General features: G+C 65.7%; 28 protein-coding genes (1 of these 28 cut by a window edge). 14 read left to right on the top strand and 14 right to left on the bottom strand.

Going from position 1 to position 44,706, the window contains the following annotated elements; all coding sequences use genetic code 11:
• Positions 1–185: 185 nt before the first annotated feature.
• The 3 genes from AAF184_03075 to AAF184_03065 form a co-directional block, all read right to left on the bottom strand.
• On the bottom strand, positions 186–716 hold the full coding sequence (locus AAF184_03075; GenBank protein MEO0421291.1) for a gluconokinase, GntK/IdnK-type: 531 nt from the start codon (positions 714–716) through the stop codon (positions 186–188).
• A 266-nt stretch (positions 717–982) separates the two neighbouring features.
• Entirely contained in the window at positions 983–1,414 is a 432-nt protein-coding gene (locus AAF184_03070; protein ID MEO0421290.1) for a DUF1801 domain-containing protein, read from the bottom strand.
• Between the two features lie 23 nt (positions 1,415–1,437).
• The gene (locus tag AAF184_03065) at positions 1,438–2,130 is read right to left on the bottom strand and encodes a zinc metallopeptidase (GenBank protein MEO0421289.1); all 693 of its coding nucleotides are present in this window, start codon (positions 2,128–2,130) and stop codon (positions 1,438–1,440) included.
• A gap of 103 nt (positions 2,131–2,233) precedes the next feature.
• On the opposite strand from AAF184_03065, the gene AAF184_03060 reads away from it, so the two are divergent.
• Positions 2,234–3,166: a polymorphic toxin type 23 domain-containing protein gene (locus tag AAF184_03060; protein MEO0421288.1), complete on the top strand. Its 933-nt coding sequence runs from the start codon at positions 2,234–2,236 to the stop codon at positions 3,164–3,166.
• An 18-nt stretch (positions 3,167–3,184) separates the two neighbouring features.
• Complete coding sequence (locus tag AAF184_03055) at positions 3,185–3,670, top strand: DUF456 domain-containing protein (protein MEO0421287.1); 486 nt, start codon at positions 3,185–3,187, stop codon at positions 3,668–3,670.
• A 24-nt stretch (positions 3,671–3,694) separates the two neighbouring features.
• Here the strand turns inward: AAF184_03055 and AAF184_03050 are convergent, their stop codons facing one another.
• Genes AAF184_03050 through AAF184_03040 form a run of 3 tightly spaced genes read right to left on the bottom strand, consistent with a single transcriptional unit; the run spans position 3,695 to position 7,073 of the window.
• Positions 3,695–5,524, bottom strand: coding sequence for a DUF885 domain-containing protein (locus AAF184_03050; protein ID MEO0421286.1), 1,830 nt, complete (start codon positions 5,522–5,524; stop codon positions 3,695–3,697).
• Positions 5,525–5,552: 28 nt separating this feature from the next.
• Entirely contained in the window at positions 5,553–6,596 is a 1,044-nt protein-coding gene (locus AAF184_03045) for a stomatin-like protein (GenBank protein MEO0421285.1), read from the bottom strand.
• Between the two features lie 42 nt (positions 6,597–6,638).
• Positions 6,639–7,073: an NfeD family protein gene (locus tag AAF184_03040; GenBank protein ID MEO0421284.1), complete on the bottom strand. Its 435-nt coding sequence runs from the start codon at positions 7,071–7,073 to the stop codon at positions 6,639–6,641.
• Between the two features lie 220 nt (positions 7,074–7,293).
• Here AAF184_03040 and AAF184_03035 point away from each other — a divergent pair, with 220 nt between their 5' ends.
• The gene (locus AAF184_03035) at positions 7,294–8,259 is read left to right on the top strand and encodes a hypothetical protein (protein ID MEO0421283.1); all 966 of its coding nucleotides are present in this window, start codon (positions 7,294–7,296) and stop codon (positions 8,257–8,259) included.
• Here the strand turns inward: AAF184_03035 and AAF184_03030 are convergent.
• On the bottom strand, positions 8,253–8,810 hold the full coding sequence (locus tag AAF184_03030) for a response regulator (protein ID MEO0421282.1): 558 nt from the start codon (positions 8,808–8,810) through the stop codon (positions 8,253–8,255). The genes AAF184_03035 and AAF184_03030 overlap by 7 nt on opposite strands.
• Before the next feature lie 424 nt (positions 8,811–9,234).
• Between AAF184_03030 and AAF184_03025 the strand changes: the two genes are divergently transcribed.
• Entirely contained in the window at positions 9,235–14,001 is a 4,767-nt protein-coding gene (locus AAF184_03025) for a carboxylesterase family protein (protein MEO0421281.1), read from the top strand.
• 9 nt (positions 14,002–14,010) lie between these two features.
• Here the strand turns inward: AAF184_03025 and AAF184_03020 are convergent, their stop codons facing one another.
• Entirely contained in the window at positions 14,011–15,987 is a 1,977-nt protein-coding gene (locus AAF184_03020) for a CRTAC1 family protein (GenBank protein ID MEO0421280.1), read from the bottom strand.
• A 449-nt stretch (positions 15,988–16,436) separates the two neighbouring features.
• Between AAF184_03020 and AAF184_03015 the strand changes: the two genes are divergently transcribed.
• The 5 genes from AAF184_03015 (at position 16,437) to AAF184_02995 (ending at position 27,142) form a co-directional block, all read left to right on the top strand.
• Positions 16,437–19,094 carry a hypothetical protein gene (locus AAF184_03015; protein MEO0421279.1) on the top strand — a complete coding sequence of 886 codons (2,658 nt, stop codon included), beginning with the start codon at positions 16,437–16,439 and terminating at the stop codon, positions 19,092–19,094.
• 238 nt (positions 19,095–19,332) lie between these two features.
• On the top strand, positions 19,333–21,504 hold the full coding sequence (locus AAF184_03010) for a CRTAC1 family protein (GenBank protein ID MEO0421278.1): 2,172 nt from the start codon (positions 19,333–19,335) through the stop codon (positions 21,502–21,504).
• A 102-nt stretch (positions 21,505–21,606) separates the two neighbouring features.
• The gene (locus AAF184_03005) at positions 21,607–23,688 is read left to right on the top strand and encodes a CRTAC1 family protein (GenBank protein MEO0421277.1); all 2,082 of its coding nucleotides are present in this window, start codon (positions 21,607–21,609) and stop codon (positions 23,686–23,688) included.
• Between the two features lie 123 nt (positions 23,689–23,811).
• Positions 23,812–26,124 (top strand): CRTAC1 family protein, encoded by a 2,313-nt coding sequence (locus AAF184_03000; protein ID MEO0421276.1) that lies wholly within the window; start codon positions 23,812–23,814, stop codon positions 26,122–26,124.
• 124 nt (positions 26,125–26,248) lie between these two features.
• A complete protein-coding gene (locus AAF184_02995; protein MEO0421275.1) occupies positions 26,249–27,142 on the top strand; it encodes an acyl-CoA desaturase in 894 nt (297 codons plus the stop codon).
• 24 nt (positions 27,143–27,166) lie between these two features.
• Here AAF184_02995 and AAF184_02990 read toward each other — a convergent pair whose 3' ends face one another.
• A complete protein-coding gene (locus AAF184_02990; GenBank protein ID MEO0421274.1) occupies positions 27,167–27,538 on the bottom strand; it encodes a response regulator in 372 nt (123 codons plus the stop codon).
• A 10-nt stretch (positions 27,539–27,548) separates the two neighbouring features.
• A complete protein-coding gene (locus tag AAF184_02985; GenBank protein ID MEO0421273.1) occupies positions 27,549–28,787 on the bottom strand; it encodes a HAMP domain-containing sensor histidine kinase in 1,239 nt (412 codons plus the stop codon).
• Positions 28,788–28,885: 98 nt separating this feature from the next.
• Between AAF184_02985 and AAF184_02980 the strand changes: the two genes are divergently transcribed.
• From AAF184_02980 to AAF184_02970, 3 genes are all read left to right on the top strand, one after another.
• The gene (locus AAF184_02980; GenBank protein ID MEO0421272.1) at positions 28,886–30,868 is read left to right on the top strand and encodes an ATP-binding protein; all 1,983 of its coding nucleotides are present in this window, start codon (positions 28,886–28,888) and stop codon (positions 30,866–30,868) included.
• Between the two features lie 94 nt (positions 30,869–30,962).
• Positions 30,963–31,346: a response regulator gene (locus AAF184_02975; protein ID MEO0421271.1), complete on the top strand. Its 384-nt coding sequence runs from the start codon at positions 30,963–30,965 to the stop codon at positions 31,344–31,346.
• Positions 31,347–31,350: 4 nt separating this feature from the next.
• A complete protein-coding gene (locus tag AAF184_02970; GenBank protein MEO0421270.1) occupies positions 31,351–34,659 on the top strand; it encodes a chemotaxis protein CheB in 3,309 nt (1,102 codons plus the stop codon).
• An 18-nt stretch (positions 34,660–34,677) separates the two neighbouring features.
• Here AAF184_02970 and AAF184_02965 read toward each other — a convergent pair whose 3' ends face one another.
• The 4 genes from AAF184_02965 to AAF184_02950 all read right to left on the bottom strand — a co-directional run bounded on the left by AAF184_02965 (position 34,678) and on the right by AAF184_02950 (position 40,986).
• Complete coding sequence (locus AAF184_02965; GenBank protein ID MEO0421269.1) at positions 34,678–36,486, bottom strand: EAL domain-containing protein; 1,809 nt, start codon at positions 36,484–36,486, stop codon at positions 34,678–34,680.
• A gap of 341 nt (positions 36,487–36,827) precedes the next feature.
• Positions 36,828–38,051 carry a cation:proton antiporter gene (locus AAF184_02960; protein ID MEO0421268.1) on the bottom strand — a complete coding sequence of 408 codons (1,224 nt, stop codon included), beginning with the start codon at positions 38,049–38,051 and terminating at the stop codon, positions 36,828–36,830.
• A 38-nt stretch (positions 38,052–38,089) separates the two neighbouring features.
• The gene (locus AAF184_02955) at positions 38,090–40,207 is read right to left on the bottom strand and encodes a diguanylate cyclase (GenBank protein MEO0421267.1); all 2,118 of its coding nucleotides are present in this window, start codon (positions 40,205–40,207) and stop codon (positions 38,090–38,092) included.
• A gap of 194 nt (positions 40,208–40,401) precedes the next feature.
• Positions 40,402–40,986, bottom strand: coding sequence for a hypothetical protein (locus tag AAF184_02950; protein ID MEO0421266.1), 585 nt, complete (start codon positions 40,984–40,986; stop codon positions 40,402–40,404).
• Between the two features lie 172 nt (positions 40,987–41,158).
• On the opposite strand from AAF184_02950, the gene AAF184_02945 reads away from it, so the two are divergent.
• Together AAF184_02945 and AAF184_02940 are read left to right on the top strand one after the other, a co-directional pair.
• A complete protein-coding gene (locus AAF184_02945) occupies positions 41,159–42,958 on the top strand; it encodes an ABC transporter transmembrane domain-containing protein (GenBank protein MEO0421265.1) in 1,800 nt (599 codons plus the stop codon).
• Positions 42,959–43,091: 133 nt separating this feature from the next.
• Positions 43,092–44,706, top strand: the 5' portion of a protein-coding gene (locus AAF184_02940; protein MEO0421264.1) for a mechanosensitive ion channel family protein. 362 nt of this gene lie beyond the right edge of the window; the window shows 1,615 of its 1,977 coding nt (coding positions 1–1,615); its start codon is at positions 43,092–43,094; its stop codon lies beyond the right edge, outside the window.

Raw genomic sequence — 44,706 nt, 5'->3', positions numbered from 1 at the left:
GATTCGTAATCAGTAGGTCGGCGGTTCGAATCCGCCCCTCGGCACCATCTCGCACCTAGGTGTGCCCTCGTTCGCCTCTTTCCTCGTTCTCACTAGCCAACGACGATGTAGTCGCCGGGCGGAGTGCTGCGCCGCGAACGCAGAAAGTGCAGTCGCGATTCAGTCAGTCGATCCAGACGGTGATGCTAGGCGTTGATCGCCGCTACGGAGTGCTCGAAGAGCGGTGTCACCCGTTCAGCCAGGGCCTCGGGCGAGAGCGTCGCATCCATGGGGAACACGTCCGCTTCCACCAGCGGCGATTGCAGTGCATCGAACTGCGTGTTCAGCAGCTTGCGCGGAAAGTAATGCGCTTTGCGCCCGGTCAGGCGGTCGTTGAGTACGGCTCTGCTCGCGAGCAAATTCACGAAAGACACGCGAAAGCGCTGCGATCGGAGCCTATCGCGGTCTTCGCGATGCAGGGCGCTATGCGCTAAGACGCAGCTGCGTCTGGCGATGGCGAGGTGATCAAGGCGGCGACAGACGGCATCCAGCCACGGCTTACGGTCCGCCTCCGTGAGCGACATGCCGCCAGCCAGCTTCAGTCGGTTGGACGCGGGCTGGAAATCGTTGGCATCCAGCATGATCAGCTCGAAGCGCTCGGCGATGGCGCGGGCCAGGGCGGCCTTGCCGCTGCCGGCCATACCCATGCAGATCACTAAATGCGGTCGCTCGCTCACGCCTTCTTCCTGAATTCATCGTCTTTCGGAATCCATAATAACGCCGTCTCCGAATTATTGCTGGTTTGTCGCTCTGCGGTAACTGCGTATTGCGGTTAGGCGGTCATCGGGCGGGGCGTCGGCGGTCTGGCCGGTCGGGCGCGGTGCGCTGCGGCAAAGTGCGTCTGGGTGCTGCAGTCCATCAGGAGTTGGGAGCGCCGTGGGCGAGCCCAGTGGTGGCGTCACCTAGTATTTGTGATCGGTCGTGGGGGCTCGCGGGCGGCGGGCTACTTGACGAGCAGGGTGCCGCGGGTCGGCGTACCGTCGCGTTCGCGAAGGCGCTTCATGCTGAGGTCGATCGCTTGCTCCACGAGGTGCGTCACGGCGTCGTGATGCATAGGGAGTTGCTCGCTCAAGCGTACGTGCCGGATCAACTTGCCCGTGCCGAGCAGCAGTTCCTCGGGATCGTCCAGTTCGGCGCCGCGGTTGAAGCCGAGGTTGGCGTGCGCTTGGTAGACGGCGACGTGGCAGAAGGCGTCGCGCAACGCGCCGGTGAGGCTGAAAGCGGTCGACAACACGCGGCGATGGTAGAGCAGCTCCCAGCAGTCGGGCACGTGGCCCAGCAGCATCGCTCGCGCCGCTAGCGCGTGCTCAGCGACCTCGTTCGGGTAGTCGCGCAGCTTCTCGAGTAGGTGTTCCGCGGGTTCGCGTACGGTCATGACGGTGATGGCTCGGGCATGGGTTAGATGCCCCGGCGCAATATCGCGAACCAGCGCCCGATGTTGAGTAGGCTCATCAAAGCGGCCGACACGTACGTCAGGGCGGCGGCCGTGAGCAGGCGTCGTGCGTGGGGTTCATCACCGCGAATCAGCAGCCCCTTCTGGGTGAGCATGGGCAGGGCGCGTCGGAAGCTCGCATCGAATTCCGTGGGCAAGGTGGCCGCGTGCACGAGCACGCCGAGCAGGAGCGTCGAGAGGCCGATCAACAGGGTGAGTCCGGCAATCGAGGGCGCGCGCGTCAGCGCAGCCAGGAAAGGAGAGGCGATGAGCACCCCGGCGCCGAGCTGCTCCAGGGGGCGCACGAGCACCACCAAGCGCGTGCGCCAGGTGAGCGGGGCGAAGCGCTGCTGGTGCTGGATGGCGTGGCCGACCTCGTGGGCGGCGATGGTGACGGCGGCCAGGGACCTGCCGTCGAGATGCTTGGGGTCCAGGCGCACGGTGCGGCTCGTGGGGTCGTAGTGATCGGCGCCCGCGGGAGCCGCTTCGACCGCGACCGCGCTGAGACCGGCCTCGTCCAGGAGGCGTCTGGCGATCTGGCCACCGCTGAAGCGGTAGCGGTCTTCGGGTTCGGCGTACTTGCGCATCACCGAACGCACCCACAGGCCCGGGCCGAGGGATATGGCGAAGACGACGAGTAGGAAGAGCAGTACGTGCATCGGAGCGTCACGGCAAACCAGCCGGGCAAGTGTACACCGAGGGCTCGCCGCGGGCGGTCCTTCGCGTATGCTCGTGAAGGGGCTAAGGGCCACGGATGGATCGATGGGTGCTGGGCGAGCGGGCGTAGCGTTGCCGCTGATGATGATGCTCTGGGTGAGCGCGGCGTCGGCCGATGGCGTCGAGGCCCGGGCACGCCTCGGACTGAGCTATCAGTTCGGCACCCAGGGCAACCGACTCGGTGCCACCGCGGGCACTTTCGCGCGCGCCGATGGGACGGACACCGAGCTGCAACTCACCCTCTCGCTCTTCCGCACCTTCAGCCACATCGAGACGCGGGCGGCCGGGCGGGAGCGGCAGCTGGTCGTGGGCCTCACGCAGGGCTTGGGCGGTCAGCTCGAGCGCGACGGGTCGCGGGACTGGTCCCTGGGTGCCAACAACACCACTGCTCGCCACAGCTTCAGCTTGTACTCGGTGCTGTACCGGGACACCTACGGCACCTCCCAGCGCGTGCGTGGCGTCGCCTTCTCCGTGGGCGATGTGAGCGTGCGTTACGAGAACGACTTCGGCTTGATCCGCTTCCTCGCCGACCGCGGCGATCGCTTTCGCACCGGGGGCCTGGAGATCGCCTATCGGGCCGAGGAGCAGGTGCGCTACGTGATCGGCTTCAACGTCTTCACGGGGGATGTGGAAGAGGGCGCGGTGCTCCCCCCGGGGCCGACCGCCGCGGGCCAGCACGGGGAGTACGCGATGGTGCGCCCGGATGGCAGCCCCGTCACCGCCGCTGATCGCTCGATCGCTAACGCGTGGGTCGGCGTGCGCGGTATGGACCTGGCCGATGGGGACGGGGTTGCCAAGGCCCTGGGCCTCGATGCGTTGCAGCTGCGCCTTGGATGGAGCAGCGAAGGTATTCGTCAGGTGGTGCAAAACCGCTTCCACGATATCATCTACAACCCCCACGTCCCCTTGCGCGAGGATGCGCGGGCGCGCCCCTACCTCATCTTTGGAACCAACAATGGGCAATCACTCTATCCTTGAGGCCGCACAGGTGACCTTGTGCTGAGCATTGCGCTGATCGTGCTCGGCGCCATCTGCGTGGTCGCGGGGCTCGCAGGTGTGGTCTTTCCTCTGTTGCCGGGGTCGCCGTTGATCTTGGCGGGCCTGGTGCTGGTCGCGTGGGCGGAGCAGTTTGCTTACGTCGGCGTGGGCACGCTCGGCGTGCTGGTGGCGCTGACCCTGCTTACCTTCGTGGTGGACTACGTCGCCAGCGTGCTCGGGGCGGGGCGCATGGGCGCCTCGCGCGCCGGGTTGCTGGGGGCGGCGATCGGCACCTTCGCCGGGGTCTTCTTCTTCCCCATCGGCTTGCTGCTGGGGCCGTTCATCGGTGCCGTGGTGGGAGAGTTGCTGACCCGCTCTGATGCCTTACGTGCGGGTAAGGTGGGCGTGGGCGCCGTGATCGGCGTATTCCTCGGCGCCGTCGGCAACCTCATCATCGCCATGAGCATGATCGGCGTGTTTCTCGCCGTACGCTTCGCCGCGTAGGCGGTCGCGCACGGCGAGCGAGGTCTAGGCTTGGTCAGCCGCCAGGCGTTCCTCGATCCATTGCTCCACGAGTTCCTCGAGAATCGTCAGCGGCACGGAGCCGTTGGTGAGGACAACCTTGTGGAACTCTCGAATGTCGAAGCGCTCGCCGAGGGCCGTGCGGGCCCGGTCGCGCATCGCGAGGATGCGGTTCATGCCCACCTTGTAGGAGGTCGCCTGACCGGGCAGCACGAAGTAGCGTTCGATCTCCGCCACCACGTCGGACTCGGCCATGCCGGTGTTGGCCAGCATGTAGTCGATCGCCGCCTCGCGGCTCCAGCGCTTGGCGTGGATGCCCGTGTCGACCACCAGGCGCACGGCACGAAAGAGTTCGGCCTGCAGGCGTCCGATGTTGTCGTAGGGGTCGTCCTGAAAGCCGGCCTCGTAGGCGAGTCGTTCGGCGTACAGGGCCCAGCCTTCCGCGTAGGCGGTGAAGGGCAGGAGGCGGCGGAAGAACGGCAGATCCTCTTCCTCCTGGGCCAGGGCGATCTGGAAGTGGTGGCCCGGCACGGCCTCGTGGTAGGCCAGCGTGCGCATGCCGTACTTCGGTGTGGCCTCGATGTCGTAGAGGTTGGCGTAGAACACACCTGGCCGAGAGCCGTCCATCGATGGCGGGTTGTAGTAGGCGCCGGGGGAGGTGGGTTCCTTGAATAGGGGTACCCGTTGCACCTCCACGCCGCTTTCGGGCTGGATGTCGAAGAGATCCCCGAGGTCCGCGGAGATCTCGTCGATGATCGCCTGGTAGTCCGCCAGAATCTGCTCGCGGCCCGCGTCGGAGTCCTCGTAGTAGAAGCGGGGGTCCTTGGCGAGGGCGCGAATGGCCGCTTCAAAGCCCTCGGCGACGTCCCAGCCTTCCTCGGCGAGGATGGTCAGGATCTCCGCCTGAATGCGATCGACCTCGCGCAGCCCGAGTTCGTGGATCTCCTGCGGGCTCATGTCGGTGGTGGTGAAGAACTTGAGCGCCAGGCGGTAGTAGGCATCGCCGTTAGGTAGGCTCCAGGCGCCCTTGTTGCCCTCGACCTTCGCATCCAGGCCCTCGTAGTAGGCGATGAAGCGCTCGTAGGCCGGGTAGACCGTCTCGTCGATCGATGCCCGAGCCTCCGCGAGGATCTCCTGCTGAAAGGCTTCATCGAGCTCCGCCTCCACCATCTTCTCGGCCAGGGAGGTCATCAGGATGTTCTCGCCCGCCGGCGTCGCGACGAAGTTGCGCATCTCCACCAGCACCTTGTCGATGACGAACTGGGGCGGCAGGACGCCGATGTCCTCGCGATGGTTGAGGCCCTCAAACACCTGCTCGAACTTGGGTCGCACCGCGTTCAGGCGGGTGATGTAATCGCGGGCGTCCTGCTTGCCCTCGATCTGGTGGGTCGATTCCATGAAGCTCGGGAAGCCGTTCTGCACGCCGAACATCTGGTTGAGGGGGAAGTTGTGGAAGCGAAACTCCTCCGCCTCCACCACGAGGTCGAGGAGCGACAGGGCGATGCGCTTGGACATGCGATCCGCCTCTGAGAGGCGATCGTCGCGGTAGCTCAAGAGCGTCTCCCGCGCCGCCCTGGCCTTGGCGAAGGCGGCGTCACCGGCGGCGAGGCTGGCATCGTCCAGGCGCGCGTTGTGGCCGCGGATGCCGAGCGGCTCGAGCACGCGCAGAGAGGACAAGGTCTCCGGGCTCTGCAGGGCGAACTGCAAGGCCTCGCGAGCGAAGAACAGGTTGATGTTGACCGGTCGCGAATGCCAGGTGTGCAGCCCGAAGGCCACCACGGCGATGAACGCCAGGCCGAGCAGGGCGCCGGCGCCGAGAAGTAGTCGCTTCAGCATCGAGGGCTTTCCTTGGCCGGGAGGGGGCTCAGAAGAGGGTGTGGCCATCACCGGGGCGCGTGCGCCCGAGCGGCCCCTGAGGGCCTGGCGTCGGCGACGACGGCGGTGGCATTGAGGGGCCTGTCGTGTCGGTGCCGTGGTCCTGGGGTTTCTTGGCCACGGTGGTGGCCAGCGCCACCATCGAGGCCAGATCCGTGAGGTTGGCGGGGACGATCAGGCTGTTACCTGCCTTCGCGAGTTCGCCGAACTTGTCGATGTAGTCTTCGGCGACACGCAACTGCATCGCCGCCTCGCCGCCCTCCTCGCGCAGGGCGCTCGCCACCTCGCGCAATCCTTCAGCGGTGGCGTTGGCCACGGCCAGGATGGCAGCCGCCTGCCCTTGGGCCTCGTTGATCTGTTGTTCCTTGAAGGCCTCGGACTCCTTGATCACGCGCTGCTTGTCGCCCTCGGCCTCGTTGATGCGAGCGTCGCGCTGGCCCTCGGAGGTGAGCACGACGGCGCGCTTCTCGCGCTCCGCACGCATCTGCTTTTCCATTGCATTGAGCACATCTTCCGGCGGATTGATGTTCTTGATCTCGTAGCGCAGCACCTTCACACCCCAGGGCTCGGAGGCCTTGTCGAGCTCGTGCACCACGGCGGAGTTGATCATCGCGCGCTCCTCGAAGGTGCGGTCGAGATCGATCTTGCCCACCTCGCTGCGCAGGGTGGTTTGCGCCAGCTGGGTGATGGCGAAGATGTAGTCGGTGATGCCGTAGGAGGCGCGTTGCGGATCGAGTACCTGCAGGTACAGCACCCCGTCCACGCCCACCTGCACGTTGTCGCGCGTGATGCAGATCTGCTCGGGGATGTCGACGGCCTTCTCTTTCAGGCTGTGTTTGTAGGCCGTGCGTTCGATGAAGGGAATCAGGATGTGAAAGCCGGCGCTCAGGGTGCGGCTGTACTTGCCGAGCGACTCCACCACGAAGGCGTTCTGCTGGGGCACCACCACCGCCGTCTTGGCGATGATGAAGATGACGAGCGCCGCCGTGGCGAGCGCTACGATAGTCGCAGTGTCGAGCATGTTGGGGTCCATGGATTTTTGAGTTCTACGGGACTAAGCAGGATTCGAGAAAGGCTAGATGGGTTCGACGTCGATGAGCGTGCCGTCGCGGGCAATGATCCGCGCTGAGCTACCAGCTTCGATAGGTTGTTGGCCTCGGTTGCGAACGGTCCAGTGCGAGCCGCGCCACTCGGCCCGACCGCTCTCGCCCGGTGCCACCCGCTCGGCGAGCTGCACCTGCTCTCCCTCGGCATCGTCTTCGAAGCCCGGTGGCTCCGGTCGCCAACGGCGGTAGGTGCGTTCGCGCAGCATCGCCATGGAGGCCACGGCGAGGGTGGCGAAGAGCAGCCACTGAGCCGCGGGGGGCAGGGGCACGATCGCGCCGAGCACGATGAGCCCGGTGGCGATCGCCGCCACGCCAGCGAAGACCAGGTAAAAGGCGGCGTCGATAGCCGCGAGTTCGGCGCCGAGCAGCACCGCGCCCAGGATGATCCAGCTCCACCAGCTCATGGGGCCTCGTCCAACTGATGTCAAAGTCCGTAACGATACACCAGCTGCCGATTGCGCCGTGAGGCGGGCGCGGAGGTGGTGGGTCCGCTATAGGTGTAGATGCGAGCGACGACGGTTGCGTCGCCGGGAGGCAAGTTTCGGGGGCGCGCGCCGTGTGCGCCGCCATCGCTCAAGTACACTGGCCCGGCGTACCGATTGAAGTTCAGGGAGGAATGGACTTATGCAAACCAAGGAATTCGCTTCGGCGACGATTCGCCGCTTGCCGGCACTGGCCGCGGTGGGCGGCTTGTTGCTCTGCGCCAACGCGGGCGCCCAGGTGCTCACCTGGGACGAGGGGGTGGACGGCGATCTCTCGACCGATCCCGAGATGCCCACGCCGGTGAGCTTCGTGGCCGGCAGCAACACCGTGCGCGGTCAGATGCAGGATCCTGACGACACGCGTGACTACATCACCTTCACCATCGCGGACGGCCAGTCGCTGACCGCTGTGCTGCTCAACGACTACACCGACGTCGACAGCGGCGGCCCGGGGGACCGAGGCTTCGTCGCGGTCAACGAGGGCGACACGAGCTTCATCCCCGGCTTCGACACGGGGGATCTGTTCCTGGGCGGCGCCCACCTCGACCCCGATCCTGCGGGCACGGATTACCTGGCGATCCTGGCAGGTGCCCCGCAAGCGGGCACCGGCTTCACGCCGCCGCTGGGGCCTGGCACCTACAGCTTCCTGGTGCAACAGACCGGACCGGAGCTGACCGCCTACGAGCTCGAGTTCGTGTTGGCAGAAGACGCTGAGGACATCGGCGGCAGCACGAGCGACGTCACCACCATCACGGCGATCTGTCGCAACCTCAGTACGGGGCAGAGCGTGAACCAGCCGGGTCTGGCAGGCGCGCCTTGGAACTGCACCGCGGCGGGGCTACTGGCCGATAGCGGCGATCAGGTGCTGCAGATCGTGGTGGGTCGTGCCAGCTGCGGCGCGGATCCCTGCGCCATCGGCGGCATGACCACGGGTGTCGATGCCAGCAGCACCCTGTGCCGCAATATCTCGACCGGGCAGACCACGAACGTGGCGGTTTCGGGCGGCGCCTGGGACTGCACCGGCGGCGGGTTTGCTGCCAGCAACGGCAACATCATCCTGCAGGTGATTCGCGGGGCCTCGCAACGAGCGCCCAGCGAGCTTCACTGAGGGCGGGTCGGCCGGGCGGCTAGCGTCGCCTGGGTGATCTTCGCCTTGGGTCGGCCGGCGACACCGTCCAGCTTCGGGCGGTGTCGCCGCGCGCCGGCGTCTAGACGCGGCACATCCGTCACGCGAAGGTAGGTGGAGAGCAGGCCGGCGAGCTCTTCCCAGTCGCTCGCATCCCGCTTCGGCACGTAGCCGGCAACGTGATGGTTGTAGGCGGCGATGCGATCCGGCGGGAATTCCGAGTTGGAGAGCACGAACACCACCGTATTGGCGTGGGTCGGGTCCTGGCGCAGCTCACGCAAGAACTCAAAGCCGGTCATCACGGGCATGTGCAGGTCGAGCACGACCACGAAGCCGCGCCGATCTTCGCTGCTGCGGAGCGTCTCCAAGCCTTCCCTGCCGTTTTGAGCCCGCAGGATCGGGCTCGTCACCCCCGCGCGGCGCAGGGCGCGCTCGAGGGCCATGGCGTCCACCTGGTCATCGTCGACCATCAGCAGGTGGGGGGCGTTGGCGTACTCGTGCTGGTCGGGTGCAGCTAGGGTCATCGGCTTCATGATGGCGGGCTTCCCGTCGGTGTGATTGTGCGTTGCATTGGCCGCGCGATTGCGCAGCCGCCTATGTCATATCGGCCGCTATGCCTGCCAGTTGATGGTTCGGACGACTGGGGCGTCAGGTGTTGAGGTCGAGGGAGCACCTGCGTCGTGTCGGGCGCCGTATGCGTTCCTTCGCGCTTGTGGGGCGATCAGACTGTGATCCATTTCACAGACACTGCGGCTCGTCCTGGCGCTCTCCATCGATACCCCTAGGGTGCCGACCCGACGCCGATCGACGACAGGTCGGAAATCGCAAGTCAATGAAACTGCTAACATTGTTGCCCTTGTCGGCCCTGGTGCCCCGTCTATCGGGTTGCGGTTGATTGGTCATAAGGCTCGCGTAGCGTTTGCGGCCCTCCGCACACACGCACGTTGGTGGTGACTGTTGATCGATCGATTTCTTCGCGCCCTGTCGCCCCTGTGCCTGGTTCCCGGACTGCTCCTCGCCGCCGCCCCTTCCTATGCTCAGCCCCCGCCCGGCGCTCCGCTCGTGTTCGACGATGGGGCGTTCACGACGGCAGAGGCGGGCTTTGCGGTGCGCTGGGTGCAGGGCGACCCCTTCGACCAAGTCGTGGATTTCGAATACCGGGTGACGGTCGACGCGGCGCAGGGGAGCGAACTACGCCCCTGGACGCGCGTGGGGCGGGTCGAGCAGATCGACGTGCAGGGACTGCCTGCCCTCGAGGGCGCGAGCTACTTCTTTCACGTGCGTGCCGTGCTGGTCGATGGGGTTACCGATAGCGGGGTGACCGACGGCATCGTGCTCGATCGCACGGCCCCGGAGCTGCTTGCCTTCGACGACGGCGAGTGGACCCGCGCCAGCTCGAGCCTGGCGGCGAGCTGGAGTGCTGAGGATGCTGGTGCTGGTGTCGCGGCCTACAGCTACGCCATCGGCCGCACGCCCAGCGCCCAGGACGTGGTGCCCTGGACCCCCATCGGTCAGCGCACGCAGATCACGGCGACGGGGCTGACGCTCGAGGATGGGGTCACCTACTACTGGCAGGTGGAGGCACGCGATGGCGTCGGCAACGCGCTGCGCACTGCCGCCGATGGGGTCACGGTGGATCGCACAGCGCCAACGGTGACCGTGACGGATCAAGGGGATTTCGGCATCTCCCCCGATCGCTTGTCGGCCAACTGGACCACCGTAGATCCGAACCCCCTGGCCCTCGTCGAGTACGCCCTCGGCACCAATGCCGATCAGGAGGCCTTGGTGCCCTGGACGGCCACGGGCAGGTCCAACATCGTGCTGACCGGCTTGCCCCTGGTGGACGGTGAACGCTACGTCTTTCGCGTGCGCGCCACCGACGCGGCGGGCAACCAGGGCCTCGCCGCAGCCGATGGCATTCGCATCGACCTCACGCCGCCAGACCTCGGTGAGCTCGGCTACTCGCCTTACCTGCCCACGGATGATGAGGTCATCCTCTCCTGGTTCGCGCCGGACGGTGTCGGCGTGCCCGTGGCGCGCTACCTCTATGGGCTCGGATCGCAGCCCGGTCGCGCCGACATCGTGCCGGTGACCAACGCCGGCCTCACCACCTCCGTGGTGATGCAGGATCTCACCCTCGACAACGGCCGCGCCTACTACGGCCTGGTGCTCGCCATCGACGAGGTAGGGCGTCGCACCCAGCGCGTGACCGGGGCGATGGTGGTGGATCTCAGTCCGCCGCAGATCCAGTTCATCAACGACGACGGCGACTTCACCGCAGACGGCAGCGCCCTGCGCTTCGACTGGAGCGCCGTGGATGGCGAGACCGAGGTGGTCGACTACGAGTACTCCCTAGGCGTACCCGGTGACCCGGACGCCTTGCTGGCGCCCGTGCGCACCACGGCGCAGTCGATCACGATCGCGGACCTCGTGCTCGAAGAGGGGCAGACCTACGTCCTCGGGCTGACGGCCTACGACGTGCTGGGCTACGCCGACTTCGGTGTGAGCGACGGCATCGCCGTGGATGTGACGCCACCGCGCATCACCCAGCTCGAGGACGACGGTCAGGTCACGGGCCGCACCGATCGCCTCTCCATGCGCTGGGCCGGGAGTGATACACCCTCCGGCATCGCCCAGTACGAGTTCGCCTTCGGCACCGCGCCCGAGCTCGTCGACGACGTAGTGCCCTGGCAGCCGATCGGCCTCGAGACGAGCGTGACCGTAGAGGGCCTTTCGCTGACGGAAGGCACCACCTACTACGGCGCCGTTCGCGCGTCGGATCAGGCGGGCAACGCCGAGCTGGCCGTGACTGATGGCATACGGGTGGACACGGCCCCGCCGTCCATCGCCAACCTCCGCGCGGACTCCATCACCGAGACCACTGCCACCCTGCGCTGGGAGACCAGCAAACCCACCACCACCCACCTGGTGGTCACGCCGCAGGAAGGCCCTTCCCAGGAGATCCTGCTGGAGCAGCTGACGGCCGATCACGCACTTCTGCTCACCCAGTTATTCGATGGCACGCGCTACGCAGTGCGCATCGACAGCACCGACGATGCGGGGGTGGCGGGCGAACCTGCCGAGGTGCAGTTCGAGACCCTGGCGGGCGAGAGCCGGGCCGAGCAGATCAGTCCGCCGGGCGTGAGCTATGCGGACCCGGAGATCTACAGCGCCGAAGGCCTCGTCACCTTCCGCACGGCACTCGGCGACGTGTGGGTGGGCAACCTCGATCCACTCACTGGGCGCTTCGTGCGCCAGGACGGCCGCGAGTACCTGATGGACACGGACAGCGAGACCGGCGGCACGATCAACGGCCCGGAGTTCGGCCTGGACCAGGACGGCTGGTCGATCTTCTACGCCAAGCGTAGCGGGGAGGAAGTGCAGGTTTGGCGCGCCACCTTGAACGAGGACGGCACCTCGTCCGCCGGCGTGCTGACCAGCGGTACGCGCCATCAGACCGCCATGCCCACGCTCAATGGTCAGCGCACCACCACCAAAGTGGTCAACATCATCGGTAGCTGGGAGACCGGCGGTGACATCGCCTGGTTCGACGAGCAAACGCCCAACCAGCAAAACGTCTTCGCCCAGGCCGATTCGTTCCTCACCAATCGCAATCCGGGCCGCTGGATGGCCGACGGTCGGCGCATCGTCATGGTCGACGAAGACACCGGGCAGCTGTTTCTCCTGAACACGGATACCGGCGGGCGCGTGGTCATCACCGACGACGCAGGCTTCAAGACGGCCCCGCAGGGCTTTCGCGCGCCCGAGTACGACGAGCGCTGGGTGGTGACTGCGGTGATCGACGACAGCACGATCGGCGTGTACCTGGATCCCGGTGACGGGGGCATCTGGCCGCGGGTGGACACGCTGACCGTGCCGGTCGAGGCGTCCGACGAGGTGTTCTCCTCGCCCGAGGTGTTCCACGCCGGAGGTAAGTCTTGGTTGGTGCTGACGGTGAAGGACCGGCGCACGGGCGAGGGTGCGGCCCAGCGCGGTGAGATCTGGGTGCTGGATCTCGAGGGCGATCCGCGCATGCGCTACGCCCGCCGCTGCGACGATGGCCGGCCAGACCTCAAGCGCTCCGACCCGGAGGTGTACGTAGGCGAGCAGGAGGCATTCGTCTACTACAACCTGCAGGAGGATGAGAACACGAGCTCCCTGTGGCGCTGTCGCACGGGCATCGCGAGCGATGGAGATCACCCGCGCGCGCGCACCTCGGTGGGCGTCGTGCAGGGGATCACCAGCCCGGCGGCCAATGCTCACGCGTGGCTAGCGATTCCCTTCGCTTCTCCACCTGTTGGAGCGGCGCGCCTGACTCAGCCTGTGTTGCCCGAGCCCTGGACCCCAGCCGTGCGCCAGGCCGGGCGTTACGCGGGTGCGTGTCCGCAGCCGGATCCGTCGCGGCCGGATGCGATCATCGGTGATGAGGATTGCCTCTACCTGAACGTCTTCACGCCGGTCGGCGCAGCCGAGGCGGGCGAGGCCTTGCCGGTGATGTTCTTCGTCCATGGGGGCGCTAACCGTACCGGCTCCACCGACTCAGCTTTAAGCCAGCTCCTCGACCTCGAGGCTGGCACGGGCGGCCCGATCTTCGACGGCGCTCGTCTGGCCGCCCTCGGCAACGTGGTGGTGGTGACGACGAACTATCGCCTCGCCGCCCTCGGTAACCTCACCCTGGCGGAGTTGGCACAGGAGTCACCCACGGGCACGGCCGGCAACTACGGCATGTTCGATCTGCTGGCGGCCCTCGAGTGGGTGCAGAAGGAGATCGACGCCTTCGGCGGCGATCCCTCGCGCGTGCTGCTCTTCGGTCAGTCGGCCGGGGCCCACAACGTGGGCATGTTGGTGGCCTCGCCGCTCGCCGCGGGTTTGTTCTCCCGGGCCATCATGCAGAGCGGCGTTATGTCCGTGGACACGGCGGAGGAGGCGAGCGCGGACGCCGCCGCCTTCGTCGAGGAGATGGGCCTCACCGGCGCTGCCGACCTGCCTGCTGCCCTGCGCGATCTGCCCATCGAGCGCATCGTCCTTGCCCGCACGGCGCTGCCCCTCGGCTACGGTGAGTTCACCTTCTACCCCCACGTCGATGGGGTGGTGGTGGACGATCAGCCCCTCGATCGCGTGCTGGCAGGGCTGCACAACGATGTGCCCCTGGTGGTCGGCACCAACAGCGAGGAGTACCTGCACGACTTCAGCGATATCAGCCTGCAGGAGTTCTACGACCTCGCGGCCGAGATGGTGCCCGAAGATCGCCTAGGGGAATTGCTCGGCTTGTACCCGCTGGAGAACTACGCAGACCCTGCGGCCGCCTACGCCGCGATGGTCACCGATCGCAACCTCACCAGCAGCATGCGCACGGTGGCGCGCGGCTTCAGCACCCAGCGCTCGCCGGTCTACCGCTACCACTTTCGGCGCATGCTCAGCACGCCAGCGCGCAAGGCCGATGGCGCCTACCACGCCACCGAGCTGCTCTATCTCTTCCAGCACATGGAGGGGCGTGAGTTCGAGGCGGATACGGACGACCGGGCGGTGGAGCAGCTGCTGCGTGAGCTGTGGACCCGCTTCGCGTCTACGGGCGACCCCAACGTGGTCGGGTTACCGGCCTGGCCGCCCTACGAGGTCGATACGGACCCCTACCTGCTGCTGGACGTGGTGCCGAGCGCGCAGGAGGCCCTGGAGCCCCTGCGCAGCGACTTCTGGGACAGCATCAAGCTGGGTGATCTGTAGCCGCCTGGCTTAGCGGGCCGGATCCTCGACGATCAGGTCCACGTGATCCTGCTGCTCTAGGGCGCCTTGGAAGGTGCCGACGCGGGCGATGATGCGATGGCGCCCGCGCTCCGTGTTCACCCCGGTGGGGAGGACGAAGTCGAAGGAGAAGCTGCCGCCGGGCGGCAGGGCGATCTCTCGCGGCGCCCGCACCATGGAGACGGCGCCCGAGGGGCTCACGCGGAAGACCCACAGCTCCTGCGTCTGCGATTCGGGGGCGTGGTTGCGGTAGGTCACTTCCAGGGTGACCGCCTCGCCCGCCTGCAGCGTGCGCTGCTCCTCACCGCTGAAGGTGGCGGTGTAGGTGGGCTCCACGAACTGAAGCTCCGCGTTCAAGGGCGTGCTGAGCAACTCGTGCTCGATGCCACTTGGGAACTTCGCCTTGAGCACGTCCGCCACCGTCTGATCGGCGGTGCCGAAGTGGGCCACCAGCGTGTTGCGGCCCGCATAGCCTGAGCCACCGTCGATTTCCCGCATCTGGCGGAAGCCGTCGTCGGTGGTGAGTTCGATGCGCGTGCCGATGGCGTCGCGGTTGCTGATCGTGCCCTGGGCGCGCACCTTGACCCAGTTGTTGACCCCCTCCTTGGGGTCCAGATCGTTGCGGTAGAGGGTGTTGGTGCCCTCGAAGTTCGAGATCAGCATGTCCATGTCGCCGTCATTGTCGTAGTCGGCGAAGGAAGAGCCGCGATAGAGCTTCTCGGCGGTCACCCCGACTTCCGCGTGCACTTCCGGGAAGCGATCCGGGTGGGTGTTCATGTACACGTACACGGGGTTTTCGTGCTGGTAGTCCTCGGCGCCGAAGGTCACGGGGAACTTGTCGAGGGGCACGCCGCCGCTCACCACGATCAGGTCTTCCCAGCCGTCGAGATCGAGGTCGTAGAAGCCGGTGCCCCAACCCACCAGACCGCGGGCGCCGAAGATTTCCTTGTCGTTGGCATCCACGCCCAGGAAGCGCGCCTGGTTGACGAAGATGTGGTCGATCGGGTTGCCGACGGCGAGGTCGTTGGAGCCGATGTCCGTGGAGTAGTAGTCGAAGGCGCCGTCGTGGTTGATGTCGGCGACGGCGATGCCCATGCCCGCTTGACTGTAGTTGTAGGCGAATTCGTCGCTCACGTCGGAGAAGGTCCAACTCTCCGTGCCCGGGCCATCGTTGCGAAAGAGTCTGTTCGGTACGTCGGTGCCGTCGGCGTTGCCGAAGTCGTTCACCACCAGCAGGTCCGCATCACCGTCGTTGTCGAAGTCGCTGAAGGTGGCAGCGAGGGCGCAGCCGGCGTTGCGTCGGTTGCCGGAGAGGGCGACGCCGGTGATGCCGCCGACGTCCGTGAAGGTGCCGTCGCCGTTGTTCTGCCACAGGTAGTCCGCCGTGCAGGTGACCGGTAGGTAGCCGTTTTCCGGGGTTTCCGGCGGGATGACGTGGTTGCCGACGAAGACGTCGAGGAAGCTGTCGCCGTTGTAGTCGCCGAAGGTGATGACGCCGGTGGTGCGCGCGCCATCGTCGCCGAGGCCGGCGGCGTCGGTCACATCCACGAAGCGCACCACGCCGGTCTGCGCGAAGCGGTTTTCGTACAGGCGGTTCTGCAGCTTGTTGCCGACGAAGATGTCCTGGTCGCCGTCGTTGTCGATATCGGCGGCACCCACGGCGAAGGCGACGCCCTCGCAGTCGCTGGCGCCGGCGGCATCGGGGTATTCGATGAAGCGGCCGTTGTCCAGGTTCAGGTAGAGACGATTGCAGCCTTGCATCTGCGTGGCGTAGAGATCGTCGTCGCCGTCACCGTCGACGTCCACCCAGGCGGCGCCGGCGCCGATGGGCACCTGCGTGTCACCGATCTGTTCGAACTCGACACCGCTCGACGCGGTCACGTCCGAGAACGCGAGCTGAGCCTGGGCCGCGCCAGCGGCGAGCCCGAGCAGGGAGGTCAGGGTGAGGGTGGTACCTAGTTTTGACATAAGCCGTCCTTAGCCGGGCGCGCCGATTAGTTTTATTCGCTGAGCGCTTCGCGTGGGGGACACGAGCCGCTTCCAGCGGTCCCCCGATTTCTCGCCCGATCGTAACCACCTTAGCCCGTCATTTCACGGACCTCTGTTCGCCCGCGCGAGCGCAAGGTGCTTCGGCTACTTTCGATCGATCCTCGACGCCCGCGCCGGCAGCTAGATCGAGTCTCACTCAGGTGTCGGATTTAGCGCCATTTTTTTGCCCCGGAGGTCGTGCTACGCTGATCGCGACGATGGTGCAGTCGAGTGAGATCGAGGCTCAGGGAAGGGTCCGCCGCTCGTGGGGAAAAGCTGCACCCAGGTGTCCCAGGGGCGCTTGCCGTCGGATAACTAGAACGAATATGGCAGCGCCTGATGCGCTCGAGAGCACTCAATCCAACAACGCTTCAAGGAGGATGCGGCCCATGGCCTTTTCCGCATTCGTAGGATCGCGCCGCCGGCCCATGGCCGGATGGTTCGCCAAGCTCGCCCTCGCGCTCGTGGCGATCGGCTCCACCCAACTCGCCCTCGCTCAATCCAGCTTTGTGAATTTCGAGTCCGGACAGGTGCGCCCCATGGCGCTGTCGCCCGAAGGGGCTCGTCTGTTCGTCGTCAACACGCCGGACAATCGCCTGGAGGTGTTCAACGTCACTCCGGCCGAGTTGATCCACGTCGCCAGCGTGCCCGTCGGCATGGAGCCGGTGGCGGTGGCGGTGCGCAGCGCCACCGAGGTGTGGGTGGTGAACCACCTGTCCGACTCGATAAGCATCGTCGACCTGTCGGCTGCGGACCGCATCCCCCGGGTGGTGGACACGCTGCTCGTGGGGGACGAGCCGCGCGATATCGTGTTCGCGGGCCCGAACGGTGACCGCGCGTTCATCACCACCGCCCACCGCGGCCAGCATTCGCCGTTTCCGTTCGATTCGCTGCTGAGCGAAGGGCGAACGGACGTGTGGGTCTTCGACGCCAATGATCGCAGCGCGCCGCTCACGGTGCTGCAGATGTTTGGCGACACCCCCCGTCCCCTGGCCGTGTCGCCCGACGGCAACACGGTGTACGCCGGCGTGTTCTACTCAGGCAACCGCACCAGCGTGCTCCATCGCGACTCGGTGCTTGGCGAGATCGGCGACCCCGACACCAACGTGGACGGTGTGCCTGCACCCATCGACATCGGCATGATCGTGCAAGCGGACGATCAGAACCGCTGGTTCGACGGCAACGGCATGGAGTGGACCCCGGCCGTGCGCATGAGCCTGCCGGACTACGACGTCTTCGTCATCGATGCGGCAGCCGAGACCCCGGTCGAGGTGGACCGCATCAGCGGGGTAGGCACCACGCTGTTCAACATGGCGGTGAGCCCCACCGGCGGTGAACTCTTCGTGAGTAACCTGGACGCGCGCAACATCGTGCGTTTCGAGGGTGTCGGTGACTTCGCGCCTTCCACCGTGCGTGGCCACTTCATCGAGAACCGCATCACCGTGGTGGATCTGGACAGCGGCAATGCCGTGATGCCCCGCCACCTCAACAAGCACATCGACTACGACCGCTTCCTCGGTACCCCCGAGGAGAACGACGCCAGCCTGGCCACGCCGCTGGAGATGGTGTTCAACCCCGCCGGCGACCAGCTTTACGTGGCCGCCTACGGATCTTCCAAGGTAGGTGTGTTCGACACCGGCGAGCTGATCGACGACAGTTTTACCCCGGACCCCGCTAGCCACATCGAGCTGAGCGGCGGCGGCCCGAGCGGCCTCGTCCTCGACAGCGATCGCGATCGCCTCTACGTGCTGACGCGCTTCAACAACAGCATCTCCGTCGTTGATCTCGACAGCCAGGCGGAGATCGACGTGGTGCCGATGTTCAGCCCGGAACCGCCGGTGGTCACGGACGGTCGGCGTTTCCTCTACGACGCGCGCTTCACCTCCTCCCGAGGCGACTCCTCCTGCGCCGGCTGCCACATCTTCGGCGATGTCGATCACCTCGCGTGGGATTTGGGTGATCCCGACGGCAGCGTGCTGGAGAACCTCAATCCGCTGTTCCTGGAACTGCCGCCAGGGTTCCCGCGCGACTTCCACCCGATGAAGGGGCCGATGACCACCCAGAGCTTCCGCGGCATGACCAACCATGGGCCCATGCACTGGCGCGGTGATCGCTCGGGCGCGAACGACCCGGAGATCGGCGACGCCTTCGATACGCAGGCCGCCTTCCGCGCCTTCAACGGTGCCTTCAAGGGGCTCATCGGACGCGAGGACGTGTTGTCGGACGAGGAGATGCAGGCCTTCGCCGAGTTCGCCCTCACGATCCACTACCCGCCTAACCCGGTGCGTAACCTCAACAACCAGCTCACGCCGGTGCAGCAGCGCGGCTTCGACGCCTACAACACGGTGCCGTCCGATCAGGATCAGACCTGCAACGCGTGCCACGTGGTCGACGTGGTGGCAGGGCGCTTCGGCACCAACGGCTTCACGGTGATTCGTCGCAACGCTGGGGTGGTCCGACAACCGCTGAAGATCCCGCACATCCGCAATATGTACACCAAGGTGGGCTTCTTTGGGCGCTCACGAGGCTTCGACGACGAGGGGCTGCCGGTGCTCGGCGACCAGGTCCGCGGCTTCGGCTTCACCCACGACGGGGCCTGGGACACGATGTTCAATTTCCTCCAGGACTTCACCCTGGAGAGCGATGTGCAGCGCCGCGAGGTGGTGGACTTCCTGATGGCGTCGGACGCGGAGATGCTGCCCGTGGTGGGCCAGCAGGTGACCCTGGCCCAGGGCAACATCCAGCAGGTGCGCGGGCAACTGGTGACCTTACTGCAGCAGTCCGGTGTGACCTCGCCGCGACCGGCCTGCGACCTGATCGTCAAGGGCATCTGGGGCGGTGCGCCGCGTGGTGCGGTGCGGCAGGCGAACGGCCAGTTCCGCACCGACCGTGAGGGCGACTCTCCGCTCTCGATTCGTGCGCTACTGCAGATCAGCCAGCGGCCGGGCCAATCGCTTACGTTCACTTGCGTGCCCCCGGGAAGCGGCGAGCGCATGGGGATCGATCGTAATGAAGATGGCGTCCTGGACGGGGACGACATCGATTGATGCCAGCGAAATCATGCCGTCGGCGGCGAGGCCGTGCGGCGTGAGTCGGGCGACCGACCGATCGGTCGGTCGCCGCATCCGTGCGACACCCTTGACTTGGATTCAGGTGCACCGGATGCTCATGTCAGAATTCAAGAATTCGATCAACAACGAAAGCACACCGCCGGGTCCCGCGAGCCGTCGGTGTCCAGAATAAAAAACGCGGGTGACACGACTACTTCACAGAGGAAAAACAGCAATGGACCGCACTCAGGGATCATTCCGGGTATCGGGGGCCTACGCGCTTCGCGTAGCCGTCTCCGCTGCCACCCTAGCTCTCGCTGCCAGCGCGCACGCTGCGACGCCCAGCTTCGTCGACGCCACTGCCGGCGCCGGCGTCACCTGGAAATACGGCTTGGCAGAAGACACCGGAGGCGCGCGCATGCACGGCGGCGGCACGGTGGCTGACTTCAACGGCGACGGCTACCCCGACATCTTCGTCATCGGCGGTGGTCTGGATAACGACCGACTGTTCATCAACCAGGGCGACGGCACCTTCACGGAAGAAGCGGCTGCCTGGGGGCTCACCGACCTCTACCGCGGTGGCGGTGCAGCGGCCGGTGACTACGACAGCGATGGCGACATCGACCTGTTCGTGACCAGCATGGGCGACATGCCCGACGCCAAAGACGGTGAGCACAAGCTCTACCGCAACGATGGCGGCAGCTTTGTGAACGTGGCCGACGCGGCTGGTGTGGCCTTCAACCACACCTCCAACCGCACCGGCACCAACACGGCCTTCGACGGCTATAGCTCCACTTGGGCGGATTACGATCTCGATGGTGACCTAGACCTCTGGTTCGGCGGCTGGCACAGCAAGGGCAACCCGCACGACACCAACCAGACCACCCTCTACATGAACAACGGCGACGGCACCTTCACGGACGTTACCGCCACCGCTGGTGTGTTCGATGAGGGCGGTGCCAACGTGGGCCCGCGCGCCTTCGGCGGCATCTTCGCGGACATGAACGGCGACCGTTACCCGGAGCTGCTGATCGCCGGTGACTTCGGCGCGTCACGCTACTTCGTCAACAACCGCGACGGCACCTTCACCAACCTCAACATCTTCGGCTCGAACCGCGTGCACAACGGCATGGGCACGGCCGTCGGTGACTACAACCGTGACGGTCTGGTCGACTGGTTCATCACCGCCATCGATCCCTCGTACCTCGGCGCCGACAACGACGGCAACCGCATGTACGAGAACCGCGGCAACCACACCTTCTTCGAGCTGCCCTCCGCGGACGGCTTCGACGAGATCGGTATCCGCGACGGTGGTTGGGGCTGGGGCGCCACCATGAAGGATTTCGACCACGACGGTTGGGAAGACATCGCCCACACCAACGGTTGGATCATCTGGGGTGACTGCGGTGAGAGCCAGGGTCGCGAAGTGCCTCCGGGCAGCTGCGACGGCACCGGCACGGACCCGGTCACGGGCACCCAGTTCCACAACATCGAAACGCGCATGTTCAAGAACATGGGCGACGGCACCTTCACGGCCGTGCAGAACGACTGGAATCTCGACCACCGCCTGCAGGGCCGTGGCCTGTACCAGTTCGACTACGACAAGGACGGTGACCTCGACTTCGTGATCACGGCCAACACGATCGAGATCAACGAGACCGACTACCCCGGCGTGGATCCGGCGGACTACGCGGACATCATCGCCGACACCGGCCAGTTCCGCCTCTACCGCAACGATCTGATCACCGCCGAGAGCGGTACGCCCGCCGATGCCAACTGGCTGCACGTCTACCTCGACACCAGCGCGGTCAACCGCCTGGCGCCGGAAGGCGTGGGCGCTCTGGTCCGCGTGCGCGCTGGCGATGAGAACGGCAACGTTCGCCAGGTCTACATGGAGAAGGGCAGCAACTACCTCGGCCACGGCGAGACCATGGCGCACTTCGGTCTCGGCACCAACGAGTCCGTTCAGCAGGTGTGGGTCGAGTGGGCCAGCGGCTTCTCCACGTCGGTCTTCGGCGTCGACACCAACCAGGCCATCACCGTGGTGGCGGAAGAGCCGTACACCTCCGGCACCTGGATCCGCGGCCAGACCGTGGAGCTGGTGGTCGAAGGCATGCGTCCAGGCGAAACCGTCTACATGTTCGGCAGCCAGCAGGGTCTCTCCCCCGAGGGTCGCTGCTTCGCCGTCATGGGCGGGCTGTGCCTCGACATCGCCGGCGGCCAGCTGGTGGGCGTGGCCACGGCGAACAACGCCGGCACCGCTACCATCATCGCCAACGTGCCTGATGCCGATGTTCCCCCGGGTGTGAGCGGCACGATGTTCACCCAGGGCTTGATTCGTCGCGGTCAGGAGGGTGTCGCATCCCTCAAGACCAACGTCGAAATCAAGGCGCTCATCAAGCAATAAGTAGACGCTGCTGACGCAGCCCTTGATGCGGTGTGCGGCTCACCCTCGCGTGAGTCGCACACCACGCAAAAGAACATCAAAAGCACACGCACGGAGTTCACGATGAACAAGAACGGACATGGAATCCTCGTCGCGGCGGTCGCGAGCGCAGTCTGGCTGACGCCAGGGCTTGCTGCCGCCCAGGCCTTCACCAACATCACCGCCTCGTCGGGCGTTGAAGTCGAAACCCTCGTCACCGCGCCGATCAGCATGGAAATGCCCATCGGCGTGGGCGCAGGCTGGATCGACGTCGACAACGACGGCGACGACGACCTCTACCTGGCTCTGAACGGCTGCAACAGCATGTGGCTGAACAACGGCTCGGGCCAGTTCGCGCCCGTGCCGGACGCCGCCGGCGCTGCCGCCTGCGACATCCTGAGTCACGGCGTCTCCAGCGCGGACTACGACAACGACGGCGACCAGGACATCCACGTCGCCAACTTCGGTCAGAACCGCCTGTTCAAGAACCTGCTGATCGAGACCGGTACGCTCTCCTTCGAGGACGTCACCGACACCGCTGGCCTCAGCGACATCGACGGCGCGGGCACGGTCGACATCTACAACACGGCCAGCACCGTCTGGGGCGACTACGACAACGACGGCTACCTCGACCTCTACGCGGGCAACCACGTGGCGGGTGTCGGTATCCCGCCGAATCCGGGCGATGAGACGGAGATCGATCCGGGCCCCGGCCCCCAGTGCTTCAACGACTACCTCTGGCACAACAACGGCGACGGCACCTTCACCAACGTCGCGGGCGCGACGGGCATCGATCGTGGTGTCTCCGAGCGTGCCGGGTGTGAGCTGGCAGCCACCTGGTCCGACTACGACAACGATGGCGACATCGACCTCATGGTCGTGAACGACTTCGGTGCCGTACGCACGGCGCCGAACCGCCTGTTCCGCAACGATGGCGCGGACGGCAACGGCGGGTGGATCTTCACCGACGTCAGCGCCCCCTCGGGCTTCGACTACGCACAGGCCGGCATGGGCATCGCCATCGGCGACTACAACCGTGACGGTTTCTTCGACTACTACATGTCGGACGTGGGCGAGAACGAGTTCGGTGTAGCCAACGGTGACGGCACCTTCACCGAGAAGGCCGGTGACCTCAATATCCAGTCGGCGGACGTCGGTATCTACCGCGGCCTCGGCATGGTGAGCTGGGGCAACGCCTTCTTCGACTTCGACGGTGACAGCTGGGAAGACTTGCTGGTCTGTAACGGTGGTGTGCCGCCCTTCGCCGAGACCGGCAAGTGGCAGGACTTCTTCGAGGACGGCGATGTCTGCCTGCCTAGCACCGATCCTAGCTGCAACGCGGATCCTGAGACCGGCACCGGCCACATCCACCTGAACCCCTGCTACTTCTACCGCAACCGCGGCGTCAACTTCGGCGACGCAGCGTTCCTGGAAGTGCACGAGCCGGCGGGCATGAGCAGCACCGGTTACTACCGCAGTGTGGCCATCTCCGACATCGACGATGACGGTGACGTGGACGCCTACCTCGGCAACCTGCACGGCTACAACGCTCTCTACCGCAACAACTACATGAACGCCAACGGCAACAACTGGCTGAAGGTGAAGACCGTAGGCACGCTCGGCAACCGCGACGGCATCGGCTCGCGCGTGGAAGCCAAGGCGGGCGGTGTGACCTTGATGCGCGAAATCTCGGGCGGTGCGAGCTTCATGTCCACGCACTCCATGAAGGCCCACTTCGGTCTGGCCGGCGCTAACTTCGTCGACCTCACCGTGCGTTTCCCGAGTGGCGTGACGCAGGAGCAGCTGTTCCTCGACACCAACCAGACCGTCACCGTGACCGAGCCGCAGATGACGGCGACGTTCCCGGCGGACACTCGCCTGGTGACCGAGGGTGGGGTTGTGGCCTACAACGTTGCGATCACCAACCACAGCGATGAGGAGCTCACCCGCGAGCTCTGGTTCGTGGAGGTGACCCCGGATGCGGAAACCCTCGTGGGTAGCACCCGCTCCGTTACGTTGCCTGCCGGCGCCAGCATCAACGTGTTGGTGCGTCTGTCCGACGCTGCGGCGCCGGGCCTGACGCGTTACGGTGCCCGTCTCGGGGTGAACAGCTCCGTGACCCACCGTGACCACACGCGGGTGTTTGCGCAAGCGCCTGCCAACTAATCGGCGCTAACGCCGTCGCGAAAAGGCCCGGGACGCCTGTGTCCCGGGCCTTTTTCGTTACCGCCCCGAGGATTTCGGGGCTACACTGATTCCACGCAGGCAACACTACGGACGGAGCCTCTCGTGATAACAAGAAACCGAAGATCGCTCGCTATCCTCGCCACCGCTTCACTCGCGGGCGCTCTCGCGGCACCCGCCATCGCCCAGGTCTCGGATCCCACGCTGGTGGATATCGCCCTGGAGCTCGGCTTCCAGGACCGCCTGACCCACGGCCGCGGGCAGATCGCCGCGGACTTCGATGGCGATGGCTGGACGGACTTCTACATCAACAACACCTCGCGCGCGGACCTCGGCAACGATGAGAGCTTCATCATCTTCAACCGCGGTCCCGACGGTAACGGCGGCTTCATCTTCGAGCGCGGCCAAACGCTGGTGCAAGGTATCGCCACCTTCGGCAACGCCGCGGCCGACTACGACAACGACGGTGATCCGGACATCTTCCTCGCCGTAGGTGGACAGGAGACGGTCGGTCTCGACTACCTGTTCGAGAACGACGGCAACGGCAACTTCACCGACGTCTCCGAGGCCGCCGGCATTCGCGGCCCTAAGGACGCCGGTGGCGACTGGGTGCCGACCGCATCCCTGTCTGGCCACTGGGCGGACTACGATCGCGACGGTGATTCCGACCTGTTCGTGTTCTCCAAGGTGGTGCGCGACACCCTGCTCGAGCTGCCCGACGGCCTCGGCTACCGCGACTCCCTGTTCCGCAACAACGGCGATGGCACCTTCACCGATGTGTCGCAGGAGGCGAACATCGTCGGCGGCATCTCCACCAAGACCGGCGCCTGGGGTGACTACGACAACGATGGCTGGATCGACGTCTTCATCCCCGAGGAGGCCTACCGCCAGCTAGGCACGGAAGACAACTACCGCCTCATGCGCAACATGGGCGATGGCACCTTCCAGGAGATGCCCCTCGATGAGGACGCGCTCGGCGTTGGTGATCGCACCTGGGCCAGCGCTAACGCGGACTTCAACAACGACGGCCTGTTGGACATCTTCGTCTTCGCCCACTCGCGCCAGGGCAACACCAGCAAGCACGTGCTCCTGCTGAACCGGGGCAACTGGCAGTTCATCAACGCCACGGACGCGGCGGGCTTTGATCTACCGGCCAAAGTGATGGGCTGTCAGATCGGCGATCTGAACAACGATGGCTACGAGGACATCATCACCGCCAACGGCGGGCCCACGGGCGGCGAAGCGGATCGCCTCTACATGAACGAGTTCGCCGAGGCGGGCACGGTGCGCTTCCGCCTGGCCTCCTCGCTCTTCGATTACCCGGCGGTTGATGATCCGCAGTGCGTAGCGCCGACAGCGCCGACGCCGGAATTGGGGGCTGAGGGTGCCTTTGTCGCTAGTGATGACATGAGTGCTGCTGATCCCAGCGATCCAGGCGCCATGCCCGCCGAGGCCTATACGCGGGCCGGCGGCGACGCCTGCGATGCGGAATTCCCTTATCGCGGTCACGCCATCACTTTCACAGACTTCGATAAGGACGGAGATGTGGACCTGCCGATGATCAAGGGCGGTACGGAGATCATTCAGCCGCTGATCGAGAGCGGCGAGCCGAACCGGTTCTTCCGCAACGATGGCGGCAACGCCCTCGGGTGGTTGTTCGTGGAGTTGCACGGCGTGGTGAGCAGCGAGGATGCGATCGGTGCCCGCGTCGAGGTCACCACGCAGACCGCCGATGGTGGCGTGCGCAAGATCGTGCGCGTGATGCGAGGCGGCAGATGCTTCTCCGCCAGCGGCCCGCGTGAGCTGCACTTCGGCCTCGGCACGGACACGGCGGTGACCAGCCTGCGCGTGGACTGGCCGAGCGGCGTGCGCTCGATCCACACCGGGATCGGTGTTAACGAGCGTATTCGTATCGACGAGCCCGTGCAGGGATTCTCGGACTTCAACGAGGGCCTCGGCGGTTGGACGCCCGTGTCCGGTGATTGGCAGCTGATCGATCAGCAGTACCGCCAGCTCGACACCAATGGCCGGCACCTGTCGGTGACGGGGGGAGATCGGGCCAACTACACCCTGTCCGCCAAGGTGACCTATTTAGGGGGTGGACAGAAGCTCGGCCTGGCTGGGCGGGTGAGCGCGGATGGCAACACCTACTACACCGCCATCCTCGCCGGCGCCTCGGCGCGCCTGTTCAAGGTGGAGAACGGGGTGCTCACGGCGCTTGGGCCGCAGCTTCCGATCGACCCCATGACGCCGAACAAGTCTTACGTCGTAGGTCTGCGATTCCAAGGGAGTAGGATCCAGATGACGGTGAATGGCCGCTCGACCACCCCGTTTACCGACACCTCCATCGCGAGCGGTCGGTTCGGGTTGGCGACGGATGGGACCAGCGCCGCCTTCGACAACGTGACGGTGTACTGAGGAATCGGTCACCGAAAGGGCCTGCGGGAACGCGCTAGCCTTCCCGCAGGCAGCAATACCAACAATAAGACAATAAATAACAACAATACGGCTACCACTTCACTGGACTAGGGAAACGACAACCATGGAGATTGCACTGCAAGTCGCCTTGTTTATGGTGGTCTCGGTGCTCCTGAGCCTGGGCAACACGCTCGGGTACCACCGACTGCTGACACACCGGGCGTTCAAGACCCATCCTGCGATCCGCAATACGCTAACGCTGTTCTCAGCCTTGCACTCGGGATCGCCGGTCCTCTGGGTAGGGTTGCATCGGATCCACCACGCCTTCTCGGACGAGAAGGGCGATCCGCACAGCACCAACGATGGGTTCTGGTTTGCCCATTCGGGATGGTTGTTCCACACCAAGAACAAGTGGGCGAGTATCGCCCTGGCCCTGTCGGGCTTTGCCTTGCAGCTGCGCTATCTGCTGAACGACATTCAGCGCCTGCAGGGCAAGCTATCGCCCGAGTGGCAGAAGATGTGTCGGCGCGACCTCATGAAGGAACCCTTCATGCGCCTTCTCGACACGCCTTTGGTGATCCCCGCGCTGTTCGCGTTGCAGGTGACGGCTGCCTGGCTGATCGCCGGTTGGTGGGGCATCGCCTGGCTGTGGGCCATGCACGTCGTGCAGAACAACACGAGTTGGGTGATCAACTCCATCTGCCACTGGGACAGCTTCGGCGTCGCCGATCCGAAGTCCAAGGACCGTTCGCGAGACGTGGCGGCCCTGGGGCTCATCACCAACGGTGATTCCTTCCACAACAGTCACCACCTCTACCCGGCGAGTGCCAAGCATGCGATCCACGGCGGGGCGGATCTCTCCTGGGGGGTGGTGTGTGTGCTCGCACGTCTGGGGCTGGCAACGGACATCAAGTTGCCGAAGAACTACCCCTACCCTGAGTGGATGGAGCCGGGTCGTCACTACCAGGTGTTGACGCCGCCAGCAGCACCCGCCCAATCGACGGAGCAGGCCGCCTAGCGTCCTGCCCCGCGCTTCCGCGCCCTAGTGCGCGGAGGCGCTTGCGCCCGGGATCATCTCCTCGACCCGCTGCAGGAGATCGACGGCGGTGAACGGCTTGTACATGAAGCCGGCGCCGCTGCGTCGCACCCGCGCCCGCAGCTCCGGGTCCTTGTTCGCGGTGATGAACACCACCTTCGGATTGCCGAACTCGGCGATCCGGTCCGCCACCATGAAACCGTCCCCGGCAGGCACGCTGATGTCGAGCAGGGCCAGCGTCGGGCCGTGCTGACGGGCCAGGGTGGTGGCCTGGGCGGCGTCGAAGGCGCGATGCACCGTGTAGCCAGCGTGCTGCAGGCGCAGGGCCAGGGCTTTGTTCAGCTCCCGGCTGTCTTCGAGGATCAGGATCGTGCTCATCGTGCTCTCCTTACGTGTTGGGTTTGGCGGCGGGCAGCAGGAAGAAGAAGGTGGAGCCCTGTCCCACCTGGCTGCGCACTTCCAGTTCACTACCGTGCAAGCGCACGATTTCGCTGCTGATGGCGAGGCCCAGGCCGAGGCCGTCCGTGAGGGCGGCGGGGTCGTCCGTGGTGGCGGTGGCGGTGGCCTGGTACAGGCGGTCGAAGATCCGTTGTTGCTGGGCTGGGTCGATGCCACAGCCCGTATCCGAGACCGTGAACTCGATCCACCTCGCGTTGTGGGGATCGCGCTTGGCGCTCACCTTCACCACGCCCTCAGCAGCCGTGAACTTGAGGGCATTACCGATCAGGTTCGCTAGCACCTGACGTAGGCGCACAGGGTCGGCGTCCACCCTCAGGTCATCGCCCTCGTCGATCGCCAGGGATAGGGTCAGCTCCCGTTCTCGGGCCGCCCCTTCGTGGGCGCGCATCACATCGCGCAGGAAGGGGTAGACCCGAAGCGATTCACGTTGGATGCCGAGCTTGCCCGTCTGCATGCGAGCGGCGTCGAGGAGATCGTCGAGGAGGGCGGTGATCTGATCGCAGCCCTCCGTTGCCAGGCGCAGTAGATCGGTCTGCTCCTCGGTCACCGCGCCGGCCAGGCCATCGCCCACGAGCGATACGAACTCGCGCGTTGCAGCCAGCGGCGTGCGCAGTTCGTGGCAGACGTTTTGGTAGAAACGTCGCACCTCTTCGTTGCGCAGGGTGAGGTCGCGGTTGCGCTCGGCCAAGGCCTGCGTTTTGTCCGAGAGACTCACGCGCAGGACCATCTTCTCCGAAGCATTGATGATCGAGCGCCGCAGAGCGGCTTCGGTCAGCTGGTCCTTGGCCAGGTAATCGAGGGCGCCTGAGCGCATCGCTGAAGCGGCCACATCCACGCTGCCCTGGCCCGTGAGCATGATGAAGGCGGTGCTAGAGTGAGGCCAGCGGCGGTAGAAGCGCTCGAGTAGGTCCAGCCCGTTTCCGGGCGGTAGGCGGTAGTCCACCAGCGCGCAGTCGAAGTGGCGCGTCTCGAGCAGCTTCAGGCCCGCCTCGGCGGTCGCAGCCTCGTGCACGTCACACTGGAAGTCCTCCGCGTTGCGCAGGCAGCGCCGGATCATCGCCCGGTCCACGCGGTCATCGTCGATCACGATCACCTGCAAGCGGTGCTGCACCTGCATCGGGGCGGGCTTGGCGGTGGGCAGGGGGATCACGGTGGCGGGTTGCGTCATGGCATTCCTGCGAGGCAGCCTTTACGGTGAACTTAATCGGCAAATCGGGCGGGTACCTGATGGGGTCGGGTGCGGGTTTGCCAACGGTGTCACAGGGCTTGAGAGAGACAGGGGCGATTTCACCCGAGCTAGCGGCAGCGCTCGAGGCACGCGGTGCGTCCGTGTTGGAGATGTGTCGCGAGGCACTGCCCAGCGAGAGCGTGGTCTTCGTCGAGGTGGATGAGACCGTCAACCGCTTGACGGTACTGCAGGCGGTAGGCGTCACCGAGGCGCTCGACGATCACGCCCGGGCCAAGCTCGCCGAGCTCGTCTGTGCCTTAGGTGGTGGGGAAGCAGCCGCGGCCCAATCGACGCTCGAGATCGAGCCAACCCCTGCCGATGCTATGCCCGCCGGGCAGGCGCGAACGAGGCGGTTGCCCTGCTTGGCCGCCGCCGTGACCCTACCGGGGGCGAAGCACCCGAGTGCGCTGTGTTTTCTTCAGAATGACGCCCGCGAGTTCGATGCCCGCGAAGCGCGCCTGGCGCGGCGCTTGGCGGACCAGTTGACCCAGAGCTTGGCCGACTTCGCAGAGCTGTTTGCCCTGCGCGAGGAGGCGGTGCTCTTTCGGTTGTCGGAAGCGGCGGCGCGGATCGGTCACTGGACGCTGGATCTCGCCCACCAAACCCTGCACTGGTCCGATGAGATCTACCGCATCCACGGGGTCACGCCTGCGCAGTACGTGCCCGAGCTCACCTCGGCGATCGGGTTCTACCATCCGCAGGACATTCCCCTGGTGACGGCCAAGCTCGATGGCGTCGTCTCCACCGGGCAACCCGATGAGTTTCGCCTGCGCATCCTCACCCCCAGCGGGGAGCTGCGCCACGTCCACGCCACCCTGCGCGCCCAGGCGGATGTGCAACCCCCCGTCGACGTGGTGTTCGGCACCTTCAGCGACATCAGCGAGCAGGTGGCCGCGAGTCGCGAGCTGGAGTTGCAGTCCGAGCAACTGCAGCGGGTATTCAACACGGTGCCCGTGCGTCTTTGGATCAAGGACGCGCACAATCGCATCCTGTCCCTCAATCCTGCGGCGGCGGCGTTCTCGGGGATCACCCTCGACCAGCACGACTCGGGGGTGGCGGTGAGCGAGCTGTTCCCGGACTCAGCTGCCTCCCACCACGCGGCCGATCTCGCTGCCCTGCGCGACGGTCCTCGCCTCGGTCGTATCGAGCACTACCGCAAGGCCGATGGGACGAGCGGTTGGGTGCGTACGGACCGTGTGCCCTACGCGGACCCGCAGAGCGGCGAGCCGCGGATCCTGCTGTCCTCCATCGACGTCACCCTGGAGAAGCGCTACGAGGACGAGCTTCAGGCTCGCACGGAGGAGCTGCGGCGCGTGAATCAGGAACTGGAGGATTTCGTCTACGCTGCCTCCCACGATCTGCGTTCACCCCTTCGCGCGATCGCCCATCTCTCGGCATGGCTTGAGGAAGACCTCGGATCTGGCCTCCAGGAGGAGTCGCGAGAACATCTGACCCTCATGCGCGCGCGCGTGCGCCGTCTCGACCAGCTCCTGTCGGATCTGTTGGCCTACTCGCGTGCCGGGCGCACGCGGGCGAGGCTCGGAGAGGTCGATCTGCGCGAGATCGTCCACAACACCTTCGACCTGCTCGGCTTGCAGGGGCGTTTCACGCTCGAGACCTCGGGGCTGGACTTGCGCCTACGAACGGCGGTAGCGCCGCTCGAGCAGGCCCTGCGCAACCTGATCGACAATGCGGCCAAGCACCACGATCGGGAGCAGGGCCTGATCCGTGTGAGTGCGTCGCGCCGAGTAGGATTGATCGAGTTCGCCGTTGCCGACGACGGCCCGGGGATTGCGCAGGAGCATCATCAGCGGGTCTTCCGCGCCTTTCAGACCCTCCAATCGCGCGACGAGGTGGAGTCCAGCGGGATGGGACTCGCCATCCTGAAGAAGTTGGTCGAGTACGCCGGCGGCACCATCTCCCTCGATTCCAATCCCGCGTCAGGCTCGCGCGGTGCCACTTTTCGCTTCACGTGGCCGCTTCATTGGCCGTACTCGGGCGGCCATCCGCAGGCTGAGTAACCTCACCAGGGTAGACACCCTAGGGCGCGGATGTTGCATAAGGTCCACTTGGGGGTGAGAATCAAGTGCTTAAGGCATAGGTGAGGCAAGTGGCGTGCGCGTCTGGCTCGTGGACGACTCAGAGGCGGATCTGTACCTGATGCGCAGATCGGTGAGCCGCGCTTGCCCTACGGCGCAGATCAGCACCTTCAGCACCGTCGCCGAGGCTATCTCCAAGTGGCGTGAGCAGCCTCCCGATTGCTTGTTCTTGGACATCAATCTGGGCGTCGAGTCAGGCTTCGAGTTAGTTGACGCGATCGACGATGCACCGGAGCGCGCGCCGACAGTGAACATCGCCATCTCGGGCGTCGCACTCCCCGCCGATAGCAAAGAACGACTGCGCACGGCACGTGTGCCGTGGCAGGTGCGCGTGAAGCCGCTGCGTGAGGAACACGTTGCGACCGTCCTGGAGCAGGCAGGCTTTCTTCCTCAGGGGTAGTGGAATGGGCGACGACGAGACGGAATTGGAGACGGGATTGACGGCTGGAGAGAGCGAGCAGCCCGTCGCCTTCGGCACCAAGGAGCTGCCCACCCACGTGGTGGGGGTCGGCGCCTCCGCCGGTGGCCTCAACGCCTTGGAACGCCTATTCAGTTGCTTAGGCGACAACACGGGCATGGCCTTCGTGGTGATTCAGCACCTGTCCGCTGATTTCACCAGCATGATGCCGCAGATCCTCTCGCGCTTGACGCAGATGCCGATCAAGTCCGTCAGCGACACGGTGGAGATCGAGCGAGACACGGTGTATCTGCTCGTGCCGGGCAAGGAGATGATCGTCACCAACCGGAAGCTTCTGGCCACGGACCGGACCGCGGGCCTGAACCTCTCCATCGACGTGTTCTTCCGCTCGCTGGCGGAGGATCTCGGTGCCCGTGCGGTGGCCGTGGTGTTGTCCGGTACGGGCAGTGACGGCGCCGCGGGGCTGTTGGAAGTGCACCGAGCCGGCGGGCTCACGGTCGCCCAGACCCTGCGCTCGGCGGAGTTCGACGGGATGCCGAAGAGCGCCGTGGCCACCGGCAAGGTCGATATGGTGCTCGATCCGGAGCATATCCCAGCGGCCCTGACCGGCCATGCGAAGCGACTCAAGCTCAAGATCGCCGCCAGCGATCTGCCCGAGATTCAGCCGAGCGTGTTCGACACGGTGTTCGAGCAGCTGCAGATGCGCTTCGCGGTGAACTTCGCACACTACAAGCCGAACACGATCATCCGCCGCGTCGAGCGCCGGATGGCCTTGCGCCAGTCGAGCTCACTCACCGAATACGCACGCTTGCTCGCCTCGGAACCGGACGAGCTCGAGACCCTCTACCACGACCTGCTCATCGGCGTGACTCGGTTCTTCCGCGACACGGAGACCTGGAATTACATCGAGCGCGAGATCCTTCCCCCCATCGTCTCGGGCGGGCAACGCGAGGTGCGTGTGTGGAGTTCCGGGTGCGCAACAGGGGAGGAAGCCTACACGCTCGCCATCCTGTTGCACGAGGCGTGCGCTAAGCTCGATTCGCCACCGGACGTGAAGATCTTCGCCACCGATGTGCACCAACGCAGCCTCGATAGGGCGAGCTTTGGCGTGTACCCGGAGCGCTCCCTCGAGGGTCTCAGCCAAGAGCGTATCGACACGTGCTTCACCCGCCAGGCGGACGACTACGTGATCGCACCTCACCTGCGGCGCATGGTGGTGTTTGCGCGCCAGGACGTCACCATCGATCCTCCGTTCACCAAGTTAGATCTCGTGGTGTGCCGCAACCTGCTCATCTACTTGACGGTGGAGGCACAGCGCAAGGCGCTCAGCCTGTTCCACTTCGCCCTGAAGCGCGACGGGGTGATGCTGCTCGGCAGTAGCGAGGGCCTGGCGGAACTCGTGGATGACTTCAACGTGATCGATGCGCGGCGCAACGTGTTCCGCAAGGGCAGTGATCGCCATCTCGTGAGCCGTTTCCGCTTGCCCTCGGCGCAGCCGATGCTGCGCGAGACCAATGTCGCGCCCACAGGCCTGCCCACGCCAAGCCGCACTACGGGTGGTCGGCCGGTGAACCTGGTGCGTGCCTACGACGCGCTTATGGATGCCTACGTGCCGCCCGGGCTGCTGGTCACGGTCTCCGGCGAGGTCGCCCACACCTTCGGCGAAGCCTCTCGCTTCATGCGCCCGCCAAGCGGGGCGGTTACCCTCTACGCGTCTGAACTGGTGTTACCCGAGCTGCGCTTGCCGGTCATCTCGGCCTTGGCGCGCATGCAGAAGACCGACGAGTTAGTACGCTACGCCGGCATCCGCGTGGATGTTCCAACGGAAGGCCCTCAGGTGGTGCGCCTGACGGTGCGCCCGATGAAGCAGGTGCGCGCCTCCGAGTACGCCCTCATCACCTTCGAGCAGCCTGAAGCTGCGGGTAATGCGCTCGCCAAAGCGGAGGAGGAAGTGGCCGAGGAGATGGTCCTCACACCCTCGTCCCTGCAGGACGAACTGCAGAATACGCGCGAGCAGCTGCAGGCCACGGTGGAGGAGCTGGAGACCAGCAACGAGGAACTCCAGGCTACCAACGAGGAACTGATCGCCTCCAACGAGGAGCTGCAGAGCACGAACGAAGAGCTGCATTCGGTCAATGAGGAACTGAGCACGCTCAACCAGGAGCACGAGGGCAAAATCGTCGAGCTCGAGCGGGTTACCGAGGAGTCGGACAACCTTCTGCGCAGCATGGACATCTCCTCCGTATTCGTGGATTCGAAGCTGCGGATTCGCAAGTTCTCGCCTCACGCGGCTGATCAGTTTGGCCTGATGAAGCACGACATCAATCGCCAGATCACCCACTTCCGTTCACTCCTCGCGGACGAGCAGGTGTTGCGCGATCTCGCGGCTGTCAGCGCCACCGGCGAGCGTGTCGAGCGCGAGTTGCGCGATGCAACGGGGCGCTACTTTCTTATGCGCGCGTCGCCGTATCTGAAGACCAACGGTGAGCAGGACGGGGCGGTCCTGAGCTTCGTCGATGTGGAGCGGATCAAGCGAGGCAGTCAGCGCCTGAGCCGCGCCTTCACCGAACTGCAGGTGTTCACCTACGCCGTCTCGCACGACCTGGTGGGACCGTCACAGCGCGCCATGGAGTTCATGCGCATCGCGCGCGAGCGTGCTGATGAGGTGGGGGCGGACTCGCAGATCCTGGAGCACATCAACCAAGCCGATGAACAGGTGAACCTGGTGGTGAGCCAGGTGCAGGACCTGCTGACGCTGTCACGGGTGGAGACGGAAGGCGAAGCGTTGACGCCCGTGGCCCTGACGCAGACCACGCAGTCTGCGCTGAAAGACCTCGAGGATCAGGTGCAACAGGCTGGTGCCGAGGTGCTGATCACCGAGATGCCGAACGTACTGGCGGATGCGAAGCAGTTGCGCGTCGTGCTGTTCCACCTGCTTCTCAACGCCCTCGAGCATGGCGGCAGTGGCCGTGGCGAGGGTGCACTGCGCATCGAGGTGAGCGCCACTGAGATCAACGGCCGCGTCGTCGCCGAAGTGATGGATAACGGCGTCGGTATCGACGAGGCCTTGCGTCTGCGCGTCTTCGAGATGTTCTTCCGTGGCAAGGTGCCGCAGGGGGCGCCCCCGGGGGGTGTCGACGGCACCTCGAGCGCGGGTCGGGGCGTAGGCCTTGCGATCGTCAAGCGGGTGATCGATCGCCACGGCGGCGACGTGTGGGTGGAGTCGGAGCCCGGTAACTACACGCGCTTCAAGTTCTCGCTCAAACCTGCACCCATTTTGCCGCCGAGCGCCTAGGCGCTCGCTGGCCCACCCTCAGGCGGCGATCGCCGGGTGCGTGCGCGGAATGGAGAAGTAAAAGCCCTGGAACACGTCGCAGCCCGCATTCACCATCACCTTGAGTTGCTCTGAACTCTCCACGCCTTCGGCCACTACCTCTAGGCCGATTTCGCGCGCCAGGGAGACGATGGCCGTAGCGATGCGTCGATCCTCGTCCGACTCTTCGATCGCCCCCGTGAAGCTGCGATCCACCTTCAGGCGGGTGATGGGCAGGTTGCGCAGGCGGGTGAAGGACGAGTAGCCGGTGCCGAAGTCGTCGAGGGCGATGGAGACGCCGAGCTCCGTGAGTGCCGCCAAGGTGCGCTCGAGCTGGTGCTCGCTGAGCTCCATCGCCGACTCAGTGATTTCGAGTTCCAGGGCCGAGGCGGGGTGCCCCGTCTCTTCGAGAATGGCGCGCACGGACTCCGCGTAGCCGGCGCTCGCCAGCTCTCGCGGCGACACGTTCACCGCCATCCGCAGGTAGCGACCATGCTGGTCGGCCAGCAGCTTGTTGCGCAGGCATGACTCGCGCAGCACCCAGGAACCCAGTTCACGGATAAAGCCGGATTGCTCGGCGATCGGGATAAAGTGGTTGGGTGAGACGATGCCGTTGGTGGGGTGATGCCAGCGCACGAGGGCCTCGTGGGCGACCACCTCGCCGTCAGCGTTCACCTGAGGCTGGAAACGCAGGCGGAACTCGTTGCGTTCCAGGGCGACGTGCAGATCGCGCTCGAGATCGCTCAGGTGATCGGTGTGCTCCTGCGGATCGTGCAGATGGATCTGGTTGCCTCCGCGTTTCTTCGCGGCGTACATAGCTTGGTCCGCACGCTTCATCAGGTCGCGGTAGGAGCGCACGCTGCCGTTGAACATGCAGACACCGATGCTCGCCGCCGGCCGTACGCGATGACCCTCCAGGGAGACCGGTTGGTTGATCTCGGCCAGGATTTTGCGCGCCACGTTCTCGGCGTTCTCACTGTTGACGACGTCGGAGAGGATCACGGTGAACTCGTCGCCGCCCATGCGCGCGACCGTGTCATTGCTGCGTACGGTGCGCTTCAGGCAGCCGGATACGTGTTGCAGCAAGCTGTCGCCGACGTCGTGGCCGAGGGAGTCGTTGATCACCTTGAAGCGATCGACATCCATGAAGAGCATGGCGCTCACCGTATGGTGGCGAGCGGCATCCTGCATCGCGAGGTTCAGGCGGTCCACGAACAGGGAGCGGTTGGGCAGTCCCGTAAGCGTGTCGTGGTTGGCGAGGACGGCGAGCTCATCATGGGCATGGCGCAAGCGGGACTCCGCTTGCTTCAGGGCCGAGATGTCGATGATGGCCGAGTGGATAGCCCCCTGACCGACCTCGCCGAGGGCGATGGGCACGGAGCGCAGCAGCACGGGCACGCTCGTCTCATCGCTGGTACGCAAGCGCAGTTCCACTTCACATTCGCCGCTGCGGTCCGCCTGCTCGAGGTGGCGGGCCAGGGCGCCGCGGTATTCGCTATCGGCGAGGCGCACGGTGGCCATGCCCATGATCTGATGCGAGCGCAGACCCAGCATGGAGATGGCGCGTTGATTCGCGTTGACGATGATGCCGCTGGCGTTGGTCGTGATGTAGGCCACTGGCGAGGCGTCGAGCAGGTAGTGGTATTGCTCGGTGAGGGCGATCAGCTCATCACGTGCGCGGCAGACCTCCGCGTAGTCGCTGCGCAGATCGGGCGGCGGCGTGGACGCCTCAGGGTGGCTGAGGAGGGAGGCGTGAGTGTCGGAGGTCACGGGGTAGTTCGCGATGGTATCGACTTCGGAAGCTGACATTCTTCTGTTCTTACCTGGCTGCTCGCATACGCTTTTTGAAACGCCGTCCGTGTTCGCACTTGGTATGGATTTCCCTCCCACCACACGAGGCCAGATGTTATGTAGGGCGTGAGGGCTGATGGCGTGAAGCGGATCACAATTCCCGCGAGGTGTCACAAGCGTTTGCCTGTTCGGAAAAAACGTCGCCCTCATCACGCCGCTACACGTCGCGAAAAACCGAATGTTGCGAGCTCACCATCGGGAGATAACCCTACGTGGCGCCGTCGAGCGTTCGTTGACTCGTCAGGTGTTTCGCGAAAGGACGGAGGCTTCAGACCCATCGTCGATAGGTGCGCACCCTGCTATGCGGTTGATCCATCCGCCACGGCATCGCCGTAAGCCCGTGCCGCGGGGCCGGCGCTGATCCCGTGGCCGAAAATGCTGAGGGCCACCGCACTGATCACCGTGACGTAGATGATCTCCTCTCCGGGTAGGGTCATCTCCTCGAGGATCAACAACACGAACAGCACCGAGGCGAGGCCCCTTGGCCCGAACCAGCCGAGGAAGAGGACGGTGCTGGTCGAGAGGCCTGTGCCCAGGGTGGCGATGCCGACCGGTACGATCCGAACCACCGTTAGCGCTAGGACGGCCATGAGCACCACGGCGACGCTCAGGGCGCCCGCCCCCTCTGCAAGCATGGTGCTCCCGAAGGCGCCGAAGGTGAGCAGGGTCAGGATCTGTCCCTCGCCCTCGGCGAATTCGTAGAGGAAACGGCAGCGAAACTTGAGCGAGTTGCCGAAGCAGATGCCGGCGACGAACGCGGCGATAAAACCGTTCCCGCCGATCGATTCGGCAAAAGCGAAGGCGCCGAAGGCGAGGCCCAAGGCGATCATGCCCTCGGCGGTCTCGCTCATCCACTGATGCCGGTGCGATAAGGCCACCAGCCAACCCCCTGCGGCACCTACAGCGAGGCCAGCGATGGGTCCGAGGACGATCTGCTTCGCCGTAAACAGGGCGAAGCCCGCCTGGGCGGTCTCGGCGTGGGACCCGTGACCGTGCATCGTGCTGGCAAGGCCCGCGAAGACCAACACCAGCGGTAGCGCGATCCCGTCGTTCAGACCGCTCTCCACACTCAAGGCCTGGCGTACGCGCAGAGGCACCCGCTTGTCGCTGACCACCGCCTGCCCCAAGGCGGCATCCGTGGGGGCGAGGATCGCCGCCAGCAGCGCGGCCTCGAACCACTGCAAGGGCAGCACGAACCGGGCTGCGATCGTACCTAGCAATATCGTAAGTGGCATGCCGATCAGCAGCAGGCGTAGGGGCAGGGTCAACGACCGGCGTAGCTCGCGCAGGTTGATCGATGCCGCGTCGGAGAAGAGCACAAGAATGAGTGTCACTTCCGCCAGCAAGTGAATGGCGCCATGGGTGACGGGCATGTCGATGAGCCCGAGGGCGGCGGGGCCGATGGCGAAACCGAGCAGGGTGAAGAGCATCGGCCCGGTCAGGCTCGATCCTTCGATGCGGCGGGAAATCAGTCCGACGGCTGCCAGCGCGAGCATGACAACGAGCAGGGCGGTGTGACTCAAGGGATGCGACGCGAACGAATGCGCCGGAGCTGCCGACGTCAGGGCTGGCGATGATCACCCGCCGCCTGCGACGTTAGCACAGCGACCTGGCCACCGCTCAGCGCCTCCAGGAGCGGCATCGCGGCAGTGATGGCGTCGCCCCGGATGAAGTCGATCGGCAACGCCTTCAACGTCTCGATCGTCGACGAATCATCCACCCGTGAGGCGATCGATGATATGCCCAGGGCGCGGCTCATCTCGGCGATCGCTCGCACGCTACACCGGTAGAGAGGTTCGCTTCCGAGGCCCTGAATGAGCCGCTCTTCTATGTGTAGGAAGTCCACGGGCAAGTCGCGCAGGGGAGTCGGGTCGCCGATCGCATCGACCACCTGACCGAGTGCGAAGCGACAGCCGCGATCACCGAGGGCTTCGATGAAGCGCATAGTGCCCTCGTGGTCGGCTCGCGCCGCGTGCTCAGAGATCTCGAAGCACACCTGATTCGCCCGCACCTTGGGCTCGGCCAGCAACGCATGGGCGACGTCCAACAGCATCTGGTCATCGAGCTGGCTCGCCGTCAGGCGCAGGTAAAGCAAGTGGATGCCCGAGAACTCGATCGTGGGGCTTTGGAGGGCCTGGCGCAGCTGATCGAGTTGCCGACGATCGGTGGCCGCCGATCCGTGCGTCAGGTGGCCTTGCGTGTCCGTAGACGCACGTGACTCCACGAAGAGGTGAATTCCCTCGACGGTGGCGTCCATCGGGTGCAGCAGCGTTGCGCAGAGCTCGCGCTCGGGATCTGGTGCTGCCCAAGCATCGGCTGCCTCAGCAGCCTGTGGCCAAGCGTCGCGGTGAACCTGTACTTGGTTGCGCCCAGCTCGCTTCGCCGCGTAGCACGCATCGTCGGCGTGGCGCAGGGCGGTGGCAACGTCCGTCACGCTATTGCGGGCGATAGGTACCAGGCCGATACTCGCGCCGACGGAGAACGCGTTGTTGCCGCAGCGGAAACGGAACTCCCTCACGCTCTCGCGCAGGCGATCACTCAGGGCTAGCGCTTGCGGTGGCGTGCACGCTTCCAGGAGTACGCCGAACTCATCGCCGCCGAGGCGGGCCACCACATCACCGCGGCGCAGCTCGCCCTGCAGGCGGATGCTGAGCTGTCGCAGCAGGGCGTCGCCCGCCGCGTGCCCAGCGCTGTCGTTGACCTGCTTGAAGCGATCGAGGTCGATGTACAGCAGGGCGTGCTCGGCGGCACTCGCGTGGGCGGAAGCGATCGCCTCACGTAGGCGTCGCTCGAACTCGTAGCGATTGAAGAGGCCCGTCAGGGCGTCGTGGCGGGCCTGGAAGTTGATGCGCTGCTGCAGCTGGCGCTGCGCCGTGACGTCGTGAAACACCAGCACAGCGCCGGTGACGCGCCCGGCGGGATCGCACATCGGCGTCACCGTCTCCTCCACGATGAGCCGCCCGCCCCGGTGGTTGGCGAGCACGATCGCCGCGTTTCGCGTCACCCCCTCGGTGCCATGGCTGCGCACGTGCTGGCCAGGGGGAACATCTGTGCCCAGGGGCTTGGCGCGTTCCAGGCGGCGATAGATCTCGGCGGCGGGCTGCCCTACGGCATCCTCCAAGGAGACCCCGAGCAGGCGTTGCCCGGCGGGGTTCAGGTAGCGCACGCGGTCGTGGACGTCGGTGGAGAGCACGCCCTCACCGATACTGTTCAAGGTGGTGGTGAGCTGCTCGTTGACCCCCTGCAGTTCCTGGCGTGCACGCCGGGTGGCGGTGACGTCGAAGATCACGGCCACCGTGAGCATCCGGTTCTGGGCGTCCGGCGCCCGACGGGCGCTGAGCTCTCCGTCGAAGGTGCCACCCGCACGGCTCACGAAACGGTAGCGCACGTCATCCACCCGCCCGCTCTTCAGGAAGCGTGGACGCACGTGTTCATCGGCCTTGCGTCGCGAGCTCGGCGTCATGAATTCGCCGATGGAGCGCCCTTCGGCCTCCTCGCGGCGGCAGCCGAAGACCTCCAGCCAATGCTCGGTCACGCTCAGCAGCGTTCCGCTGTCATCGAGCAGCGCCATGATGACTGGTGCGTGGTGGTATAGGTGCTGGTGCAGTGAGGAGGCGAGGTCCGTTAGCGGTGGCGTGCGCTCACCATCGTCGCGATACCGGGCTGGGGGTTGCGACACGACCTAAGGCTCCAGGTAGAGGGCGCGCGGCCTTCCGCGGGATACGGTGCTTACAGATTGTCTGAACTGTAGGCGCACGGGCGGCGATTCTCCAGCGCCCTCTGGGCCAAAGGCGCCGTGAGCGGCAAAACTCTGTGCGTACAAGTTGATGCGCGCTCGCAGGCGCGGTGTCCGCGCGCACCGGTCCCGTGGGCTCAGGGCGTCGGTGCTGTCCGGGCGCGATCGGATCGCTCCGCTTGCGTCGATGAGAGCACCAGGATCCCGGCCTCGTAGCGTTCGTAGGCGATCGGCAGACCCGGCATAGCATCGGCAAAGGTGAGCACGAGGCGGACGCTGTCCTGGTCGACCTGGTAGCGCCAGGCCGCGAGCTCGCCGAAGGGCGTCTCGGCGGTGACGCGCGAGCGTTCGGTCTGCGCCGACGGGAAGCAGGCGTGGTCGCGGAGCTGGTCCCAGCTGGCATCGACGTTGGTGTCGGGCATCCGGTTCCGGAACTCCTCCTCGAGGGTGGATTCACGCATGGATACGCCCTCCGCACCGGCCTGCTCCACGACCATGCGGCGGCTGAAGGTGCCCGCGATGGGCGACTCCACCCGCATCACCACCTCCAGGCCCGCCACCATGGCGCGGCGAAGCTGAGCGACGGAGTAGGGCGGTTCGAGGTAGTCGACGGTGGCGTCGCGTGTATCGCAGGGCTCTGCAGCGGCCAGGGCTGGTGCCAAGGTGGTGGCGGCGGCCACCAGGGCCACTCGCAGGGCTGTTCCACGGCTGGCGTTATTCAATCGGACTTGCCTCCTGCAACGAACTCATCTCGGCGCTCATCCATCATCGGGGCGCGCCCTTCTTTGCGCCAAGCGAATATTGCCGCGATCGACCCAGCCAAGTGAAGCCACGCCGCGCGCCCTGTGGCACCGTGCGCTCGGGCTTTGAACCGAACCGCCCGAGGATGACTGAATGTCCGAGACCACCGAGACCGCGTCACGTCAGCGCCCGCGCCCGCTGGGGGCCCTGCGCGCACTGGTGCCCTTCGTCCTGCCCTATCGGCTGACGCTGCTGGCGGCATTCGGTGCGTTGATCGCGGCGTCGGCAGCCCTCCTGTCGTTGCCGCGCGCGGTACGCCACCTGGTGGATTCCGGCTTCGCCCAGGCCACCAGTGACAGCATCAACGGGCTGTTCCTCGGTGCCTTCGCCGTCGCCGCGGCCTACGGTGTCTTCGCCGCCCTTCGCTACTACTTGGTGATTCGCCTCGGCGAACGGGTGGTGGCCGATGTGCGCAAGGCAGTCTTCGACAAGGTGATTCGCCTCGACCCGGTGTTCTTCGAGAGCACTCGCGTCGGCGAGGTGCAGTCGCGCCTGACGAGCGATACCACCTTGATCGAGTCGGTCTCCGGGGCCGGTATATCGATCGTGCTTCGATCCACCCTCAATCTGGTGGCCGGGCTTACCTTGCTCGCGCTCACCAGCTTGCGCCTGGCGGGCTTGACCCTGCTCCTGTTCCCGGCCGTGCTGATTCCCCTCATGGTGCTCGGGCGTCGCGTGCGGTCGCGTTCTCGGGAGACTCAGGACCGCGTGGCGGACACGAGTGCGCTGGCCGGCGAGTCGCTGAACGCGATTCAGACGGTACAGGCCTTCACCCTCGAGTCCCTCCTCGGCGGGCGCTACAGCGAGGCGGTCGAGGCGGGCTACCGCGCAGCCCTGGGGCGCATTCGGGTGCGTGCACTGTTGATGATGTCGGTGGTGCTGGTGGTGTTCGGGGCGATCATCGCCGTGCTGTGGATCGGGGCACGCGACGTCCTGGACGGTACGATGAGCGCTGGCGAGCTGGGGCAGTTCCTGCTCTACGCCATGATCGTGGCGGGCTCGGCGGCCGCACTCTCCGAAACCTGGGGTGAGGTGCAGCGTGCAGCCGGGGCCATGGAGCGGCTGAGCGAGTTGCTGGCGGCTACGCCTCAGGTGGTCGCGCCACCTATGGGTTCCCTTAGTCTGCCTCCCGAGGCTCAAGGGCGCCTGCGCTTCGATGCGGTGAGCTTCAGCTATCCGTCACGACCGCAGCAACGCGCCTTGAGCGAATTCTCCCTCGCCGTCGATGCGGGCGAGCACGTGGCCTTCGTCGGTGCCTCGGGGGCGGGCAAGAGCACCACCTTCCAGCTCCTGCTGCGCTTCTACGATCCAACCTCCGGTCGCGTGCTGGTCGATGGCACGGACATCGTGAAGGTGAGTCCTTCGGCGGTGCGCGAGCGCTTCGGTCTGGTGCCCCAGGACACGGTGGTCTTCGGCACCAGCGCCCTCGAGAACATCCGCCTGGGGCGCCCGTCGGCGAGCGACGCCGAGGTGCGAGCCGCGGCCGAGGCGGCGGCGGCGGACAGCTTCATCCGCGAGTTGCCCGAAGGTTATGACACCTACCTCGGCGAGCGCGGCACCCGCCTCTCGGGCGGCCAGCGCCAGCGCATCGCCATCGCCCGAGCCCTGCTGCGCGATCCCCCCATTCTGCTCCTGGACGAGGCGACCAGTGCCCTGGATGCGCACAGCGAGCGCTTGGTCCAGGACGCCTTCACCCACCTGATGACCGAGCGCACCACGCTGGTCATCGCCCATCGCCTGGCCACCGTACTGCGCTGCGACCGAATCGTTTTCATGGCGCACGGACAGATCGTGGACATCGGCACCCACGCCCAGCTGGTGGCCCGCAACGAGGGCTACGCGCGCCTGGCCGCCCTGCAGTTCGCCGATGCTCAGGCAGCCGCCATCGACTGAGCGCTCATCGGCACCGCCATCGCACAGCAGCAAGACCCCGGGTATACTCGGCGCCGCACAAAAGATGCCGCAGCGGCAGGGCCGCCGTTCGGGCGTCAACATCCTAAAACCTCAACACCGGGTATCGCTCACCATGCATCACCCCACCGCCGGATTCCGTCTCCCTTTCGGCGACGCCGCGCTCCGTCCTTCCTGGACCCATCCCCACCGCGCGAACGCTCAGACCATCGCGCTGCTCGCCTCGATCTACTGCCTGGTGGGCGTGCTGCTCAGCGCGCCAGCGCTCGCCCAGGAGGCGGAGGACGAGGCGCCGCAGTACACGGCCCTGACCGTGCCGCTGCCGGCGGAGGGTGAGTCCATTCGGGACTTCCGGGTAGTGGTCGGCGGTGCCGAGGCTGCTGGCTTCGCCAGCCAATCCCGCGCGGAGCTGGAGTTGGCCGTGACGCCGATGCCGCTGGCCGAGATCGATGCCAGGTCCGATGCGGCGATCGCCTACCTAACGGGCGTCTCAACGGCCCTCGGCGATGTGCTGATTCGCTACCAGCGCGAGCAGGCGCGCGACCTGAACGCACCCAATCTGAATGAGTTGCGCCAACGCGCTGAGCTCATTTCCGCGTTCAAAAAGGACCTCATCGCTCGCACCAACATTCTCCTGGAGGCGGCCGAGGTCAAGGGCGCCGATAAGACCGAGGCGCATCGATACGTCGATGTGGTCGCTGACTTCCGGGTGCCGGATGCGGTGAACGGTAGCGAGCCGAGCGCCGACCAGCTGGCGCGTGACGCGGTGCGCCGGGTGCGTGAGGAGCCGCCGGTGCACGATCGTCCCGAACCGTGGACCGCGTCCATCGACGAGTTGAAGCTCGAGCTGCAGCCGCTGCAGCGAGATCAGATCGAAGAGCGCGTGGCCAAGTGGCTGAACATCTTGCAGCGGGAGGTGCGCGAGCGCATCCGCATGGACCTTGCTCTCAACAAGACCCAAGACTCGGCGCAGCAGGAGTCCTTGGCGAAGATGGTGAACGATCAGCAGGAGGTGATCACCGCCACCGTCGAGCGCCTGCAAACTGTGCTGGCCGTGTTGGCCAAGCGTGGCGGTGATGTGACCGAAGCCCAGCGCTACATCACCAACGCTACGGGCCAGCGCGTGGACTTCACCAACCCGTCGGTCTTCTACGCTCAGGCCAAAGCCTGGCTGCTCAGCCCGGGCGGCGGCTTGAAGCTCGGGATGAATGTGCTGAAGTTCCTGGGGATCCTGGTCGTGTTCTGGTTTATCTCCGGGGTCGTGGGCGCGGTGATCGCAGCGGCGTTGGGTCGACTTCCGCGCGCGTCCAACCTGCTGCACAAATTCCTCGTCGGCGGTAGTCGGCGGGTGGTCATGGCCATCGGCGTGCTGATGGCGATCTCCTCCGTGGGCATCAGCATCACGCCTCTGGCAGCCGCCATCGGTGCTGCCGGCTTGGTCATCGGTCTCGCCCTGCAAGGCACGCTCAGCAACTTCGCCAGCGGCATCCTGATCCTCATCTACCGCCCCTTCGATGTGGGTGATGTGATCAACGCGGGCGGTGTGTTCGGCAAGGTGGACGCGATGACCCTCGTGTCCACGCGCATCCTCACCTTCGACAACCAGGTGAACATGGTGCCGAATAATTCCATTTGGAACGGCGTGATCACCAATGCCACCGCCCTGGATACGCGCCGCGTCGACATGAAGTTCGGTATTGGCTATGGCGATGACATGGACCATGCCCAGC

This window comes from Pseudomonadota bacterium (genome assembly GCA_039815145.1).
In the GTDB taxonomy this organism is placed as follows: domain Bacteria; phylum Pseudomonadota; class Gammaproteobacteria; order Steroidobacterales; family JBCBZW01; genus JBCBZW01.
The sequence above is the reverse complement of the archived record's forward strand: the minus strand, read 5'-3'. Positions and strand labels throughout refer to the sequence as shown.

Bases quoted from the DNA above. Each gene is read 5' to 3' on its own strand.
- AAF184_03070 (MEO0421290.1), bottom strand. From the start codon at position 1,414: ATGACCGTACGCGAACCCGCGGAACACCTACTCGAGAAGCTGCGCGAC.
- AAF184_03065 (MEO0421289.1), bottom strand. From the start codon at position 2,130: ATGCACGTACTGCTCTTCCTACTCGTCGTCTTCGCCATATCCCTCGGC.
- AAF184_03060 (MEO0421288.1), top strand. From the start codon at position 2,234: ATGGGTGCTGGGCGAGCGGGCGTAGCGTTGCCGCTGATGATGATGCTC.
- AAF184_03050 (MEO0421286.1), bottom strand. From the start codon at position 5,524: ATGCTGAAGCGACTACTTCTCGGCGCCGGCGCCCTGCTCGGCCTGGCG.
- AAF184_03045 (MEO0421285.1), bottom strand. From the start codon at position 6,596: ATGGACCCCAACATGCTCGACACTGCGACTATCGTAGCGCTCGCCACG.
- AAF184_03040 (MEO0421284.1), bottom strand. From the start codon at position 7,073: ATGAGCTGGTGGAGCTGGATCATCCTGGGCGCGGTGCTGCTCGGCGCC.
- AAF184_03035 (MEO0421283.1), top strand. From the start codon at position 7,294: ATGCAAACCAAGGAATTCGCTTCGGCGACGATTCGCCGCTTGCCGGCA.
- AAF184_03030 (MEO0421282.1), bottom strand. From the start codon at position 8,810: ATGAAGCCGATGACCCTAGCTGCACCCGACCAGCACGAGTACGCCAAC.
- AAF184_03020 (MEO0421280.1), bottom strand. From the start codon at position 15,987: ATGTCAAAACTAGGTACCACCCTCACCCTGACCTCCCTGCTCGGGCTC.
- AAF184_03015 (MEO0421279.1), top strand. From the start codon at position 16,437: ATGGCCTTTTCCGCATTCGTAGGATCGCGCCGCCGGCCCATGGCCGGA.
- AAF184_03010 (MEO0421278.1), top strand. From the start codon at position 19,333: ATGGACCGCACTCAGGGATCATTCCGGGTATCGGGGGCCTACGCGCTT.
- AAF184_03005 (MEO0421277.1), top strand. From the start codon at position 21,607: ATGAACAAGAACGGACATGGAATCCTCGTCGCGGCGGTCGCGAGCGCA.
- AAF184_02995 (MEO0421275.1), top strand. From the start codon at position 26,249: ATGGAGATTGCACTGCAAGTCGCCTTGTTTATGGTGGTCTCGGTGCTC.
- AAF184_02990 (MEO0421274.1), bottom strand. From the start codon at position 27,538: ATGAGCACGATCCTGATCCTCGAAGACAGCCGGGAGCTGAACAAAGCC.
- AAF184_02985 (MEO0421273.1), bottom strand. From the start codon at position 28,787: ATGACGCAACCCGCCACCGTGATCCCCCTGCCCACCGCCAAGCCCGCC.
- AAF184_02970 (MEO0421270.1), top strand. From the start codon at position 31,351: ATGGGCGACGACGAGACGGAATTGGAGACGGGATTGACGGCTGGAGAG.
- AAF184_02965 (MEO0421269.1), bottom strand. From the start codon at position 36,486: ATGTCAGCTTCCGAAGTCGATACCATCGCGAACTACCCCGTGACCTCC.
- AAF184_02945 (MEO0421265.1), top strand. From the start codon at position 41,159: ATGTCCGAGACCACCGAGACCGCGTCACGTCAGCGCCCGCGCCCGCTG.